This window comes from Nocardia noduli (assembly GCF_019038455.1).
In the GTDB taxonomy this organism is placed as follows: Bacteria; Actinomycetota; Actinomycetes; order Mycobacteriales; family Mycobacteriaceae; genus Nocardia; species Nocardia noduli.
The window spans coordinates 1-57,671 of the sequence record NZ_JAFMPL010000042.1 but is presented as its reverse complement, the minus strand read 5'-3'; the positions used below and the strand labels follow the sequence as shown (position 1 = coordinate 57,671).

Genomic DNA, 57,671 nt, shown 5'->3' with positions numbered 1-57,671 from the left:
GGGTCAGCCCGCGCAGCCCGCCACCGCCGAGGATCCCAAGGCCCCCGGCCCCGAGGCCACCCCGGCCGTGCCCGGTGCGACGCAGCCGGGCACCCCCGGTACCGCGCCCCGTTCGGGCACCGACACCCCGGCCGCGCAGCCGGAGAGCGACACGCTCATCCAGCAGCCGCCGCGCTGGGAGGCCCCGCGTATCGATTCGGCGCCCGCCGCGCCGGTCGTCGAGATGACCGGTCCGCGTACCGAAGTCGGCGCCAACGTCGACGGCGGCACCCTGCTACCGGGTTTCGTGGCCAATACCCACCACTTCAACAATGCGGCCGGTTACGTCGGCACCGTCGGATACCGCACGCCGACCGGTGCGGGCGAAGCCGGTGTCTCGGTGGAGTTCGTCAGCGCCAACACCATTCAGATCACCAGCTACACCGGTGGTGAAGGTCTCGCGGACAACAAGTCCACCACGGTGCTCGACACCACCCAGGTGAACTTGGCCAAGGCGGCCGTCGAGCAGTGGATCGCCGCGCAGCCGGGCGGAACCGCCGCGCTGGAAGCCGCCGCGCAGGTTAAACTTCCCGCGATCATCGCACCGGGTGATGTCATCCCGCAGACGGTCAATGTCGCCGGCGTCACCACCCAGTGGGGTGGCTCGGTCCAGTACTGACATGAGCTGATTCGACGGTGGGGCGGTCGTTCGCGACCGCCCCACTCGTATGTCACGGGGAAAGGATGGGTCGTGGTCTCCGAGGGCGACGCGAAGGACGACGAATCCGGCAGGCGCCGGTCGGAATTCGGTCCTCCGGTGGGCGGTTTCGGCCCTCCGGTGGGTGGTCCGCTGCATGACGGCGGACCGCCGACGGGCGACTTCGGCCCTCCCCTCACCGATTTCGGGCGACCGCCGCAGGGTGGTGGCGCCCCGGGTGGCGGCTTCGGCCCGCCGCTGCGTGACGGTGGTCCTCCGACCGGTGGTTTCGGTCCGCCGGTGCGCGATGGTGGTCCGCCGACGGGCGATTTCGGTCCGCCGCTGCACGACAGTGGTCCTCCGACCGGTGGTTTCGGTCCGCCGCTGCGTGACGGTGGTCCGCCGACGGGCGATTTCGGTCCGCCGCTGCACGACAGTGGTCCTCCGACCGGTGGTTTCGGTCCGCCGCTGCGTGAGGGTGGCCCTCCGACCGTCGAATCCGTTCCCACCTGGTCGGTTCCGCAACCGCCGGGTGATCATCCGGAACTGGGCTGGCGACCGGCCGCCGAACCCGCGGGTCCGCCGCCCGACGCACGCTACCGCGCGCCCGACACGACGGACTTCTCCGCGCCGGTCGCCCCGCAGTCCGATTTCGATCCCGACGCCACCACGCGCCACCGGAATCCCGCCCCCGCGCCGGAACCGGACAACTGGTGGAGCCCGACCGATTCCGGCGAGGTGCCCAGGCCGCCGCAGGAACCGCGTGGCGGCGAGTCCGGCCTGTCCTGGGCCGACGATCCGATCGCCAAGCGGCTCGCGCCGAGTAGGCCCGTGCCCGAGACCACCAAGTCCGCGAGTAAGGGCCGGGGCGTGGTGGTGGGCGTCGCGGTGGCCGCCGTCGTGCTGATCGGTCTGATCGTGGCGATCGTCGCGATGGGCAGGGGCGGCGGTGAGGACGAGGCGTCGACCACGGCGTCGCCGCCGTCGACGGCGGCGGCCTTGAGTTGTCCGGCCAGCCGCGACGGCAAGGTGTCGGTCGGCAACGGCGCAGGCGACACGTCGAGCGGACCGTCGGCGATCCTGGGATTCCAGCACGCGTTCTACGTCGAGCGCAGCGGTGAGGGCGTGCGCAGGTACGTCGCCCCCGACGCCGAGAACATCTCGTCGGCCGACATCATCCAGGGCGCGATCACCGACCAGATCCCGGCGGGCACGACGCACTGCCTGCGCATCACCGAGGTGGCCTCCGACACCTTCGACGTCGATCTGACCGAACATCGGCCCGACGGCACGACCACGGTGTACCGCCAGACGGTCAGCACCGTCGACCGTGACGGCAGGATCCTGATCTTCGCCATCCGGGAGCGCGGCTGACCGGCCGTTCTCTCGCATCGGGCTGTCATCGCGCATTACGTCGCGGTGGCAGCCCGTCTTCGTTTCGTCGCTGGTAGACCCCGTTCCAAGACTAGAAATCCCATATTTCGGGAAGCGAATTTCATATTCTGGTCACGCTGTGCGATGGTGGACCTGACCAGAACCGTGGCGTCCCCCGGAGGTTTCCATGTCGTCGAATCGACCGTCGCTGTCCGCGAAACTGGACGGGTTGCAGAGTTCGGCGATTCGCGACCTGCTGAAACTGACCTCGCGCGCCGAGATCATCAGCCTCGCGGGCGGGCTGCCCGACGCCGCGCTGATGCCGAGCGAGCGGATCGCCGAGGCCGCCGCGAAAGCGCTGACCGACACCGCGGTGTTGCAGTACACCGAATCGCCGGGGTGGGCGCCACTGCGCGCCGTGCTGGCCGAGCGTGAGTCGGCGCGGATCGGCCGCGCGGTCGCGCTCGACGAGGTCTTCGTGACACACGGCTCGCAGCAGGCGCTTTCGCTGCTCGCCGAGGTGCTGCTCGACCCGGGCGCCCTGGTGGTCGTCGAGGATCCGGCCTATGTCGGTGCGCTGCAAGTCTTCCGCGCAGCGGGCGCGCGTCTGGTCGCGGTGCCGCTGGACGGCGAGGGGATGCGCGTCGACGTGCTGCGCGAACTGCTCGCCCGCGGTGAGCGTCCCGCCGTGGTGCACACGGTCAGCAATTTTCACAATCCGGGCGGGGTCACCATGAGCTCGCGGCGTCGCCGGGAGCTCGCCGAACTCGCCGACGCGTACGGGTTCTGGGTGATCGAGGACGACCCCTACGGCGAGCTGTGGTTCGACGCCGCGCCCCCCGAGCCGGTGGCGGCCCACTCCCGCAATGTGATTCGCCTCTCCAGCGCCTCCAAGATCATCGCGCCGACCCTGCGCGTGGGCTGGATGACGGCGCCCGAAAGGGTCTGCCGCGCCGTCGAACTCCTCAAACAGGGGGCGGACCTGTGCGGTTCGGCGCTCACCCAGCAGATCGCGGCCGACCTCCTCGCCGACGACGCGTGGCTCACCGCACACGTCGACACGGTCCGCGCGACCTACCGGACCCGCGCCGAGGCGCTGGTCCGCGCCGTCCGCGCGACGTTCGGCGACAGCCTGTCCTGTACCGACGCCTCCGGCGGCATGTTCGTCTGGGCCTCGTTCACCGACGGCACCGACACCTCGGCGCTGTTGGCGCGCGCGCTCGAGGAAGGTGTCGCCTACGTTCCCGGGGCGGCCTTCACGGTCGACAGCGCCTACACGCATTCGATGCGGATGTGTTTCACCACCTCCGACGCGCCGGTCTTGGAGAAGGCCGTCGATCGGCTGGCGCGGGCGCACGCCCGCGCGCGGGTGGTTTCCGGTCAGTCCACCCAGTTGTAGGTGCGCTCGACGGCCTTGTTCCACGCCGTCAGGTGGGCCTCGCGGACCTCGGCCGACATGGTCGGCCGCCACGTGGTGTCCGCGGTCCAGTTCGCCACGATGTCGTCGGTGCTCGGCCAGTAGCCGACGGCGAGGCCCGCGGCGTACGCGGCGCCGAGCGCGGTCGTCTCGTTGACCACGGGGCGTACCACGGGGACATCGAGGATGTCGGACTGGAACTGCATGAGCAGATCGTTGCCGACCATGCCACCGTCCACCTTGAGTGTCGTCAATTCCAGTCCGAGACGCTGGGATTCGGCGTCGGCGCGCATCGCGTCGACCACTTCCCTGGTCTGGAAGGCCGTGGATTCGAGCACCGCGCGTGCCAGGTGGGCCTTGGTGACGAATCGGGTGAGTCCGGCGACGACACCGCGGGCGTCCGGTCGCCAACGCGGCGCGAACAGGCCGGAGAAGGCGGGGACGATATACGCGCCGCCGTTGTCCTCGACGCTGCGGGCCAGCGGTTCGATCTCCTCGGCGCTCGAGATGAGGCCGAGATTGTCGCGCAACCACTGCACCAGCGAGCCGGTCACCGCGATCGACCCCTCCAGCGCGTAGACGGCGGGCTGATCGCCGAGGCGATAGCAGACGGTGGTGAGCAGTCCGTGTTTGCTGAGGACCGGGGTGGTCCCGGTGTTGAGCAACATGAAATTGCCTGTGCCGTAGGTGTTCTTGGCCTCACCGGGGGACAGGCAGGCCTGGCCGAAGGTGGCGGCCTGCTGGTCGCCGAGGATTCCCGCGATCGGAACGCCCGCGAGCGGACCGGAGGTGATCTCCCCGTAGACCTCCGACGAACTGCGGATCTCCGGCAGGATCGCCTCCGGCACACCGAATTCCGCGCAGATCCGCGGATCCCATCGCAGTGTGCGCAGATCCATGAGCATGGTGCGCGAGGCATTGGTCACATCGGTGACGTGTCGGCCGGTGAGATTCCACAGCAGCCAGCTGTCGATGGTGCCGAAACACAGTTCGCCCGCTTCGGCGCGCTCGCGCGCTCCTTCGACCCGGTCGAGGATCCAGCGCAGTTTCGGCCCGGCGAAATAGGTCGACAGTGGCAGTCCCGTGCGGTCCTGATAGCGGGTGGGGCCGAGGTCACCGCCCAATTCGGTGACGAGGCGATCGGTGCGGGTGTCCTGCCAGACGATGGCGTTGTGGATGGGCTCGCCGGTGGCGCGGTCCCACACCACGGTGGTCTCGCGCTGGTTGGTCACCCCGACCGCGGCGATATCGGCGGCGGTGAGATCGAGTTGTTCGAGTACCGCGCCGAGGACGTACTCGGTATTGCGCCTGATGGTCTCGGGATCGTGCTCGACCCAGCCGGGCCGAGGGAAGATCTGTTCGTGCTCCCGCTTGGCCACCCCGACGACGCGGCCGTGCCGGTCGAAGACGATGCACCTACTGGATGTCGTGCCCTGATCGATGGCGGCCACATAGCGACGCATTCGAGCAGGCTACTAAACCCGGGGCGTGTCATGTCCGAATGCGGCGGTCGTACTCGGTCCACGACAGGGCCCGCCGGGAGCGCGCCCGCCGTGGTTTCCGCACGCCGCGCGCGCACGCGCCACCCGCACTAGGGTGGATTCGGATACCGGTGGGTAGCGCTCGGCGACACGGGTCAGGCCCGCCGCTGGACGTGTGCCCAGTCGCATAGCCTGGAAGTGGAACAGCCCGACCGCGCGTGCCACACCAACATCGACAGCCGGCGATTGCGCCGTCGGCGCGAGGAGGCGAGCATGACCACGAAGCCGGATTCACAGTTTCTCGGGCCCGAGCAGCGCCGTACGGCGTGGGAGCGGTTCGGCAAGGATCATTTCGACGTGGTGGTGGTCGGCGGCGGTGTGGTCGGTGCGGGTATAGCGCTCGACGCCGCGACCCGCGGTCTGAAGGTGGCCCTGGTCGAGGCCCGCGATCTGGCCTCCGGCACGTCGAGTCGCTCGTCGAAGATGTTCCACGGCGGTCTGCGCTATCTGGAACAGCTGGAATTCGGACTGGTGCGCGAGGCGCTGCGCGAGCGCGAACTGGCGTTGTCGACGCTGGCCCCGCACCTGGTGAAACCGCTGCGTTTCCTCTATCCGCTGACCCGCCGGTTCTGGGAGCGGCCCTACGTCGCCTCCGGCCTGGTGCTCTACGACTCCATGGGCGGGTCGAAATCGGTTCCGGGACAGCATCATCTGTCCCGGCACGGCGCGCTGCGGCTGGCTCCCGGGCTCAAGAGCGACTCGCTGATCGGCGGCGTCACCTACTACGACACCGTCGTCGACGACGCGCGGCACACCATGACGGTCGCGCGCACCGCCGCGCACTACGGCGCGGTGATCCGCACCTCCACCCAGGTCGTCGGCTTCCTGCGCGAAGCCGACCGGGTCACGGGTGTACGGGTGCGCGACAGCGAGGACGGCCGCGCCGGTGAGGTGCGCGCGCACGTGGTCGTCAACGCGACGGGCGTCTGGACCGACGAGGTGCAGTCGCTGGCGCGCAGCAGGGGCAGGTTCCACGTCCGCGCGTCCAAGGGCGTGCACATCGTGGTGCCGCGCGACCGCATCGTCAGCGACGCCGCGATGATCCTGCGCACCGCGACCTCGGTGCTGTTCGTCATCCCGTGGGGCGCGCACTGGATCGTCGGCACCACCGACACGGATTGGAATCTGGACCTGGCCCACCCGGCCGCTACCAACGCCGATATCGCCTACCTGCTCAACCGGGTGAACGAGGTGTTGGTCACGCCGCTCACCCACGCCGATATCGACGGTGTGTACGCGGGCCTGCGGCCGTTGCTGGCGGGGGAGAGCGATTCCACCTCGAAACTGTCGCGCGAACACGCGGTGGCGCGGGTCGCGCCCGGTCTGGTCGCCATCGCGGGCGGCAAGTACACGACCTACCGGGTGATGGCCTACGACGCGGTGGACGAAGCGGCACAGGACATTCCGGCCCGCGTCTCGCCGTCCATCACCGAGAAGGTGCCGCTGCTGGGCGCCGACGGCTATTTCGCCCTGGTCAACCAGACCCTGCATCTGGCCGAAACCTACGGCGTCCATCCGTACCGGGTGAAACATCTGCTCGATCGCTACGGTTCCCTCGTCGACGAGGTGATCGCCATGGCCGACGGCAAACCCGAACTGCTGCAACCGATCACCGACGCACCGGCCTACCTCCAGGTGGAGGCGGTCTACGCGGTGGCGGCCGAAGGCGCGTTGCACCTGGACGATATCCTCGCCCGCCGCACCAGGATCGCCATCGAATACGCCCACCGCGGCGCCAACTGCGCCGAGCAGGTCGCCCAACTGGTCGCCCCCCTGCTCGGCTGGGACGAATCCGATGTCGAGCGCGAGGTCAAGACCTATCAGGCCAGGGTGGAAGCGGAGATCCACTCGCAGAACCAGCCCGACGACACCTCCGCCGACGCCCTGCGCGCCGCAGCCCCCGAACCCCGACCGCAACTCCTCGAACCGGTGCCGCTGGACAGCTGAGCGGATTCACGCTCTCGGGAGCGGCGCTCGCGCGGCCTCCGGTGGACAGGGCGCGCAACCGAGCCTGCCCCGGCGCGGTCGCCATGTTTCCGGAGCGGTGTCGACCGTGGTGCTGTTCGGCCCGCGTAGTCCGTGGGCGCAACAGGGTTGGCGGCGTGTGACCGTGGTGCTGTTCGGCCCGCGTAGTCCGTGGGCGCAACCAGGTCGGCGGTGTGCCCCCGTGGTGCTACTCGGCCCGCGTAGTCCCTCGTGCGCAACCAGGTGGACGGCGTCGAGTTGTCGCACGCCGGGAGTGTCTCAGGTCGAGGCGGGCGGAGCTTCCATGGCGGTCGCCCAGTCGACCAGGGAACGCAGGTAGCTCAGCACGAGTTCGTCGGGATAGGTCCGCCGGTCGGCCAGGTGCAGTCGCGCGATCTCCTCGATCGCGGCCAACAGAAGGCGTTGGGTCGGGCCGTCCGCGTCGACGGTGACTCCCGCATAGCGGGACAGGTGGTCCGCGCCGATCACCCTGGCGTAGGCGCGTCCCATGTCGAGGCGCTCGCGCAGGCCGGGCGGTCCGCCGTCGGGTGGGCTGAGCATGATCTGCCAACTGGTCGGGGCGGCGTGTAAGTAGGCGAGGATCGCCCGGCCGACCCGGTCCACATCGTCCGTGCTCGACCGGTCGGTGTTCCCGTCGACAGCCAGCGGGTCGATGGTGCCGATCCCCGCGAGCGCGATCTCGCTCTCGCGTTTCAGCAGCGCTGTCATCAGCCCGGACAGGTCGGCGAACTGCTGGTAGACGAGGGCTCGCGCGACGGGCGCCGACCGCGCCACCCGCTCGATCGTCACCGCGGCGAAACCTTCGGCGGCGACGATGTCGCGGGCGATGTCGAGGAGCTGGGCGCGCCGATCGGTGGCCGACATGCGCCGCCGCGGTGTCGACGCCGAATCGGCGTCGGCGCGAGGCGGATCGGCGGGCGCCGTACTCGTCCGCGGCGGTGCGGCGGGGCGACGCTCGGTGCTCACGACTCAGACGGTAGCGCGAGCAGCAGATCCACCGCCCGCGCGGCACTCTGCACCGCGCTCTCCATGGTCGCGGACCAGTCGGTGGCGGTCCAATCACCGGCCAGTGCGAGGGTCGGTACCGAGGTGCGCTGGGCCGGGCGCAGGCCGTGGGTGCCGAGAACCTGGGAGAAGGTGGCCTTCGGCATCCGGATCACCTGGGCCTGAACCACTTTCAGGGCCGCGGCGGCGGGGTAGTAGCGGCGCAGCATGGCCAGTTGTTCGGCGACGATCTCCTCGTTCGATTTGTGGATCTGCTCGTAGGCGCCGCTGGTGGTCAGGCAGTACAGCCAGGCCCGTTCGGTGCTGCGTCCGGTCATCAGCTGCCGGTCGAAGACCTCGTCGATGACGCCGGTGCCGCCGATCAGCGCCTCGAATTCGCTGTCGGTGCCGAGTGGCCCGTCCAGGTAGAGGTTGGTGCTGACGATCGGCGTGTGACCCAATTTGTCCGCGGCGGCGTAGATCTCGGGGTGTTCGGGCAGTTCGTCGAGCAGGCCGCCGATATTCGCGTTGGGCACCGCGCAGATCACCGCGTCGGCTGGCACGACGGAACCGTCGGCGAGCGCGACCCCGGTCACCTTCCCGTCGGCGATATGGATGCGTCGCGCCACCGCCCGGTGGCGCACCTCGACCCCGTGCCGCGCGAAGACCTCGAGCGCGCCGGTGACGTAGAGGGTGTCGAGATCGGTGGTGGGGTAGCCGATGTTGACACCTTTGCGATCCTTGATTCCCAGCCGGATACCGGTCGCGAGCACATCGGCGAACACCTTGGCCGATTCCTGGTGCACCGGCTCGGCCGCGATGCCGAGTGCCAGCCAATCCCAGACGGCCTCGCGCGCGGTGGCGGGCATACCGACCCGGTCGAACCACTGCGCGGTGGTGAGGTCGACGAGATCGGCGGGCTGACGCAGGCACTGCCGGCCCAGCCGCGCGGTGGCCAGGGCGGTGCGGACCCGGTCCAGCGCCGTGGCGTCGGGATGCGGTCCGGTGAGAGTGCGCCAAGCGCCCAGACCGGTGGTCCGCATCGTCGCCGAGCGGCCGTCCGGCCAGCGCAGGGTGCCGCCACGGGGAAACGCGACGAAACGCCTGGTGCCGACGCTGGTGAGATACCGGAACAGGTGGTGGTAACCGCTGGCGATCACGTGTTGCCCGTTATCGGGAAGATCTTCGGCCGCTTCGGCTTTCATGGCGTGGGTGCGTCCGCCGAGTCGGCCGCGTCGCTCCAGCAGGGTGACCTGTTTACCCGCCTCGGCCAGCCACACCGCCGACGCGAGCCCCGCCAGTCCGCCGCCGATCACCACGTACCGTCGCGGATCGTTCGAATCGCTCACAGCCATACTCCCTCACCCTAACTTCCAATTTGTAAGTTAGAGGGCGGGTGAGGTGCAGTCAATGGCTGAGCTCACGCCGCGACCTATCGCAGCGCGCGAAGCTCCCCGGCGTGGTGGGCCGGGAACATGCGGACCCGCGATCCGTGGTCGCGGGCGAGCAGGAGTCCGTCGTCGTAGGGTCGAATGGTGACCAGACCCGTGCGCCATGTCAGCGTGAATATCGCACAGCCGTTCGTGACGGTCGCCGCCTTCCTCGGCGATCCGGCGAACTATCCGTCCTGGGCCACCGGCCTGGCGGGCGGACTCGCGCCCGCGGGCGCGGACCCGGGAGCCGAGCCGGGCGAATGGCTCGCCGACGCTCCCCAGGGCAGCGCCTACGTCCGTTTCAGCCCGCCCAACGACTTCGGCATCGCCGACCACCGGGTGCGATTCCCCGACGGTTCGACCCTGCACATCCCACTGCGCGCGATCGGCAACGAGGAGGGGACCACCGTCGTGCTGACCCTGTTCCGTCGCGCCGGGGTCACCGACGACGAGTTCGAGACCGACGCCGGATGGGTGCGCCGCGATCTCGACGCGCTGCGGGATCTGCTCGAGCGGTGAGGGTGGCGATCACTCGGGTGGCGGCTGGCACCGGGGGCAGAAGTAGATCCCCCGTTCGTGCTGGGTGATGCGATCGGAGGCCGGGGTGGTGTCGGCCAGCGGTCGGACGGTGATGGGTGTACCGCACCGCTGGCACGGGCGACGCTGACGGCCGTAGACGAGTTCCCGGCGCGGCGGCGAGTGCGCGGCCTCGGACAGGATGCGGTGGGCCTCGTTGACCAGGGCGAGCAGATCGGGGACATCGCGCACGGGCGTCGCGGGGTGGACCCGGCGCAGGAAACAGACTTCGCTGCGGAAGATATTGCCGATGCCCGCCAGATTGCGCTGGTCGAGCAGGGCGACGCCGATAGCCTGATCCGGGTAGCGCTGTAGTCGCTCGACCGCGACGGCCGGATCCCAGTTGGGGCCGAGCAGATCCGGGCCGAGATGGTCGATCACCAGATGCTCCTGCGCGCGCGGCACGGCCTCGACCTTGCCGAGGGAGAAGCCGACGGCCTCGGTGTCGTCGGTGGCGAGAACCAGTCGCGCGGTCACCCGGGGACGGGTCCAGCGTTCGCCGACACAGTAGGTCCGCCAGATACCTTCCATCTTCAGATGGGTGTGGATGCTCACCCGCGGCGTTCGGATGAACAGGTGCTTTCCGTAACTGCCCACCTCGTCGACGCGTTCGCCCACCAGATCGACCGTCGCGTAGCGCGGCACCCGGAAATCGCTGCGGACCAGCGTCTTTCCGACCAGGGCCCGCCGCAGCCCGGCCGCGGTCAGGAATACCGTGTCACCTTCGGGCATGACACGACCGTAACCGGATCACGTATGGCCCCGCAGTCGCAGACCGCGCGGGGTGGCCGAGAAACCCGCACCGGTCAGGAATTCGGCGAAGGTGTTGCCGTGCACCGAATCTCCGTCGACCCGGTCGATCACCAGCGCGTCGACCCGACGGGTCCGCACCAGATCGGCCAAGGCGGACGCGGCGGCCCGGCGCGCGTCCGGGTCCTCGGTGAAGGTGAGCAGTGTCTTACCGCCGCGCTCCAGGTACAACACTGCTTCGCCGTCGAGGAGCACCACGATGGCGCCCGCCTTACGTCCGGGTCGGTGCCCGCCCTCGCCGTCGCCCTTGGGCCACGGCAGCGCCGCACCGTACGGGTTGGCGGGATCGCACGCGGCCAGTGCCGCCACCGTGGCGCTGCGCCGGGAACCAGGCCGGACGCGGTCGGTGTCGAAGGAGCGCAACCGGTCGACCACATCGGTGGTGGAGAATTGCGCGCCGCCCAGCGAGTCGACGAAATAGCCGCGACGGCACCGCCCACGGTCCTCGAATTCGGTGAGAACCCGGTACATCAGCGCGAAACCGCCTGGCACCCCTTCGTTCTGGACCGAGCCGCGGGTCAGCACGCCGTAGCGCTCCAGCAGGGTGTCGGCCGTCGCGTGCGCGCGAACGGTGTTGTCGGACACCCGCTCCGGCAGCAGCGACCAGCGTCCCGCCACCGCGGGTGGCCCGGTCCTGGTCGGCATGCTCGGGCGCGGCAGGTAGGCGCGGCCACGCGGGGCCCGGCGCGGGGTGCGATGCGCGGTGGTGGTGCGGGTGGTGCCGGAGAGCAGCGCCCGCACCGGCGCGAAGGTGTCACCCGAGACGACGCCCGCCCACACCAGCTCCCACAGCGCGGTCGACACCGCGGTGTCGTCGAGCAGTCCGGTGGCGTCGGAGAGTTGCCGGAAGAAATACGCGCCGCCGCCGTGCAGGACCGGTGGTAGGCGCGGTGCCGGATGGTCGCCGTCCGATTCGACCGGCGGCGGTATCGCGATCGTCGCCCCGAGGGTGTTCAGCAGCCGCAGGTGAATTTCGGAGAGTTCGATCTCGTCCGGCGGTGCGAGGGTGAAGGGCGCGTGTTCGGCCGGGTGCAGCGCGATCCAGCCGTCCTTCGCGGTGATGGCCCCGTGCCCGGACCAGATCACCTCGCCGGTGGCCGTGAGTTCGTCGAGCATCGCGGGTGAGTAGTCGCCGACGCGGGCGGGCAGGATCAGCGATTCCCAGGCCGAGGCCGGAATCGGCACGCCCGCGAGCTGTTCCACCACCGTGGCGACGCCGTCGACCCCGCGCAGTTCCCCGGTGCCGACGTGTTGCCAGGACGGGAGGAATCGTCCGAAGGCGGCGGTGGTGACCGGTTCCACCTCGTGCCGCGCCGCGGCGAGCGAGCGACGCCGCAAACGGCGCAGCACCTGGGTGTCGCACCATTCCGAACCGGTCGCCGCGGGCGTGAACTCACCTTCCACGATACGTTTCTCGGCGACCAGCCGGTGCAGCGCGGTGGCGGCGACCGCGGTCCCGATGCCGAATCGCCGGGCGACGGCCTCGGTGCCGAACGGCGCGTGGGTACGGGCATAGCGCCCGACCAGGTCGCCGAGCGGGTCGGCGACCGGTTCGATGAACGCCGCGGGCGTGCCGATGGGAAGCGGGACGCCCAGGGCGTCGCGCAGTCGTGCCGCGTCCTCGACCGCGACCCACCAGGTACGGCCCGCGAAACTGACCTCGAGCGCGCGTTTGCTCGTTCGCAATTCCGAGAACCACGCGTGGTGGTCCGGCGCGGCCGTCGAATCGTCCTCTGGGCCGTTTCGCGTCGGGTTGTCGGATGTCTCGAGGTCGGTGTCGTTCGCCTCGTCCTCGAGACGGTCGGCACGGACGCAGCGCTGCCCCGCCTCGTCCGCCGTGAGCGGCCCGAGCAACCGCAGCAGATCCGCCAGACCTTCGGCGTCTCTGGCCCTGCGCTCGGGGGTGAGCCGTTGCAGTTCCCGCTCGGTCTGCTCCAGAATCTCCGCGTCGAGCAATTCCCGCAGCTCGACCCGGCCGAGCAGTTCGGCGAGCAGACTCGAATCCAGCGACAGCGCGGCGGCGCGCCGCTCGGCCAGCGGACTGTCGCCCTCGTACATGAACTGCCCGATGTAGTCGAACAGCAGCGAACTCGCGAACGGCGACGGCGTCGCGGTCTCGACCTCGATCAACCGCAGCTGACGCCTGGCGACCCGGCCGAGCAGATCACGCAGCGCGGGCAGGTCGTAGACATCGCGCAGGCATTCGCGCACGGTCTCCAGCAGGATGGGGAAGTCGGGGAATTTGCGGGCCACGTCGAGCAGTTGCGCCGACCGCTGCCGCTGCTGCCACAGCGGTGCGCGTTTACCGGGATCGCGCCGGGGCAGCAGTAAGGCCCTGGCGGCGCATTCACGGAATCGGGACGCGAAAAGCGAAGAGCCGCCGACCTGTTCGGTGACGATCTCGTCGATCTCGTCGGGTTCGAAGACGAACAGATCGGCGCCGGGCGGCTCGTCGGTGGTGTCGGGTAGTCGCACCACGATGCCGTCGTCGGAGGCGTTCGGCGCGACATCGACACCGAAACGTTCCCGCAGCCGCGAGCCCACCGCCAACGCCCACGGCGCGTGCACCGGCAGCCCGTACGGGGAGTGCAGCACCAGCCGCCAATCGCCCAGTTCGTCCCGGAAACGCTCCACCACCAGCGTCTTGTCCGTGGGAAGCGTGCCCGTCGCGGTGCGCTGTTCGTCCAGCAGGGCGGCGAGATTGGTCGTGGCGTTGACATCGAGGCCCGCCGACCGCGCGATATCGAGCAGCGTGGCGGATATCGTCCCGCTCGAACGGAGTGCGTCGAAGCCGTCGCCGGATGACGCGGAAGTGTCGGGGGCGGAGGCCGTTCCGCGGCCGGGGACGTTCACCTTCCCCGCCTTGCGCACGAATTCCCCGAGTGCGGCACCGAGTTCGGCGGGTCGGCCGAGGCCGTCGCCGTGCCAGAACGGCAGCCGTCCCGGTTGCCCGAAGGCGGGTGTCACCAGGACGCGGTCGAAGGTGATCTCCTCGATCCGCCAACTGGTCGCGCCGAGCGCGAAAACGTCGCCGACCCTGGATTCGTAGACCATCTCCTCGTCGAGTTCGCCCACCCGCGAATTCTTCTCACCCACCATGTACACCGCGAACATGCCGCGATCCGGGATCGCGCCGCCCGAGGTGACGGCCAGCCGCTGGGCTCCCGGGCGCCCGGTGAGGGTGCCCGCGTCCCGGTCCCAGACCAGCCGCGGCCGCAATTCGGCGAATTCGTCGGACGGATAGCGCCCGGCGAGCAGGTCGAGCACCGATTCGTAGGCCGAGCGCGGCAGGGCGGCGTAACTGCCGGTGCCGCGCACGGTGTCGAACCAGGCGTCGACGTCGATCGGTTCCAGCGCGCAGGCGGCGACGGTCTGCTGGGCCAGGATGTCGAGCGGGTGCGCCGGAATCGCGAGTTCTTCGATCTGTCCGCCGAGCATCCGCTGCGCGGTGACGGCGCAGTGGATGACGTCGGTGCGGTGTTTGGGGAACAGCACGCCCTTGGAGATCTCGCCGACCTGATGTCCGGCCCGCCCGATCCGCTGCAACCCGCTCGCCACCGAGGGCGGCGCTTCCACCTGCACGACCAGGTCGACCGCACCCATATCGATGCCGAGTTCCAGGCTGCTGGTGGCGACGACGCAGCGCAGCCGCCCGCTCTTGAGATCGTCCTCGATGACGGCGCGCTGCTCCTTGCTCACCGATCCGTGGTGCGCGCGGGCGAGCAACTGTTCCGCGCCGTGCACCACCTCGGTGGAGGCGCCCAACTGGGCGGGTGGGCCGTGCGCGGTGTCGACCGGGTCGCCCACGCGGGCGGCGTAGGCCTCGTTGAGCCGGGCGGTGAGTCGTTCGGCGAGGCGACGGGAATTCGCGAAGACGATCGATGACCGGTGTTCGAGTACCAGGTCGACGATGGCCTCGTCGACGTGCGGCCAGATCGAACCGGGCTGATCCGAGTCGCCGATCTCGGTCATATCGGTGACCGGAACCCGCACCGACAGGTCGAAGGTTTTCGGCGCGGGCGGGGACACGATGGTGATCGGCGCGTTGCCGACCAGGAATCGGCCGACCTCCTCGGGCGGGCGCACCGTCGCGGAGAGACCGATGCGCTGGGCCGGCCGCTCGGTCAGCAGGTCGAGCCGGGCCAGCGACAGCGCCAGGTGCGAGCCGCGTTTGGAGCCCGCGATGGCGTGCACCTCATCGATGATGATCGTGCCGACCCCGGTGAGGGTTTCCCTGGCCGCCGAGGTGAGCATCAGGAACAGCGATTCGGGGGTGGTGATGAGGATGTCGGGGGGTTTGCGCTGCATCGACCGGCGATCGGCGGGGCTGGTATCCCCCGACCGCACGCCGACGCTGATATCCGGCGGCTCGGAGCCGAGCCGTTTGGCCGTCTGGGTGACCCCGACCAGCGGCGCCCGCAGATTCCGTTCGACGTCGACGGCCAGCGCCTTGAGCGGTGACACGTAGAGCACCGAGGTACCGCGCGGCTGGTCCGACGGTTCCCGGCTCGCCAGCCGGTCGATCGCCCACAGGAACGCCGACAGGGTCTTACCCGACCCGGTCGGCGCGACGACCAGGGTGTGTTCCCCGGCCGCGATGGACTGCCAGGCGCCGAGCTGGGCGGAGGTCGGCGCGGGGAACGCGCCGTCGAACCACTCGCTCGTCGCCTTGGAGAACATGGCGGTCGAGAACTCCGGTTGCGAGTGCTCGGCCATATCGACAGTGTGCACCCGGGGACCGACAAGCACCGGCGAGTGGCAATCGGCGACCCGGGCGCGCGCCGCCGCCGTACGCTTCCACCCGTGCAGAAAGTGCTCAAACTCGACCTGGTCAGCCACGGTATGACCGAGGCGATGCGCAAGGCACGTTTCCCCGCCGACGAGTCGTTGACCGAGGCGGGCCGCCGCGCCGTCACGGCCTGGGGCAGGCCCGCCGGGGCCAGGGTGCTCACCGCTCCGGAACGCAGGGCCGTCGAGACGGCGACGGCGATGGGCCTGTCCGGTGCGGCCGACGAGCGGCTACGCGATCTGGACGCGGGTGTCTGGCGCGGTGACGACCTGAATTCCGTACCCCAGGCCGAGCTGTACGCGTGGCTCACCGATCCGGGGTTCCGGGGTCACGGCGGCGAATCGGTCACCGATGTCATCGCCCGGATCAGGTACTGGATGGCCGAGATCGCCTCGCACGGCGAATCGACCGTGGCCGTCACCCATCCGGCGGTGGTGCGTGCCGCGCTGCTGGTGACCCTGGACGCGCCGCCGAAATCGTTCTGGCGCATGGATATCCCGCCGGGCAGCGTCACCAGACTGCACTTTCGCGGCGAGTGGAATCTGCATTTCGCGGGCTGAGCCGCGTCCGTGACCCCTCGGATGCCCCGGGATCGGTCCGGGGCATCCGAGGTCACGATCACCGGAAGCGTTTGCTCTCCTCGCGCAACCGCGCCCGGATCTCGGCGAAACCCGTTCTGCGGACGAAGGTTCCGTTACGCCACACCTCGACCAGCGCGCTCGCCGCCTCCTGTTCGGGGGTGGCCTGCTCGTGGACGACGAGTTCGCTGTCCGCGCCGGGCAGCACCGCGAGACGGCCGCGGGCCGAGCGTTTGGTGCCCGAGTCGGTGACCGGCGCCTTGAAGATGTCGCGTCCGATCCCGTCGACCTCGACGTAGGTGGCCTTCATCGCCGAGGAGAAGGTGTCACGGGTGACGTACTGGTAGGTGTAGGAGCCGACCCCGAAAACGACCGTGGTCGAGGCGAATCCCATCTGCGCCAGCCGCGCGGTGATGGCGTCGGCGCGGTCGTAGGTGATCGAATCGCCGTAGATCACCCCGATACGCGGATCGAGGACGCGGTAGCCCGCCGCGTTCACGGTGCCGCCGAAGGTCTCCCACAGCAGTTGGACCACCCCGCGTCCGGCGGGCGTGTCGTCGGCGGCGGTGCCGCACAGGATGGTCTCCGGATCGCCCGAGTCGGGCCGGATCACCAGCGTCCCGTCCCTGGCCAGGATCCGGTCACGCAGCGCGGGCAGGGTTTCGGCGAGCACCCGCCACAGGTCGAAGGTGTCGCTGACGACCGAGACGACCCCGCTCGGGTAGAGATCGAGCAGCCTGCGGTAGGTGTCGTCCTCGGATTCGCGGGTGCCCGCGCACATCACCGAATGTTCGGTGGCGGCGACCGAGCCGAGGATCCGCTCCCCGGAATCGTCGGGGTAGAAGTAGTCGATCCAGTCCGCCGACACCAGCGAATCCGAGCCGCTGAACGACAGCAGATGCGCGGCTCCCGAGGCCGCGGCGGCCTCGATGCCCGGCATACCGCGGAACGAGAAGTCGTGCCCCTGGAAACCGACCGCCTCGGGATCGGCGCCGGTCGCCTCGGCCCGCGCCTCCAGCAGCGCGCGCAGCCGCCACGCACTGGTCGCCGAGGTCGACGGTTGCCAGATGGCCGCCGACAGCGCGGTTTCCAGGTAGTTGGTCAGCCAGAAGAAATCCGGGTGGGTGTTCTCGATGGTCAGCACCGGTACGCGCAGCGGAACGGGGGTGCCCTCCGGTATCGAGCGGATGCTCAATGGCAGGTAACCCAGGGCGTGCAGCGCGCGGATGTGGTCGCTGCCGATCAGGTTCGGTCCGAGGATCGACCGCACGCGGCGCTCGTATTCGGCGCAGACCAGGTCGACGTCGGCGGCGAAGAACCGCGCGAAGGAATCCTCGAGCACATCGCGCAGGAAGGCCTGCAATCCGAAATGCACGACGTGTTCGACGCCGTGGATCCGGGACGCGCGGTGGGTCAGATTCGAATACACGCGGGTGGTGCCGTCGGGGTACTGGCGACGGTGGTCGAGTTTGTAGGCGTCGGTCAGGAACAGGGGATCGGTGGCACGGCGGAACATCACAGGATTCCTTCGGAGAGAACGTGATCGAGCAGGTCGATCAGGTGCAGGCGGTGCGGGGCCAGCTCGGTCGCGCGAGCACCGGGATGTGAGTCGGTGGAGTAGACGCGGGAATAGGGCGCGAGATTGGTCGCGAGGCGTTCGCCGCCGGAGAAGACGCCGTGGGTGACCCACAGGTCCACCCGTTCGGCGGTGTCGAACGAACCGGCCGCGGCGAGTCCGGCGAAGGTGCCGCCGCCGTCGCAGATGTCGTCGACGACGAGTACCCGCAGGCCCGTCACAGGTGTGGACAACTCGAAACCGTCGAGTCGCCCGGTCGCCGGATCGCGACGTTTGCGTCCGTGCGCGACGGGGATCGCCCCGAGTGCCTCCGCTCCGAGTGCCTCCGCGACGATCGCGGCCCGCTCGCCCGCGCCCGCGTCGGGGGCGACGACCAGGTCGTAGTCGCGCGGTAGTGCCGAGGAGGCGAGCCGCCCGAGCGGAATCTCGGTCAGCGTCGGCCCGCGCAGTGTCGATTTCGCCAGTGGCGAATGGATATCGGCGTAGATCACCTCGTCGGCGAACGCGCCGATCACCGCGGCGTAGACGGCGGCGCCGCACGGTATGTCGTGGTCGGTGCGTGCCGCCGGGATGTAGGGCATCAGTACCCGCGCGGGTTTTCCGTGCCGCCGGACCACATCGGCCCACATGCCGAGGGCGAGCAGGTCGTCGGGGAATCCGCCGCGGACGACCGCGAAACGCTCGGCCTCGGGGTCGAACGACGGGCCGGTCCGCAGGAACCACTCACCGCCGGGGAAGCGCAGGAACTCCAGGTCGTCGGGCCGCGCGCCCTCGGGGGTCCTGACCATCGTCTCGATCATGTGACCACCGTAGCATAGTTTTAGTTAGATAGACCAAAACTAATTTCGGATGCGCACTCACAGCTGGTTCGCAGGAACTTCGGAGCCTGCCGAGAGGCGCCGCGCATAGGTTCGACGGGTCGGTGACGCGAAAGGCGGGGGATGACGGGCTCGGTGCGAACGGATAACGGTGGATCGACCATGCGGAAGGGCAGACGATGACGGCGACCGCGAGCGCCCCGGCGGCGGCACGACCACGACCCGCGCGACGGGCGGACACGCGACCGCGCACGTGGACCGCCCGGCTGCTCTTCGGACCGATCACCCAGCCGAGGTGGGCCCGGCCCGGTTTGTTCGCGCTGCTCGGCGCGACCGCGCTGCTGTATCTGTGGAATCTGACCGTCTCCGGCTGGGGCAACGAGTACTACGCCGCGGCCGCGCAGGCGGGCGCGCGGAGTTGGCGCGCGCTGCTGTTCGGCTCGCACGACGCGGGTAACGCGATCACCGTCGACAAACCGCCCGCCGCGCTGTGGCTGATGGGTTTGTCCGGGCGACTCTTCGGCTTCGGCGAGTTCTCGGTGCTGGTCCCGCAGGCACTGCTCGGCGTCGGCTCGGTCGCGCTGCTCTACGCCGCCGTCCGTCGCTGGGCCGGACCCGGCGCCGGGCTCATCGCGGGTGCCGCCCTCGCGGCGACCCCGGTCGCGGCCTTGATGTTTCGCTACGACAATCCCGACGCCCTGCTCACCTTCGCTCTCATCGCCGCCGCCTACTGCACGGTGCGCGCGGTCGACGCGAACGGCGCGCGCTGGTGGTCGGGCAGTACCGGCTGGCTGGTCCTCGCGGGAGTGGGCGTCGGGGTCGGATTCCTGACCAAGATGTTGCAGGCGTTCCTCGTCCTGCCCGCGTTCGGACTGGTGTTCCTCGTCGCGGCGGCGGGCGGATTCTTCTCGCGGGTGGGCAAACTCGTGACCGCGCTGGCCGCGCTGATCGTGACGGGCGGCTGGTACGTCCTGCTCGTCGAGTTGTGGCCCGCACGCGACCGCCCCTATATCGGCGGCTCGACCAACAACAGCCTGTGGGAGCTGACACTCGGCTACAACGGACTCGGCAGACTGCTCGGCGGACACGGCAATCCGGGCGGACAGTCCGCCCCCGCCGCGGGTGCGCGGATGGGCGGCGCGTTCGGCGGCGACACCGGGATCACCCGGCTCCTGCGGGATCTGATGGCCACCGAGGTGTCATGGCTACTGCCCGCGGCCCTGATCGGCCTCGTCGCCGGACTGTGGTCGACCCGCCGCGCCCCGCGCACCGACCGTGCGCGCGCCGCCCTGATCCTGTGGGGCGGTTGGGTACTCGGCACCGGACTGGTCTTCAGCTATATGAGCGGGGTCATCCACCCGTACTACACGGTCGCCCTCGCGCCGGGTGTCGCCGCGCTCGCCGCCGTCTCGGTGACGCGGCTGTGGGAGCTCAGGGCCGCCGCCTCGGCGCGGATGGTCCTCGCCGCGATGGTCGTCGTCACGGGCGGCTGGGCCTTCGTCCTGCTCGACCGCACGCCGGAATGGCTGCCGTGGCTGCGCTGGTCGATCGTGATCGGCGCGATCGTCGCCGCGGTGGGTCTGCTACCGAGAATCCGGCGGGCTCGTGTGCTGCCCGCGATCGTCGCCACGGTCGGCCTGATCGCCGGATTCGCGGGCACCGCCTCCTACGCGGTGGTCACCACCACCCATCCGCACAGCGGCGGTATTCCGGCCTCGGGGCCGAGGGGCGACGCGTTGGCAGGTGGGCCGCCACCCGGTGGCAGCCCCACGGCGGGGCAGGGGCGAGCCGGTGAGCCCGCCGCCGACGCCCCGCCCGCCGGGCAGCGAATGTCACGAGAGGCGAACCCGGGTCCAGGTGCCGCCACCGGTGGCCCTCCCGGCCCGGGTCCCGACGGCCCTCCCGGCATCGGCCCCAACACCGAACTCGAGGCGCTGGTGCGCGCCTGCGACCGGCGCTGGTCCGCGGCCACCGTCGGTTCCTTCGGCGCCTCCGGACTCGAATTGCGCAGTGGCGCGTCGGTGATGGCGATCGGCGGTTTCAGCGGTCGCGACGACGCCCCGACGCTGGAGGAGTTCCGCGCGCACGTCGCGGCGGGCGATATCGGCTACTTCGTGACGGCGCGGCGTACAGGTCCGCGTCCGCCGCGCCCCGGCGGGGAACGGGAGAAATCGACCGGACAGCAGATCGAGGAATGGGTGGGCGCGCACTACGCGCCACGGACGATCGGTGACGCGACGGTCTACGACCTGACCGCTCCCACACCGTGATCCGGCCACACCGCGAGCCGGTCCCGACGTTCACAGCGAACTCCCAGCGCGCTCGCAGGGTCAGCGCCGCCGACCTTGTCAGCCTGGGAGTATGACCAGGGGATCAACCGTGCCCGAGCCGAGCCCGCGCTCGCGGCTGCGCAGGTGCTTGTCGGCGGTGCCACTGCGGGTGGGGCTGGTCGTCGTGCTCGTCTCACTGTCCGCGCTGGCGCTGGTGGCCACCGGATTCGCCGTCACCTCGGCCCTGAGCCGGTCGCTCACCCAGCGCGTCGACGACCAACTCTCCGATTCGGCGCGCACCTGGGCGATGCCGAGGGCGATGCGGCAGGTCGTCTCCGAGGACGGGCGGACGCAGTGGATTCCGGCGGATATGCCCGGACCGTCTCCGCGGTCCGAATCCTCCGGTGACCAGCCACGGCGGTTCTTCGAACTGCGCACGGGCGTCGACGGGCAGATCTACAACCAGCTCGCGGGCGGCACCGGCGAGCTGCCCGATCTGAGTGCGGGGCAGGGGCCGGGCCCGGTCACCGTCGGCTCGATCGGCGATTCGAGCGCGCACTGGCGGGTGCTGACCGTGTCGAACCAGTACGGGTCGACCACCATCGGACTGCCGCTGACCGACAACCAGGAGACGGTGTCGCGTCTCATCTATTTCGAACTCGGCACCGGCGCGCTGGCTCTGCTCGCGCTCGGCGTGGTCGGCTACCTCGCCGTCCGGCGCAGCCTGCGGCCGTTGCTCACGGTCGAGCAGACCGCGGCCGCCATCGCGGGCGGTGACCTGCACCGGCGAGTTCCGGTGCGCGGGGTCGACACCGAGGTGGACCGGCTGGCGCGGTCGCTCAATGTGATGCTCACCCGGATCCAGCACGGCGTCGCGGCCACCGAGGCCTCCGAGGAGGACGCGCGACGTTCGGAGGCGAGGATGCGCCGATTCGTCGCCGACGCCAGCCACGAATTGCGCACACCGCTGACGACCATCCGCGGTTTCGCCGAGCTGTATCGCCAAGGGGCGAGCAAGGATCCGGAACTCGTCCTGCGCCGCATCGAGGGTGAGGCGCGACGGATGGGTCTGCTGGTCGAGGACCTGCTCATGCTGGCCCGGCTCGACGCCGACCGCCCGGTCGAACGCGCGCCGGTCGATCTGCTCGCGGTGGCGGGCGACGCGGTGCACAACGCTGAGGCGATCGACGCCGATCAGCACGCCGTCCCCGGCGCGCGGCGGCGGATCGGGCTGGAGATCGGCGCGGGCGAGGGCACGATGGTGGTCGACGGCGACGAGGGGCGGCTGCGTCAGGTGCTGACGAATCTGGTCGGCAACGCGCTCACCCACACCCCGGCGGGAACGCCGGTGACGGTGCGCCTGCAACCCTCGCGTGACGAAGTGCGCGTCGACGTGATCGATACCGGCCCCGGACTCGAACCGGAGTCCGCAGCACGGGTTTTCGAACGTTTCTACCGGACCGACAGTTCGCGGACCAGGGCCAGCGGCGGCACCGGTCTCGGCCTGTCGATCGTGCAGGCGTTGGTCACCGCGCACGGCGGACGGGTGACCGTCGACAGTGTGCTCGGCGTGGGTGCGACCTTCTCGGTGTCGTTGCCGCGCGTCCCGCGTGCCCATCCACAGGAAACTCCCAGCCGACCCGCAGGATTCGGGGAGGTCGGTCGGCGAAGCTGACGACATGAGCGATACCGCGACCGATCCTCGGACGATCGGCACCGCGACCGCGGCGCCGGTCCTGGATATCGTGATCCCGGTCTACAACGAGGAGAAGGATCTCGCGGGCTGTGTGCGCAGGCTCTCCGCGCATCTGGCCGAGGGTTTCCCCTTTCCGGCGCGAATCACCATCGCCGACAACGCGAGTACCGACGCCACCCTCGCTATCGCGCACGCGCTCGCGGCCGAATACCCCGGCGTCCGCGTCCTGCACCTGACGGCGAAAGGCCGCGGCCGCGCGCTGCGCACCGCGTGGCTCGACTCCGACGCCGAGGTCCTCGCGTATATGGACGTCGACCTCTCGACCGATCTCAACGGCCTGCTTCCGCTGGTCGCGCCGCTCATCTCGGGGCATTCCGATCTCGCCGTCGGCACCCGTCTGAGCCCGAGGGCGCGAGTGGTGCGCGGCCCGAAGCGCGAATTCATCTCGCGCGGATACAACCTGATCCTCAAAGCCGCACTGCGGGCACGGTTCTCGGACGCGCAGTGCGGATTCAAGGCCATTCGCGCCGATATCGCCCGGCAACTGCTGCCCCTGGTGCAGGACGGCGAATGGTTCTTCGACACCGAACTGCTGGTTCTGTCCGAGCACGCCGGGTTGCGGGTGCACGAGGTGCCCGTCGACTGGATCGACGACCCGGACAGCCGGGTCGACATCATCGATACCGCGCGCAAGGATCTGCGGGGCATCTGGCGGCTCGCGCGCGCCATGACGACCGGCGCGCTGCCGCTGAACGAGTTACGTCGCGCGATCGGGCGCGAACCGCTCGTCGACGGCGTGCCGCGCGGCATGGTCGGGCAGGTGGTGCGGTTCGCGATCGTCGGCGCGGTGTCGACGGTGGCCTATACGGCGCTCTATCTGCTGTGGCAGCCGGTTGTGGGTCCGCAACTCGCGAATTTCGCGGCGTTGCTGATCACGGCGATCGGCAACACCGCGGCCAACCGGGCTTTCACCTTCGGCGTGCGCGGGTCGGCCCGCGCGCTCGCCCATCATTTCCAGGGACTGCTGATCTTCGGCTTCGGGCTCCTCGTCACCAGCGGCGCGCTGTTCGCGCTGCATCGCTGGGCGCCCGGTGTGCCGGTGCAGTGGCAGTTGCTCTCGCTGGTCTCGGCCAATCTGGTCGCGACGCTGCTGCGCTTCGTCGGGCTGCGCTGGGTGTTCCGCGAGGGTTCGATCGCCCGCCGCTGAGTGCGGCCGCGGCGTCGCTTTACGGTGTCGCGGAGCCGGGGTAGTGTTCCAGCACACATATTATGTGAACGAGCATTCTTGTATGTCCGAGTACTACCCCGGCCGACGAGAGCGCCGGGCCCCCGAGGGCGGCCCGGTGTCCGACGTGACAGATACAGCCCCTCTGTCCAGTGTTTTCGGCACCTCCGCACCGGCCGGGACGGAGAGGAACCCATGGCTTCGACGGCACTCACGGCCCGGCAACGGGCCGCACTCGAGTTGATCTGCGATACGTTCGCGCCCGGCGACGGACTCGGCCTGCCGGGCGCGGCCGAGTTGAACGTCGCCGACGTGGTGGTTCGGCTGCTCGCCCGCAATCCGAGGGCCGCCGAACTGAAACAGGTCGCGACACTGCTCGGTCTCTGGGACACACCGCTGATGGGCCTGCTCGCCGGTGCGGGACCGCGCCGGTTCTCCGCGCGCTCGCAGGCCGAGCGTGAGCGGTTCCTGCTTCGCCTCGGCGAATCGCGACTGCCCGCCAAACGCGCGGTCTTCCAGGCACTGAAATCGGCCGCGCTGCTGTCGTATTACACGACGCCGGGACCGGCCGGGACCAATCCGCTGTGGAAGGAGATGGGCTACCCCGCGCCGCCGGGTGCGCTGGCGTCCGCGCCGAAGCCCGCGCTCACCCCGCTGCGTCCGTCCGAGGCGACCACCTACGACTGCGATGTCGTCGTCATCGGGTCCGGCGCGGGCGGTGGCGCGGCGGCGGCGGTTCTGGCCGAAGGCGGACTCGACGTCGTCGTCCTGGAACGCGGCGGCTACTACGACGACGCCGATTTCGGCACCGGCGAACTCGACGGCCTGCTGAATCTGTACGCACCGGGACCGACCGCGACGGCCGAGGGCCAGCTGACCCTCGTCGCGGGTGGATGCCTCGGCGGCGGCACCGTCGTCAACTGGAGCACCTCGCTGCGCACCCCCGACGACGTGCGCGCCGAATGGGCGGGACTCGGCGCGACCCAGTTCGCCGACGAGGAATTCGGCGATGCCCTCGACGCGGTGGAACGCCGCCTCGGCGTCACCTACGACAGGTCACCGCTGTCGGCACGCGACGACGTCCTCGCGCGCGGAGTGGCCGCGCTCGGCTGGGATATCGCCGAACTCCCGCGCAATGTCACCGACGCCTGCGACGCCGGAATCGAGTGCGGGCGTTGCGGTTACGGATGTAGGCTCGGCGCTAAACAGTCGGCGACCAAGACCTGGCTCGCGGACGCGGCCGAGCACGGTGCCCGGCTGGTCGTCGGCGTCGACGTCCGCGCGGTCGAGGTCGGCAACGGACGCGCCGAGGGGGTGCGGGCGGTGACCGCCGACGGTGCCGAGATCCGGGTGCGCGCCCGCGCGGTGGTCGTCGCCGCGGGCGCGATCCAGACCCCCGCGTTGCTGCGCCGCTCCGGACTACGGAACAAGAACATCGGCAAATACCTGCGACTGCACCCGGCATCCGCGGTGTTCGGCACCTTCGACGACGAGGTGCGTCCCTGGGAAGGCGGACTCCAGACCAGGATCTCGCGGAAGCACAGCGATCTGAGCGACGGCTACGGCGTCATCTACGAGACCGGGCCGCTGCATCCGGGAATGCTGGTCGGATTCATGAATTGGCGTGGAGCACAGCAGCATCGGTCGGCCATGCTGGATCTGGCCCGTACCGCCGCGGTCGGCGTCATCACCCGCGATCGCGACCACGGCACCGTCACCGTCGACGGCAGCGGGGAGGCGATCGTGAAATACACGCTGTCGAAACGCGACGCCGCCCATATGCACACCGGAATCGTCGGGGCCGCGCGGATTCTGGAGGCCGCGGGCGCGAAGCGGATCTTCTCCGGGCACCAGCTCGGAGCGGAATACGAACCGGGAGTTCGGGGTTCGCACGCGGAATTCGCCGCGTCGGCCGAGGCCGCGGGCTACGGTCCGGCACAGTGCGGGATGGGCGCGCTGCACATCATGGGCTCGGCCCGCATGGGCGGCTCCCGCGAGGACTGCGCGGTCGATCCCGACGGCGTCACCTGGGAGGTGCCCAATATCGTCGTCGCGGACGCGTCCTGTTTCCCGACCGCGAGCGGTGTCAACCCGATGGTGTCGATCGAGGCGATCGCGTACATGAACGCGAAACGTCTTCTCGCCCGCATGAAATGAGCCGACGATCCGGCGCCACCGTGACGGCGGCGCCGGATCGGCTCAGATCGCTTGGATACCCCGGAGCACAGCGCGCAACAGTTCGGGGTTGCGCGATACCGCGTCCGGTTTGGGATCGGGGGAGCGGTACTTGAGCTGCCCGTCGTCGATCAGGTCACCGACCAGGATCTTTGTCGAGGTCAACGGCAGGTTCAGGTGCGCGGCGACCTCCGCGACCGAGAGCGCCGTGCGGCTGAGCCGCAGGATTTCCGCGTATTCGGGATCGGGCCGCCGTGGTCGCACACCCGCGCTCGCGTTCACCACGAGCGTGAGCATGTCCAGTTCGGGCCGTGCGTTGTCGGACCGCCCGTGTGTGACGGCATACAGGCGCACAAGGGGGCCCGCATCCTCGTCGTACCAGGACTCACGCTCGTCATCACTCATGGTTGTCTCGAGCCGGCCTCATCCAGGGTCGGACGCGGATCGACCGAGAGGTGGGCGCCGACGCGTTGCACGGTCTGGTTCATCTCGTAGGCCACCATGCCCATATTGGCCGTCTCCACGGTCAGCAGGGCCAGGCAGGCGTTCTCACCCGCCGCGGTGATGAACAGCACCGCCTCGTCGAGTTCGACCACCGTCTGGCACACGCCACCGACGTCGAAATGCGCGCCCGCGCTGCGTGCCACACCGTGCAGGGTCGAGGCCATCGCACCGAAACGCTCCGCGTCGGGCTGATCCATCGACCCGCACTGGCCGAGCAACAGACCATCGGTGGACAACACGATGGCGAAACGGACATCGGGCAGTCGCTCGATGAGATCGTCGAGCAACCAGTCGAGGCTACGGGGCTTGGAGGTTGTCACCGGCACCTTCTTGTCGATCGGACTGCTTTGCTGAATTGTCGATTTCGACACGATTGATTCGGCCCTGGCGGGTACCGCTCTCGATCGCCGACATCAGATTGCGCGCTTCGTCGGCCGAACGCGGTCGTGGCATCGTCACGGACCTGGTCGTCTTGGCCGCAGACTCGGCTGCGGCCTCCTCGGCGGCGCGCCTGCGCCGAGGAAGTGCTGGTTTCTCCCCGCCGCTGGGCGGCATCGCTATCGTCCGTTCTGTATTGGCCATACCCGCGGTGACCGTCGAGACCGCCGCGGGCGCGAAGGTCGGCTGCGGTGGCGGGGCCGCGATCGCTGGCCTGCGTTCGACGGGTTCGTCATCGGAGCCGGTGGCGATCAGTGCGGTCGGCACCAGGACGATCGCCTTGATGCCACCGTAGTCGGATTCGGCCAGCCGCACCGAGATCCCGTGGCGCTGTGACAGTTTCGCGACCACGAACAGTCCCAGCCTGGCATCGGTCGACAACGCGGCGACGCTGAAGTCCGGCGGCTCGGTCAGCAACGCGTTGCGTTCGGCGAGTTCGGCCGTCGACATACCGAGACCCTGGTCGGCGATCTCCAGCGCGACACCTCTGCCGACCTGATTACCGGAGATCGCGACCCGCGACTGCGGCGGTGAGAAGGCGGTGGCGTTATCGGTGAGCTCGGCGAGCAGGTGGATGAGGTCGGCCACCGCGCCGCCGGTGATCCGCAGATCCGGCAGCTTTCCCGTATTGATCCGGGTGTAGTCCAGACTCTCGGCCACGGCGCTGCGGACGACGTCGATCAGTGGCACCGGATTGCGCCAGCGTCGACCAGGCTTCTCACCACCGAGGATGATCAGGTTCTCGGCGTTGCGTCGCGAGCGGGTCGCCAGGTGGTCGAGCTGGAACAGGACGTCGAGTTTGCTCGCGTTCTCTTCCTCGCGCTCGGCTCGGTCCAGCAGTGCGAGCTGGCGGTGCACCATGACCTGGCTGCGATGGGCGATATTGAGGAAGACCGCGTTCACGCCCTCCCTGGTCTTGGCCTCGGCGACGGCGGCGACGACGGCCGCGGCGTGGGCGCGGTTGAACGCGTCGGCGACCTGGCCGATCTCGTCCTTGCCGAAGTCGAGGGGAGCCAGATCGGCGTCCTCGTCGAGTTCGCGGCCCGAACTGAGTCTCTTGATGGCCTCGGGCAGGCGCTGGTCGGCCAGTTCCAAGGTCTCGCGGCGCAGCCTGCGCATCCGGCGGATGAGTCGATTGGCCAGGAACAGCGCGGCGACGAAGGCCAGCAGCGTGACGAAGCCGACCGCGATACCGCCGTACAGGGAGTTGGACGCGGTCTCCTCACCGGAGGCCATGGCGTTGCGGTGCGCTTCCCGGCTCTGGGCTTCCCAGAGTTTGAGCAGATCCGAACGCACATGCGCGGCAACGGTTCCCCACTCGGCGAAACCGAGCGGCAACGCGTTCGCCTGCGCCGTGTTGGCCGACGAGCCGCCGGTGGAGTTGTTCGTCGAATTGTTCGTCGAATTCCGCCCGGCCGGAGGGTCGCTCTCCGGGGCGACCACGCCGCGGCGGATGACGGCATCCTCCATCGCGGTGAGCTGCTGCCAACTCTGTCCGTCGAGGACGGCCTTGAGTTGCGCCTTGCGTTCACCGGTCAATGTGCCTGCGGCGAAGGCCATCTCACCGCGCGCGTCTCCGACGTAGCGAATGAATTCGGTGAGCTGTTCGGCGGAGAACTGATTGGTGAGCAGGCCCTGCGAACCGATCGAACCCGCGCGCGAGACGGCCTCGGCCGCCCGCAGCGGGTGGATCGCCTTGTACAGGTCGACCGCGATCTTGGCGTCCGGCGCGACCTCGGCCGCGAGCAGCGAACCCTGCACGATCGTGTCGATGACGGTACTGAATGCGAGGAAGACCTGCTGGGAGGGCAACGCGCGCGCGTCGATTCCGGCCCGCAGAATCGGAAGTTGTTCGTACAGCTCGGTGTAACCCTCGAGTTCGGATCTCAGGTCGGGACGAAGTAATGCCGCGTTCTCACCCACGAGTTGCAGCGCGGCGAGCGCGTTGTCGGAATTCTTCCTCGTCGCCGCGATATTCTCGCCGACCGCGGGATCGCCCGCCAGGAACAAGATCGAGGCGCCGCGCTCCAACTGGAAGGCCTCGATCATCAGGACCGACGGCTCGGTGGTCGCGCTGGCCAGTTCCGCCCAGTTCTCGGCGTCCTTGCCGTTGTTCACCAGGTAGACCGAAGCCCCCACACCGATGCCGAGCAGAGCGATACTCGGGATCAGCGCGATCGCGAGCAGCCGGGCGCGGACTCCGATAGGACCGTGTAGCTTTCCGCGCTTGATAGCTGTGGTCAAGGTATCGAGGAACTTGCTGTCAAACACCGGTAATCGAGCCTACCTCTGGGCGTTCCCGCCCTCTTGCGACCGGTCGACGGGGACCGGAAACCGGTGTGGCACCGGTTGTATCCCGAGCCACCCTAACGATTGAAGTCACGGTTGCGCAACAAAATGGAAGAGTCAGGTTTAATTTCCTCGCACATCCAGAGGCCCTCGGGAGAGCGTTCGTCGGGGGGTTTCGGTGCGTTCGGGACTCTCGTCACCGTCGGCGACCAGGGTCGTCGGGATGAGAACGATCGCTCGCACGCCGCCGTAGTCGGATTTGCCCAGCCGCACCGAGATGCCGTGACGGGTCGCCAGCATGGCGATGACGAACAGACCGAGATGCGCGTCGCTCGACAGCGCGGCCAATCCGAAACTCGGCGGGTCGGCCAGCATCGCGTTGCGCTCGTCGAATTCGGCGTCCGACATGCCGAGCCCCTGGTCGGTGATCTCGAGGACGACGCCCTTACCCACCGATTGCCCCGACACCCCCACCCGAGTCTCGGCCGGTGAGAAGGCGGTCGCGTTGTCGGTGAGTTCGGCGATGAGGTGAATGAGGTCGGCGACCGCGCCGCCGACGATGCGGATATCGGGTACCCGCCCGGTATGGATCCGGGGGTAGTCCAGACTCTCCGCGACCGCGCCGCGCACCACGTCGATGAGGGGGACCGGGGTGCGCCAGCGTCGTCCAGGCTGCTCGCCGCCGAGGATGATGAGATTCTCGGCGTTGCGGCGGGCGCGGGTGGCGAGATGGTCGAGCTGGAACAGGGTGTCGAGTTTGCCCGGATCTTCCTCGTCGTTCTCGGCGCGGTCGAGCAGCGTGAGTTGGCGGTGCACCATGACCTGGCTGCGACGAGCGATATTGAGGAAGACGGCCTTGACACCCGCGCGCGTCTTGGATTCGGCGACAACCGCCGCGACGGCCGCGCTGTGCGCGCGATTGAACGCGTCCGCGACATGGCCGATCTCGTCGTCGCCGAAATCCAGCGGCGTGCGGACGGCCTCCCTGTCGATATCGCGACCGTCGTTGAGCCAGCGAATGGTTTCGGGCAACCGCTCCTCGGCGAGTGCGAGGGTTTCCTGACGCAGTCGGCGCATCCGGCCGATCAGGCGGTTGGCCAGGAACAGCGCGGCGAGGAAGACCAGCACGGTGATGGCGAGGATCGCCGCACCGCCGTAGGCCGATCTTTCCGCGCGGTTCTCACCGACGGTCGTCGCGTCGGCCTGGCTGTCGCGGCACAGATCGACCCACAACCGGGCCAGCGCCGCGCTGACGGAAGTGGCGGCAGCCTGCCATCCGGCGGCGGATTCGTCGTCGGGCATCTCCTCGGAATCCACGACGCCCCCTCGGAGCATCGCGTCTTCCATCGCGACGATCCGGCGACGATCCGGTCCCTCGGTGATGGCCTCGAACTGTTCGGCGCGGTGACCGGAGACGGCGGAAGCCACCGTGGCCAACTGGGCCCGTGAATCACCGACGTAGCGCGTCAGATCCGCGAGTTGCGCGCCGGTGAGCCGGTCGGTGACCCGCGCGACCGCGCCGACCGCGGCCGCGCGCGAGATCGATTCGCTCGCGCGCAGCAGGAGCATGGCCTGGTACAGGCCCGTCGCGGCCCCGGCGTCCGGGGCGACCTCGGCGGCGAGCAGAGTCGCGGCGACGATGGTGTCGATGACCGTCGAATAGGCGGTGAACACCTGATCGGCGGGCACGGCGCGCGCGTCGATTCCCGAGCGCAGCGCGGGAAGCTGGCTGTAGAGCTGGTTGTAGCCGTCGATATCGGTCGACAGGTCCGGCCGCAGTGCCGAGGCCGCGTCACCCTGCGCCTGCACCGCCGCCAGCGCGGTATCGGAGTTCTTCCTCGCGACCGTGAGTGTGCCGGTGGCGAGTCGGCTCCCGGCCAGGTACAGCATCGATGCACCGCGTTCGACCTGGAACGCCTCGACCATCTGCCGTGCCGGATCGGTTGTCGCGCTGGCGAGTTCGGCCCATTGCCCCGCTTTGCGTCCGTCCTTGATCAGGTAGACGGTCGCACCGGTGCCGATGCCGAGCAGGGCCAGACTCGGAATGAGGACGATCGCGAGCAGCCGGGTCCGTACACCGACGGTGCCGCGCGAACGCCCGCCCTCGGAACCCGCCGCCGTGTCACCACGAATGGAGTTGATACCTGACACCGATGTTCGATCCCCGCCTCTGAGGAATATCCGTCCACATAGCTGTGCACGTCGAGCTGGTCGCTGGCTGCGCGACCGGCTGTGTGGGAAGTCACTCTATCCAGAGAAGTATCAGTTCACCAATAGAATTCGACACTCGAGACGTCGAGAGGGCGAACCTCTCATGCGGGGCGAGAGAGTGCAACGCTGTTCTCGATCATGGAGAATAGCGATTCAATTGTTTCGGCCGTAACGATGCGGTGGTCGATGTCTTGCCTCGCCCTCGCTCACCGGTTCGTATTCGGAGCAGTCGGTAGACGGTGGGCCGCGAACGCAGGAATCGGCGTCCGCGCTGCCGACCCACATCGAGGAGAGCGCTCGACGGATTCAGACCTTGGTTGCGTGACCCGAGTGGCATGCCCTCGGACCGGGACGTGGCAGCGGGGGCTGGATCTGATGCTGCGCAGGAGGGTTTGTCGCCGACGGTGCCGCGGATCTTCGGACTCGAACTCTTCGAGTAAAGATGCCCATCGCGACAACGATGCCGATCGTTGGTAATGCGTTGTGATACTTCGGTATTCGTTCGCAGCATCAGGCAGAGATTCATGTCAGCTGTCCGCCCGACGAGGCCTGGCGGTGACGTGGCCTGGCGGTGACGGAGGAGAACTCCTTCGCGCACCTCAGTCGAGACAGAACTCGTTACCCTCGATATCCCGCATCACCAGGCACGACTCGTTGTATCCATCCGCCCGCAGAAGCCGCACTCGTTCCGCGCCGAGCGCGATCAGCCGTGCGCACTCACCTTCCAGCGCGGCGAGACGTTCTTCACCCACGAGCCCGGTGCCGACCCGCACATCGAGATGCACCCGATTCTTGACGACCTTGCCTTCGGGTACGCGCTGGAAATACAGTCGCGGCCCTGCCCCGGAGGGGTCGACGCAGGCGAACCCCGCACCCTGACGCTCGGGCGGGAGCGAGCGATGGAACTCGTCCCAGCCGGCGAACCCCTTCGGCGGCGGCGGTAGGACATAGCCCAACACCTCGCACCAGAAACGCGCGAGACGTTCGGGTTCCGCGCAGTCGAACGTGACCTGGACCTGTCTGACCGGTGCCATCGATCCCCCATGAACGTTGTCGAGCCTCGAATATTTTTTAGCGGGGACAGGATTTGGACCCGCGATCTCTGGGAGATGCTGTCTCCGCGCCCTTCCGTTCAGAGAATACCGAACCACGCTGGTCGGGCCGGGGCGCGGAAAAACTCCTGATGGCTGCGGCGGTGGGCTGGCGGTGGACGGTGCGGCGGTCGACGCCGTAGCCGCGCGACTTGCGCGACAACGTCATCGCGTTCGAGTTGACAACTCGGTCACACGCCCCAAAGGGTATGAGGTGGTTGTTTATACGTTCGGGGGGTATATGCGGGTTCGATCGACGCGCGGCGATCACGCCGAGGCGCGGTGATGGCCACTGAGGGTTGGCTCGATCACTACGATGATCCTGACGAGTATTGGGATGACGAACCGACGCCGTTTGTACCCAGCCGACGGCGACAAGTCCGACTGGAACCCCGGTGCTACGACGGTGGTGGCCCCCGGATGACAGCGTTCAGGTGGATTGTGCCGACAGCGCTTGTGCTGCTTCTTTCGGGATGCACGCCCGACGGACCGGGTTCCGATGACCCGGGGACCAGGTCATCGGCTGCGATATCGACGCCACTTTTCGAATCGAGTTCGGTCACCCACGGCCAACTGTGTGATGCGGTTGTCCAGTTCTACGATCTGGAACTCGATATCGCCGATTCGCGAACGTACCCGCTGGACAACCGGGATGCCCTGATGACATCAGGTGGGCATTGTCCGATTCGCCAGGGAATGAGCCTGATCGGATACTGGCAGTCCCGCGCGGACTCGTCGCCGGATCCTACGGAGGGTCTCGCGGAATTCACCCGCACGATCGAAGCCGGGCGAACGGTACGGGTGGCCGATTCCCGGTCGGAGCACGGTACGCAGAGCGTGAAACTCGCGACGCGGGTGGGCGAATGGAACGCGCAGTTCGAGATACATCAGAAGCGGGAGACGGCAACGCAAACCGCACACGGCCCCCTGGTCATCACCGATCGCCAGATCGATTCCGCCGCGCGTTTCCTGGTCGACATCACGACTCGACTGGATGCCGGGCATTGGTGAAGCTCAGCTGTCGCCCCTGTGCTGGGATGCGAAGTCGCCCGGTCGTTCCACGGCATGGTGCGCGTGGCGTTCGTCGGTGTCGAACCTCAGCCTGTCCGCATGCATCTCGAGAGCCCTACGAGCAGGGGCTCGACCACCTGTAGCGATCGAATAGCGCTCGGTAGGTGCGAGTGCGCCCCGGACGCCGGGCCTGCGTAGCAGCCCGTGTCGCCTCTGCGACTCGGTACTGTCGTGTTCCTAAAGCAAAAGGACCAGTAAAGGGCTTCCACTACGAAAATAGTTCAGGCCGGAGAGAAAATCTCTCCGGCCTGAACTTTTGTAGCGGGGACAGGATTTGAACCTGCGACCTCTGGGTTATGAGCCCAGCGAGCTACCGAGCTGCTCCACCCCGCGTTGGGTAAGACCAACCCTACACGGGGGGTCGTGGAGCGCCTAATCGGCAGGTCAGGCGAACTTTATGCCCTGCGCGAGAGGTAGTTCGGCGGAGTAGTTGACGGTGTTCGTGGCGCGGCGCATATAGGCCTTCCACGAGTCCGAACCGGATTCGCGTCCGCCGCCGGTCTGCTTCTCGCCGCCGAACGCGCCGCCGATCTCCGCGCCGGAGGTGCCGATATTGACGTTGGCGATGCCGCAGTCCGAACCGTCTGCGGCCAGGAACCTTTCGGCCTCGCGCTGGTCGGTGGTGAAGATCGAGGACGAAAGTCCTTGCGGCACCGCGTTGTGCAGGGCGATGGCGTGCTCGAGATTCCGATAGGTGAGTACGTAGAGGATCGGGGCGAAGGTCTCCTCGCGCACTACCGCGGTCTGGGCGGGCATGCGCACGAGGGCCGGGCGCACGTAATTCCCGTTGTCGCCGAAGACCTCGACGCGCTCACCGCCGCACACCAATTCGCCTTCGTCGGCGAGCGCGCGTTCCAGTGCGATCCGCATGTTGTCGTGGGCCGCCTGGTCGATCAGCGGTCCGACGAGCACGCCGTCGTCGAGCGGGTTGCCGACGCGCAGTTGCCGATACGCGCGCTCGATCAGCGCCGTCAACGGTCCGGCGACGTCGGCGTGCACGATCAGTCTTCGCAACGTGGTGCATCGCTGGCCCGCGGTGCCCGCCGCCGCGAAAACGATGGCGCGGGCGGCCAATTCGAGGTCGGCGGAGGGGGTGACGATCGCCGCGTTGTTGCCGCCGAGTTCGAGCAGGCATCGGCCGAAGCGTTGCGCGACGCGTGGCGCGACGATCCGGCCCATGCGCACCGAGCCGGTGGCACTGACCAGGGCGACGCGCTCGTCGTCGACCAGCCGTGCGCCGATCCGGGAATCGCCCTGGATCAGCTGGTGCACTTCGGGATCGACGCCGACGTCGACGGCCGCGCGACGCAACAGGGTGTGGCAGGCCAGCGCGGTCAGCGGTGTCGTCTCCGACGGCTTCCACACCACCGTGTCACCGCACACCAGCGCCAGGGCCGTATTCCACGCCCACACCGCGACGGGGAAGTTGAAGGCCGAGATCACGCCAACCACACCCAGCGGGTGCCAGGTCTCCATGAGTCGATGTCCCGGCCGCTCCGACGGCATGGTCCGGCCGTAGAGCTGACGCGACAGACCGATGGCGAATTCGCAGATGTCGATCATCTCCTGGACTTCACCGACCGCCTCCGCGCCGATCTTGCCCGCCTCCAGCGTGACCAGCTCGCCGAGTTCGGTCTTGTGCGCCCTCAGCAGTTCGGCCAGTCGTCGCACCACGGCGGCGCGGCCGGGAGCCGGTACCGTGCGCCAGGCGTCGAACGCCGTCGCGGCGCGGGTGATCGCGGCGTGGGCCTGTTCCTCGGTGTCGGCCCGGATCGTCAGCAGTTGCCCGCCGGTGATGGGCGTGCGAACCGTGAGGTCGCCGGGACCCGGGATCTCGGCGCCGAACCCGCGCAATAGCACGCGCGTCCGTTCGGCGAGTTCGGGGGTGAGCTGATCGCTGAGTGTCTGTGTCATCGCTTGCTCCGCTGCGCCTTTGGTGCTGCCATGTTGCCGGATGTGAACGAGTCGACGTTTCCGCCACGAGTAGCGTTCGCTGGGTTAGCCTTCCGTGATGGCGGATACACCGGCAAGACCCGTACTCGATGACATAGATCGCCTCTTGATTCGTGAACTGATGGCCGATGGTCGCGCCACCCTGTCGAACCTGGCCGAAAAGGCGAGCTTATCGGTGTCGGCCGTGCAATCGAGGGTGCGCAGGCTGGAGGCTCGCGGAGTGATTCGCGGCTATACCGCGCACGTCGATCCAGAGGCTCTCGGGCAACTGCTGTCCGCATTCGTCGCGATCACTCCTCTCGATCCGTCGCAACCCGACGACGCCCCCGCGGTGCTTCAGCACGTCCCCGGAATCGAGGCGTGCCACTCGGTAGCGGGTGACGAAAGTTACGTGTTGCTGGTGCGGGTGGCCTCGCCCCGGCACCTCGAGCAGTTGCTCCAGGAGATCAGGGCGACCGCCAACGTCAGGACTCGAAGTACCATCATTCTGCAGACATTCTACGATAAGTAGCCGTTGACGCTAATTTATCCGCCTTCCTGTAGAGAAAGCGTAAATATTCTCGTACCCTACCGGTGTGACCATCGAAATGGAGCGCACCCGGACGGGCGGTGACACGACCCCGGTCACCCCCGCGACACGCGTACACGAGATCCTGTCGGCCCATATCCTCGCCGACGGATTCGACCTGGTGCTCGACCTACGGAAGTCCAGGGGCTGCCTGCTCGTCGACGAACGAGACGGCAGTACCTACCTGGACATGTTCGGCTTCTTCGCGTCCAACGCGTTGGGCATGAACCATCCGGCACTGGCCGAGGACGGCGAATTCCGCGAAGCCCTCACCACGGCGGCGCTGAACAAGCCGAGCAACTCCGACGTCTACACCGTCGAGATGGCCCGCTTCGTCGACACGTTCGCGCGTGTACTCGGCGATCCGCGGCTACCGCATCTGTTCTTCATCGACGGCGGCTCGCTCGCCGTGGAGAACGCGCTCAAGATCGCGTTCGACTGGAAGAGCAGACATAACGAAGCCAACGGCCGACCGGCCGAACTCGGCACCAAGGTGGCCCACCTGACCGGCGCCTTCCACGGCCGCTCCGGCTACACCATGTCGCTGACCAATACCGATCCCGTCAAAACCGCGCGCTTCCCGAAATTCGACTGGCCCCGCATCGAGACCCCGTATCTGGCCGACGACCGCGATATCTCGGCAGCCGAGGCGACCGCGCTCGCGCAGCTCGGCCGCGCCTTCGCCGAAAACCCGCACGACATAGCGTGTTTCATCGCCGAACCGATCCAGGGCGAAGGCGGGGACCGGCACATGCGCCCGGAATTCCTGCTGGCCGCGCAGCGGTTGTGCCACGACAACGATGCCCTGTTCATCGTCGACGAGGTGCAGACCGGGGTCGGCATGACCGGAACCACCTGGGCCTACCAGCAGTTGGGGCTCGAACCCGACGTGGTCGCCTTCGGTAAGAAGACCCAGGTCTGCGGTGTGATGGCGGGCGGACGCGTCGACGAGGTGCCCGACAACGTGTTCGCGGTCGGCTCCCGGCTCAACTCGACCTGGGGCGGCAACCTCACCGATATGGTCCGCACCCGCCGCATCCTCGAGGTGATGGAACGTGATCACCTCGTCGACGGCGTCGCGCCGCTCGGCGCGCACCTGCTGGAACGGCTGGAGAAGTTGGCCGCGGCCCATCCACGCGTCACCGAGCCCAGGGGCCGCGGACTGATGTGCGCGATCACCCTGCCGTCGGCCCGGCTGCGCGACGAACTGCTGACCGCGCTCCGGGAACGCGAGCACATCATGATCCTCGGAACGGGGGAGCGCGGTATTCGCTTCCGGCCGCCGCTCACCGTCACCGTCGAGGAACTGGACGCCGCCGTCGACGCCATCGAACGGGTGCTCGCGACGGTCGACTGAGACTGTCGCGACCACTCGGACCCGGAGGGTGCGCTGGTGGACGATGCCGTGGATCCCGGCGCTCAGACCGGGCGCAGGCCGAGCGCGCCTTCGACGAAACGCCGCACCGTGGTCAGGCCGTCCTCCAGCGCCGGTTCGTACCCTTCGCGCGCCCACCCGGTGATCCGCGCCGAACCGTCCGCCGCCGGGGTGGCGCCGACCTCGGCGACCATCTCGGCCGTCGTCGGCTCGCACACCGCCCAGGAGTAGTGGGTCTCGTTGTCCCACTGGGCCGTTCGTGTGGCGATGTAATCCGGATCGGTGACGCCGCCCGTCGCGAGGGCCGGGCGGTCGTCGATCCGGTCGTCGGCGCGCATCGCCCGCAGGTACCAGCTGCCCGCGTTGATCTCGATGGGTTCCATCAGCCTCTCCCGGCGCCGATACGCACCCGCGGTTTCTCGTCCACGAGGCAAGGCTAGCGCGGCCCCCGACAGCTCGACCGAGGCGACGTCGGGCAGGTCACACGGTTCGCGCTGTTCGCCGGGCCCGGGCGGGGCTAGGCTCCAAGTGGGGCCGGGGAGTGCGGCGGCAATGCCGTGAACTGGTCTTTCGTTGGCGCGCTCGGACATTCGCGAGCCGGATCGGCTCCAGCGGCGCACGTCAACGGTGACTGGGAGGTTCGCGATGGGCGACGCTCGGTTCGGTCGCTACCGGCTGCAACGGCTGCTCGGCAAGGGCGGAATGGGCCAGATCTGGCTCGCGCGCGATCCGGAAGGGCGACGGGTCGCGCTGAAACTGCTGCCGCCGGAACTCGCCGCCGACGCGAGCTACCGCATCCGCTTCGAGCGGGAAGCCGAACTCGCGACGGCGCTGCGTGATCCGCACCTGGTGTCGATCCATCGGCACGGCGAGGTCGACGGTCGGCTGTTCATCGATATGGAATACATCGAGGGCACCGACCTGGAGGCCAGGCTGGCCGCGGGAGGCCCGATGGCCGCGCCCGAGGCCGTCGACATCCTGGCCCAGGTGGCCGCGGCGCTTGACACCGCGCACCGGGCCGGACTCGTCCACCGGGACGTGAAACCGTCCAACATTCTCGTGCGACCGGACGGATTCACCTATCTGATCGACTTCGGCATCGCCCAGCGGGCGGGGCAGACGGGCGTCACCGCGGCCGGATTCGCCATCGGCACCTGCGCGTACATGGCTCCCGAACGCTTCAACGGCAGGGCCGATGCCCGCACCGACGTCTACTCGCTGGCCTGTGTGCTCTACGAATGCCTGACCGGGCAGCGCCCCTACGGCGACGCCGACCCGGCCCAACAGATGCACGCGCACCTCATGATCGCCCCACCCCGCGCGACGACCGTCGACCCGACGATCACACCGGCACTCGACGCCGTCATCGCCCGCGCGATGTCGAAGGAACCGGCGGACCGCCACCCGAGCGCGGGTGAGTTCGCCCGCGCCGCACGGGCCGCGATCGGCCGGTCCCCCGGACCGGACGGTGAATCCGGCGTGGCGGGTGTCCCTCGCCCGTCCGCGCGCGAGGACAGGAACCCACCGCCGAGCGACGTCCCGTCGCCCGGGTCCACGTCGGCGGGAGCACCGCCGGGAATCCCCGCGGACGATCCCGCCCGGGTCCCGCCGTCGACCGAGCTCATCACCGACGCGCCGACCCCGACGCGGGTGGACCCACGCCCGCTGCCACCGGTGCGCGCCGATCCCACACCGGCGCAGCGGTATCCGGTGAACGAGACACCGGGGCCCGAGCCGACGAAGGTGATGCCCGCGCCGGGACCGACGCCGACCAGGGTGGAGACCCGCCTCGATCCGGCCGCCGGTGCCGCGCTCGCCGCGAGCTATCGGCCCGTTCCTGCGGTGTACCAGCCGAATCCGTATTTCCGCCCGCCGGTCCGGCCCGCCCCGCCGGTGCCGCGGCCCTACACGCGTCGACCGCCCGCGGCCAAGAGTCAGTGGGGTGCGGTGCGGTGGCCGTCACGGGGACCGGTACCGGTGACCCCGCCACGGCGTCCGGCACCGCGTCGCCGGGTGCCGAAGCGGCGGCGCGGTGGGGTGCTGAGGAAGGTGATCGGTGCGCTGGTCGTGATCTTCCTGGCGCCCTTCGCCTTCGCGGCTGGGTGTTTCGCGCTTATCGCGGGTGGCAGTTCGGGTGGCTCGGACAGCGCGCGTCCGCCCGCCGTAGCCGACGAGAATCCGGGATCGGGTTCGGGTGATTCCGGCCCCGCACCGGCGGGCGCGGCGGTCCGGGACGGCAAATTCGAGTTCGCGGTGACCGGCATCGAATCGGGCGTCGACCGCGTCGGACTGCAATCCCCGAAGGGCACCTACCTCATCGTCACCCTCGCGGTGCGCAATATCTCCGACGAGACGAAATGGTTCCTGCCGTTCGGGCAGAAACTCGTCGACAGCCGGTCCCGCGCCCTCGACCACGACACCACCGCTACCGCATGGCAAACCTTCGGACACGGCCAGGGCTACTCGTTCGAACTGGCTCCCGGCGCGTCCGGCACCACCCAATTGGTCTTCGACATCCCCTCGGACGCGACCCCGAACCACCTCGAACTCCACGACTTCATCCTGTCCGACGGAGTCTCGGTCTTCCTCTGGTGACCGTCCGCGCGGCAGGCCCGTAGACCTGTCGACTCAGGCGGCGGCGACGATGGCGCCGAGGGTGGCGTGAGTCGCGCGCCGACCGATTTCGATGGCCGTCGTGAGCAGGTCGGTATCGCGGCAGGCGCTGTCGATATCGGGGGAGCCGACGGGGGGATGGATCTGGAGGGCGGCGGTGGTCAGTGCCGCGGTGAAGCGGTCCTCGGCGCCCTGCTGACCGGTGCGGGCCAACCACGCCCGGTACGCGCCGGGAGCGCGCAGTCGCAGGTAGCCGCCGCCGACGATCTGGTGCAGGCGGGAGGCGGGCGGTCGGTGTTCGTCGAGGCGTCGGGTCCGCAGGATCAGCGAATGGGTCGCGCCGTCGCGGACCGCGAGACGGATCGGCACCGACTCGGCGAGACCGCCGTCGAAATACAGCGACGAGCCGAGTGCGACAGGCGGTCCGGCCAGAATCGGCAGACCGGCCGAGGCGCGCAGGGCGGTTTGCAAGGTGGCCTGGTCCACGATGTGCGGATGCAGGTCCACCGCCAGTCCGGTGCGGATATCGGTGGCGACCGGGTGGAAGGTGGTGGGGTTGGCGAGGATCGCCGGGAAGTCCATCGGCTCGATACCCTCGTAGACCTGGTGTACCAGCCAGCGCAGATCGAAAGCGGGACGTCCGCGCAACATCCTGGCCGGATACACGGTGCCGCGCATGATGTCGGGATCGGTCCACGTCCGCATCCCGGGCACGACCCGGCCGGACAGGAACCACGCGCCGTTCAACGCCCCCGCCGACGTGCCGTACACGGCGTCGAAAACCCCCGAGAGCCCGAGTTCCTCCAGCGCCTGCACCATGCCGCCCGCGTACACCCCGCGGCTGCCGCCACCTTCGATGACGAGCACCAAGCGGTGTCCGTCCGCCCGGCTCGCCGTATCCCGGCGGGCGCGGATCACCTCCGCCACGGTGGGCCCGATCGACGAACTGCTCACCGGCTCACGATACGACAGCGACGCGAGCACCGCGCAGCGCCCGTCTCGTGAACCAGGGAAACGCGAAAGCGGGCGTCGACTCGGAAGTCCACGCCCGCTCTCGCTGTGACCTGCGGCCTACTTGATCTCGGCCAGCACCGTGCCCTGGGTGATGGCGGCGCCCGCCTCCACCGACAGTCCGGTGACCACGCCCGCCTTGTGCGCGTTGACCGGGTTCTCCATCTTCATGGCCTCGAGCACCACGATGAGATCGCCCGCCTCGACGGACTGGCCCTCTTCGACGGCGACCTTGACCACGGTGCCCTGCATCGGCGCGGTGACCGAGTCACCGGAGGCGGCGGCACCGCCCGCGCCACCGCGCTTACGCGGCTTGGGCTTCTTGCGGATGACACCGGTGCCGTTGCTGCCCGCACCGCCACCGACGGAGAAGCTGCCGGGCAGCGAGACCTCGACGCGACGGCCGCTGACCTCGACCACGACCTTCTGCCGCGGCAGATCGTCGTCCTCGTCCTCGGTCACGCCGGCCGGGGTGTAGGGCTCGACCGAGTTGACCCACTCGTTTTCGATCCACTTGGTGTAGACGTCGAACTTCTCGCCGTCACCGATGAACGCCGGATCCTCGACGATCGCCCGGTGGAACGGGATGACCGTGGCCAGACCCTCGACCTCGAACTCGGCGAGCGCGCGCCGGGCCCGCTCGAGCGCCTGGGTGCGGTTCTCGCCGGTGACGATCAGCTTGGCCAGCATCGAGTCGAACTGTCCGCCGATGACGCTGCCCTGCACCACACCGGAATCGACGCGCACGCCGGGGCCGGTGGGCTCGCGGTACACCGAGACCGGGCCGGGGGCGGGCAGGAAGCCGCGGCCCGCGTCCTCGCCGTTGATGCGGAATTCGAACGAGTGTCCGCGCGGGGTCGGGTCCTCGGTGATGGACAGCTCGTGACCCTCGGCGATCCGGAACTGCTGACGCACCAGGTCGATGCCCGCGGTCTCCTCGGTGACCGGGTGCTCGACCTGGAGGCGGGTGTTCACCTCGAGGAACGACACGGTGTCGCCCTGCACGAGGTATTCCACGGTGCCCGCGCCGTAGTAACCGGCCTCCTTGCAGATGGCCTTGGCCGAGGCGTGGATGCGCGCGCGCTGATCGTCGGTGAGGAACGGCGCGGGCGCCTCCTCGACCAGTTTCTGGAAGCGGCGCTGCAACGAGCAGTCACGGGTGCCGGCGACCACGACATTGCCGTGCTGGTCGGCGATGACCTGGGCCTCGACGTGGCGGGCCTTGTCCAGGTACTGCTCGACGAAGCATTCGCCGCGACCGAAGGCGGCGACCGCCTCGCGGGTGGCCGATTCGAAGAGTTCGGGGATCTCCGCGATGGTGTGGGCGACCTTCATGCCGCGCCCGCCACCGCCGAAGGCGGCCTTGATCGCGACCGGAACGCCGTACTCCTCGGCGAACGCGACGACCTCGTCGGCGTTCTTGACCGGGTCCTTGGTGCCCGCCGCCATCGGGGCCTTGGCCCGCTCGGCGATATGACGGGCGGTGACCTTGTCGCCGAGGTCGCGAATCGACTGCGGGGAGGGGCCGATCCAGATCAGCCCGGCGTCGATGACGGCCTGGGCGAAGTCGGCGTTCTCGGAGAGGAATCCGTAGCCGGGGTGGATGGCGTCCGCGCCGGATTTGGCGGCGGCGTCGAGGATCTTGTCGAAGACGAGGTACGACTCGGCCGAGGTCTGACCGCCCAAGGCGAACGCCTCGTCGGCGAGCTTGACGAAGGGGGCTTCGGCGTCCGGTTCCGCGTAGACCGCGACACTGCCGATTCCGGCATCCTTGGCCGCCCGGATCACGCGCACGGCGATCTCGCCTCTGTTAGCTACGAGTACCTTCGTGATCCGCGCGCTGGCATGGCTGGGCACTGAGCCTCCTGGTTTGCAATCTTCTGGTCGCTTCGCGGGGGTGGGTTGCTGCGCAGGCTCCATTTCCCGTGGTCGACAATTAACGTCTCGGGCGAGTGTAGGCAGTCTGTCAACAGACGCGGAACCCGGATGTACCTACTGGGCAGTAGGTCGTGGATCACAGTGCTGTTTCCGATGTGAGATACGCCCTGGTCCGGCCGGTTTCGGTGTTAACGCTGTCGGCTGCGTCGCGCGGGGGTGACCGGCGCCTCACCGGGCTGCTCACCGGTGGCGATCGGTAGTCGTACCGAGTTGCCCCATTCGGCCCAGGAGCCGTCGTAATTGCGGACCGTCCCGTAGCCGAGCAGATAGGTGAGCACGAACCAGCTGTGGCTCGACCGTTCGCCGACGCGGCTGTAGACGACGACGTCGTCGCGGCCGTCGAGCGGCTCGTAGATCTCGTCCAGTTCCGCGCGGGAACGGAACCGGCTGTGCGTGGTCGTCGACCGGGTCCACGGGATGTTGACCGCGGTCGGGATATGCCCGCCGCGCAGCGCCGCCTCCCCGGGCTCGGGGTCGGCCTCGCCCGAGTACTCGCCCGGCGAGCGCACGTCGACGATCGGCTTGCCGAGGTGGAGCAGCACGTCGTCGCGGAAGGCGCGGGCCGAGGTGTCGTCGCGGCGCACCGTCGGGTATTCGGCGCGGGCGGGATAGGCGGGTTCGAAGGTGGTGTCGCGTTCCTCGGAGATCCATTTCTCGCGTCCGCCGTCGAGCAGCCGCACATCCTGGTGACCGAACAGCGTGAACAGCCACAATGTGTGCGCCGCCTGCGCGTTGTTGCGGTCTCCGTAGATGACCACGGTATCCTCGCGCTCGATTCCCTTCGCGCGCATCAGCTCGGTGAATCGGGAGCCGTCGATATAGTCACGGGCGACCGGATCGCTCAGGTCGCCCCGCCAGTCGATCTTGACCGCACCGGGAACGTGGCCGATGTCATACAGAAGGATGTCTTCGTTGGACTCGATGATCTTGAGTCCCGGCGTGCCTATGTTTGCCGACAGCCACTCTGTGGTTACTAGTCGGTGTGGGTGTGCGTAGGAACCGAATGCGGGATGTGGGTCCGGAGCAACGGGCACGATGTTGAGTCCTTCACGCGAGGTAGACGGGCGGTTACAGCGGTTCGGGTAGCAGGGCGATGGTAAGTGTGGGGACGAAAGTGAAACTCGTTTCAGATCACGAATCGGCTGAATGGGCGAATAAATCGCACCCACATCCGATAAAGTCTCTCGGGAGGAGGGGTGAGCTATGTCCGATTCTTGGCCGCGACGTCGACTGCTCGCGATCCTACGTGGCGCCAGCGAACCTCTCGATGCCCAGGAACTGGCTCGCATCACCGGGCAGCACGTCACCACTGTCCGATTTCACCTCGACGTCCTCACCAAGGAATCCCTGGTAAGGCAATTCCAGCAGCCGCCACGCGGTCGCGGCCGTCCGCGTATCGGTTACAGCGCCGTCCAGCGATCTGTCGGCTATCAGGAATTGTCCCAGGTTCTCGCCGACCAGCTCGGCCCCGATCCCCGACGTCGTTCCGAGGCGGCCATCACCGCGGGCCGGGTCTGGGGCGCCAAACTGGACGCGGGCGATCACCCCGTGAAATCACTGGAGGACGCCAAGGACGTCACCGTGACACTGCTGTCCGAACTCGGCTTCGCGCCCGAACGCGATCAGTCGGGTGAGCCCGACGATCAGGTGCTCATCAAGATGACGGCGTGTCCGCTGCGCGATCTGGCGCGCACCCACTCCGAGGTGGTGTGCGGAGTCCATCTCGGACTCATCAACGAAGTACTCGATCGCAACGGTTCGCGCGGCGCGGTGAACGTGCGGTTGCAGCCGTTCGTGGAGCCGGAACTGTGTGTCGTGCGCCTGGAACTCACGGCCGCGCGCCGCACCCTGGAGAATCGCGATACGGCGGCTCCGGGGCGTGCCGAGGGCCCGCCGCTGAACGAGCCGCCGCTGGCCCAGACCTCAGCCGGGCGTGTCGGCGGCCCACAGTTGCGCGATGCCGACACCGACATCGCCAAGCAGGCGGCGAAGCAGTGGTAGTCCGATACCGATGACACTCGACGGGTCGCCGTCGATCCGGTCGACGAACCAGCCGCCGCGCCCGTCGAGGGTGAACGCGCCCGCGACCCGCAACGGTTCCCCGCTGTCGATGTAGGCGTTCAGTTCCTCGGGCTCGGGTTTACCGAAATGCACGGTGGTGGCGCTGCAATCCAGCGCCGAACCCACGATCGCACCGTCCCGTAAGCGCAGTACGCAATGGCCGGTGATCAGATCGGCGCTGCGGCCCGCCATGACGGCCCAGCGCGTCCGCGCGATCTCGGGGGTGTGCGGTTTGCCTTGGAGTTCGCCGTCGACAAGCAGCATCGAATCGCAGCCGACGACGACGCTGTCCGCGCCGAGTTCACCCGTTCCGGCGGCGAGGAATCCGGCCGCGACGGATTCGGCTTTGGCCCTTGCCAATTCGACGACGACCCGGTGCGGCGGTGTCCCCTCCGGCAGTGCGGCGGCGACGGCGTCCTCGTCCACGTCGGAAACGAGGACGACGGGTTCGATACCCGCCGAGCGGAGTACTTCCCGGCGCGCCGGAGACGCGGACGCGAGAACGAATCGCGTCACGGCCGCGCCCCGGGGGCGTGCGGTTCGGTCACGGCGTGCCGGAAGGGCACGACCTCGATCGTTGGCTCGTCGCGCCCGGTCACGTCAGCGCAGATGTGACAGCTGTGGGAAGGCGTACGGGGAGAACGGCGACGTGCCGCGGTGCATCAGGGTCGGTCGACCCCAGGCATCCGACGGACCACGGTCGGCGCCCGACCCGTCACCGCTGGCCGCGGCGGCGGCGAACACACAGACCAGCGCGGCGATCTCGGCGTCGCTGGGGGATCCCTTGACGATGCGGATGAACGGCTGCTCGCCCGCGCCGTCGGCGGCCGCTGTGGCCTCCGATACCGCGTCGACCTCCTCCGCGATCGGGTCGACTGTGAGCTCCAATTCGGCGGTGGTCAACAGTTCTTCTTCTGCCACGGTCGTCACAGTGCCAGATCCTCTCTCTACCTCGATCAGGCGTCCAGCCCTCGGTACACCCATGCTCGATGTCTCCGGATGATGTGATGGTCATCCTCGGATCCACTCATCGCATCATCTACGACAAGTGTGCGCGGCCTACCGAGGGTATCGCGCAATCACAGCGGGATGTTGCCGTGCTTCTTGGGCGGCAGGGTCACCATCTTGCGCTCGAGCAGACGCAGCGCCGACACGATCTGACCGCGCGTGTGCGACGGCGGGATGACCGCGTCCACGTAGCCGCGCTCGGCGGCGACGTAGGGGTTCACCAAGGTGTCCTCGTACTCGTTCTGGAGCTCGAGACGCAGCGCGTCGACGTCGTTTCCGCTCTTCGCGGCCTCTTGCAGCTGCTTGCGGTAGACGAAGCCGACGGCGCCGGAAGCGCCCATGACGGCGATCTGCGCGGTGGGCCAGGCGAGGTTCACGTCGGCGCCCATGTGCTTGGAACCCATGACGTCGTAGGCGCCGCCGTAGGCCTTGCGGGTGATGATCGTGATTTTGCCCACAGTGGCCTCGCCGTAGGCGTAGAGCAGCTTGGCCCCACGCCGGATGATGCCGTTGTATTCCTGGCCGGTACCGGGCAGGAAGCCGGGAACGTCGACCAGGGTGATGATCGGGATGTTGAACGCGTCGCAGGTGCGCACGAAGCGCGCGGCCTTCTCCGAGGCGTCGATATCGAGGCAGCCCGCGAACTGGGTAGGCTGGTTGGCGACGATGCCGACACTGCGGCCGTCGACCCGGCCGAAGCCGACGATGATGTTCATCGCGCGCTCGGCCTGGACCTCGAGGAATTCGTCGTCGTCGAGCAGTCGCCGGATGACCTCGTGCATGTCGTACGGCTGGTTCGGCGAGTCGGGGATGATCGTGTCCAGTTCGAGGTCCTCGTCGGTGAGGGAATCCTCGATGGCCCCGTTGATGGGGTCGGTGGCGGGCAGACGCGGCGCTTCGGCGCGGTTGTTGCTCGGCAGGTAGGACAGCAGATCCTTGACGTAGTCCAAGGCGTCCTGTTCGCCGGAGGCGACGTAGTGCGCGACACCGGATTTGGTCATGTGGGTGTGCGCGCCGCCCAGATCCTCCATGGTGACGTCCTCGCCGGTGACCGTCTTGATGACGTCGGGGCCGGTGACGAACATCTGGCTGGTCCCGTCGACCATCACCACGAAGTCGGTGAGCGCGGGGGAGTAGACGTGACCACCGGCGGCCGGGCCCATGATGAGCGAGATCTGCGGGATCACGCCGGAGGCCTGGATGTTGCGGTGGAAGATCTCGCCGTACAGGCCGAGGGAGACGACGCCCTCCTGGATGCGCGCGCCCGCGCCCTCGTTGATGCCGACGAGCGGGCGGCCGGTCTTGAGCGCCAGGTCCATGACCTTGACGATCTTCTCGCCGTAGACCTCGCCGAGGCTGCCGCCGAAGACGGTGACGTCCTGGCTGAAGATGCAGACGTCGCGGCCGTCGATGGTGCCGTAGCCGGTGACGACACCGTCGCCGAGCGGGCGATTGCTGTCCAGGCCGAAATTGACGGAGCGGTGGCGGGCCAGCGCGTCGAGTTCGACGAAGGAACCCTCGTCGAGCAGGGCGAGGATGCGCTCGCGCGCGGTCATCTTGCCCTTCGCGTGTACCTTGTCGACCGCGGCCTCACCCATCGGGTGCTGCGCTTCTTCCAGCCGATTCCGCAGGTCAGCCAGCTTCCCGGCGGTGGTGTGGATATCGGGGGAGTCCGCCGAACCGGAGGCGGACTGCTGCTGGACACTCGTCATGGTCCGGAGTGTAACCAGAGCCGATACTTCTCCGTAACCCAGTCTCGGCTACCCGTCAGTATAAAAACCCCAGCTAGATCAGTTTCCGCCCAGGTCCGGGGCCCGGAATTCCCTGGTCGGTCCGCACGCGAGACTGTGCGATCCCACAACAGATCCGAGTGTTCGTGGTGTCCCCGGGCGGCGAAAATCACTGGCGCGCGCGGCCCGGTCCCGGATACCGCGGAAAGGGCTCCTGGGCGGGATTTCGATCTCGTCGGGTGAATCCGGGTTATCGGGGGCGCGCCGAGTAGCGTGCCCCTGGTGACCACGCCCTCGTCGGAATCGACGCAGCATCGACCACCGTTGGACGCGGAACTCCTGCGTCGTCGCGTCGCCGAGTCGTCGCGGCTCCCGTTCTACTCCCGCGTCGACGTGGTGGAGTCGACCGGATCGACCAACGCCGATCTGATCGCGCGGGCCGGTCGCGGTGACGCCGACAACAGCGTGCTGATCGCCGAGGCGCAGGAAGCGGGACGCGGGCGACATGCCCGCAACTGGGTCAGTCCGCCGCGGGCGCAGATCGCGATGTCGGTGCTGGTGCGCCCGAGCGGGATCGATCCCTCGGTACTCGGCTGGCTGCCGTTGCTCACCGGGGTCGCGGTGGTCGACGCACTGCGCGGCACCGCGGGAGTCGACGCGAATCTCAAATGGCCCAACGACGTACTGATCGGCGGACGTAAGGTCGCGGGCATCCTCGCCGAGGTCGCCAGCGCGGGCGAGGCCCCGGTCGTCGTCATCGGCGTCGGCCTCAACGTCAGCCTGGACGAGGCGGAACTGCCCGTGCCGCACGCGATCTCGTTGACACTGGCGGGCGCTTCCACCGTCGACCGCACCGAGTTGGCCGCGAGCATCCTGCGCGAATTCGCCCGCCGGTTCACCGCATGGCGCGACGCGGGCTGGGATGTCGGTGAGCTGGCCGCCGCCTACCGCGAACGATGCGCGACCCTTGGTAAAGAGGTGCGGGCGGAATTGCCGGGAGGAGAGGTGCTGACCGGTGTCGCCATCGATGTCGATCACAGCGGGCGGGTGGTGATCGGCGATCGCGCGGTCTCGGCGGGCGACGTCACCCATTTGCGCGCCGAATACTGAACACCCGCAACGCGTCACGTGCCCCCACCCGATACGGGTGATGGGCACGCTGCGCGCAGTCGATCCGTTGTCAGACAGGCTGCCCGACTCCGCGGGCGGCCTGCCTGGCGAACATCCGGTCCCGCTGTTCCTCGAACCGTGACGCGTCCTGCTCCAATTTCTGCACGAACGCGCCCAGCTGGTCGCGCGCTTGTTCGCCGCGCTCGGTGAAATCCGCGCGTTCGAAGATATTCCACTTCTTCAGCACCGGAAGCACCACTTCGTCGAGGTGCTGGCGCAGGTCGTAGATGCCGTGTTTGGCCATGAGCACGCCGTTGCGCCGGAAGTTCGGCATCCCCATACCGGGCATGATGAAGAAGGTGAGCACCAGGTTGAGGGCGACCATCGCCTGGTCGGGCACCAGATCCAGCGCCGCGCCACAAATGTTGCGATAGAAGATCATGTGCAGGTTCTCGTCGGCGGCGATGCGCTGGAGCATCCGGTCGGCGACGGGGTCGTCGCAGACGCGTCCGGTGTTGCGGTGGCTGACCCTGGTGGCCAGCTCCTGAAACGTCACGTACGCGACATTGCTCAGGAAGCCGCCCCAGTTCGGCGGCGCGGACACGCCGTTGGTCATGTGGATCATCCTGGCCTGTTCCAGCGCGACCGGATCCACCCCGCGGGTGACGACCAGGTAGTCGCGCATCACGATGCCGTGCCTGTTCTCCTCGGCGGTCCAGCGGCCGACCCAGGTGCCCCACGCGCCGTCCTGGGAGAAGTTGTGGGCGATCTCGCGGTGATAGGAGGGCAGATTGTCCTCGGTGAGCAGATTGGTGATCATCGCGACGCGGGCGATCTCGCTCAGCGCCGATTGCTCGGGAGCCCAGTCGATACCGCCCATCGCGGCGAAGTTACGGCCCTGGTCCCACGGCACGTAGTCGTGCGGATGCCAGTCCTTGGCGATCGAGAGGTGCCGATTCAGATTCTCTTCGGCCACCGGTTGCAGTTCTCGCAGGATTTCGAGCTGGGTCAGATCCTTGGTCACGCGCGCCTCCACGGTTGGTTCGGCATTCGTCGGTCGGATCGAGCAGTCGAGCAGGAAATATCGAGCAGAAACCACTGTGCCTCGCGCCCCGGTCGCCGGGCAGGCGAATTCAACCCCCGCGGCTGAAGATTGTGCAGCACGCCATGGTTCGGTGTCAGGCGTTCGGGCATCTTCACACGGTAGGGTTCCGGCATGGGTTACCCGGAGGATGTGCTCGCGCCGGACGAGCAATTGATACTCCATCGCCATCCGCATTGGAAAATGCTGTTCTGGCCCGCGGTGATATTGCTGGTCGCCACCGCGGTCGCGGGCTTCGCCGGCGGATTCGTCTACCGGACCACCGATCCGCCGACCAGGTCGATCCTGCTGATCGTGGTGCTGGTGCTGTGGCTCGCCGTTCTCGGATGGCGTTGCGTCGCACCGGTTGTCAGCTGGAAGTCGACACATTTCATCGTGACCGAGCGACGCGTGCTCGTGCGCCAGGGCGTGTTGACGCATTCGGGCATCGATATCCCGATGAACCGCATCTCGAGCGTCCAGTTCCGGCACGGGTTGTTCGACCGTCTGCTCGGCACCGGCACACTGATCATCGCGTCCTCGTCCGACGAACCGTTGGAGTACGACGACATCCCGGACGTGCAGGGTGTGCACGCCATGCTGTACCACCAGGTCTTCGAGGTGGAACAGGGGCGCGGCAGCCGCATACCGGACGGTGACTACTGATGATCCGCCGGACGTCGTGACGCGCGTCGATTCCACGGTGGCCGTGCCGGTTGTGCGCGTCGGTACCGCCGCTGTCCGTAATCTGGGACCATGACCGCCGTACTGCTGGCCGAAGACGACGAGGCCATCGCCGCGCCGCTCTCGCGGGCGCTGGGGCGGGAGGGCTACTCCGTCACGGTCGAGAGTTTCGGCCCCGCCGTGCTGCGCCGCGCCCTCGAGGGCAATCACGATCTGCTGATCCTCGATCTCGGCCTGCCCGGCATGGACGGTCTCGAGGTGTGCCGTCAGGTCAGGGCCCGAGGCGCGGATCTGGCGGTGCTGATGCTGACCGCGCGCACCGACGAGGTGGATTTCGTGGTCGGCCTGGACGCGGGCGCCGACGACTACGTCGGAAAACCGTTCCGGCTCGCCGAACTGCTGGCCCGGGTGCGGGCATTGCTGCGGCGCAGCGGTATCGGTGACGAGGCGGTCGAGGTCGGCGGGATCAGACTGGAACCGGCCGCGCGCCGGGTGCTGGTCAACGGCGCCGAGATCGGTCTCGCGAACAAGGAATACGAACTGCTCAAGGTGCTCATCGACCGGGCGGGCCAGGTGGTGCCGCGCGAGACCATCCTGCGCGAGGTGTGGGGTGACGCCGAACTGCGCGGTTCGAAGACCTTGGATATGCATATGTCGTGGTTGCGCCGCAAGATCGGCGACGAGGGGCCGATGGCGGAACGCCGCATCGTCACCGTGCGCGGTGTCGGATTCCGGCTGAACACCGACTGACGTGCGTCGCAGAATTCTGCGTTCCATGCTCACCGTGCTGACCATCACCACGGTGGTGCTCGGCGTGCCGCTCATCTACACCGCCTGGTTGTGGGTGGAGGACATCACCCGCAACGATCTCCAGGATCGGCTCGACCGCATCGCCACCGAGGTGATCAGCCAGGAACAACAGGACGGCATGGTGCGCGGCGGTCTCGACATCCGTTCGGTGGGCGCGCTCGTGCCCAAGGACGGCAAACTCACCGTCGTCTATCCGACGCCGCAGGACAATGCCTCGCGGCTGGATGTCGGCGTGGCCGAGGTCGATGATCCGCTGGTGGAATCACTGTCGATGGGGACTTCGGGGTCGCTTCGACTCGAGGTTCCCGCCGCCCCGATGCACGCGATGCAACGCCAGGCCGTCGCGGTGGTGGCGCTCGCGGTGCTGGTCTCGCTGGCCGCCGCGGCGGCGGTCGCGGTGGTCACCGCGCGCCGGGTCGCCGACCCGCTGCGGGACGTGGCCGCTCGTGCCGCGCGCCTGGCCATGGGCGATTTCCGTCCCGATCCGCGCAGGCACGGCATCTCCGAACTGGACCGGGTCTCCGATGTGCTCGATTCCGCGACCGTGGAGATCGCGGGCCGTCTGCAACGTGAACACGCGCTGGTGGCCGATGTCTCCCATCAGCTGCGCAGCAGACTGACCGCGGTGCGACTGCGGCTCGACGAATTGTCCGCGCATTCCGATCCCGAGGTGGTGCACGAGGCCGAGGAGGCGATGGCCCAGGTCGACCGGCTGACCGAGGCCATCGATGACCTGGTCCGCGCCTCCCGCGACGAGGACGCCGCCGACCGCGACCCGATTCCGGTGATGGACGAACTGAGCGGTGTCGTCGAGGAGTGGAAACATCCGTTCACCGAGGCGGGCCGGACCCTGGTGCTCACCGGCGACCAGTCGCTGAGCGCGCCGATCACCGCGTCGCGGTTGCGCGAGGCGGCGGCGGTGCTCGTCGATAACGCCCTCATGCACGGCGGCGGCACCTGCACCGTCTCGGTGCGGACGGTGCGGCCGGGGAACGCTCGGGAACCGCTGGTGTGCGTCGAGGTGGCCGACGAGGGCGACGGCATCCGCGACGAACTCGCCCCGCACATCTTCGACCGGGGTTTCTCGGCGGGCGGTTCGACCGGTGTCGGGCTGGCGTTGGCCAGGGCCCTGATCGAAGCCGACGGCGGCCGGTTGGAATTGCAGCGGCGCAGGCCCGCGCTGTTCGCGGTCTTCCTCGGCGCGTCCCCGCCGAACCGGCAGGGCGTCGGCACCGTGACCGAACCGCGTTAGTCCTCAGCTGCGGTCGAGATGTTCTTCCTCGAGCAGTTCCTCGAACTCCTCGACGATCTCGCTCATCTCGTCCGGGAAGACCCAGCGGCGCATGGCCCAGAACCGGAACGCCATCTGGAGCAGGTTGCCGATGACGAAGGCGCTGATGAAATCGGCGACGTTCTCGACGGCGAAACTCACATCGGGCTGGCGCAGGTCGAGCCAATAACTGGAGATCCACAGCGGAATATTGCTCAGGATCACACCGACGGCGCTGACGAAGAAGAACAGCAGCGCCTCGTGATGTTTCTCGCGCCCGCCTCGGTTCTTGAACGACCACTCGCGATTGAGAACATAGGAGGCGATGACGGCGATGACGCCGGAGATGATCTTGGCGGTGACCGGTTTCTCGGCCAGGACGGTCCACTTCAACGTGTAGAAGATGCCGCTGTCGATGATGAAAGTGGTGGCGCCGACGATGGCGAATTTGATCAGCTCGTGATGGCGGAAGGCGATCTCCCGGAGGGGCTGGGGGAGGACGCTGACCACGTCGTCGACGAATGACACAAGCGCCGAGTGTACCGGTACCGATCATTGCCACCTGACATGACAAGATTGATCAGCGTGACACCCCGTTCCTTCGATCCGTCCTCGATGCCCACCGTCGCCATGGTCGGTGGCGGCCAGCTCGCGCGGATGACCCACCAGGCGGCGATCGCCCTCGGCCAATGCCTGCGCGTGCTCGCCGAGAACCCGGGCGACCCGGCCGCCCAGGTGAGTTCCGACGTCGTACTCGGCAGTCACAACGACCTCGCCGCGCTGCGCAAGGTCGCCGTCGGCTCGCACGCGTTGACCTTCGACCACGAACACGTGCCGACCGAACATCTGGAAGCGCTCGTCGCCGAAGGGGTCAATGTCGCGCCGCCGCCGGGGGCCCTGGTCTTCGCGCAGGACAAACTGGCAATGCGCGCGAAACTGGCCGAACTCGGTGTCCCGATTCCGGCCTTCACCGCCGTCACCGAACCCGCCGACGCGGTGCGTTTCGGTGATGAGCACGGCTGGCCCTTCGTACTCAAGGCCGTGCGCGGCGGTTACGACGGACGCGGTGTCTGGATGCCCGAGTCCGCCGCGCAGACCGAGGCGTTGGTGACCGAACAATTGGCCAACGGCGTGCTGTTGCTGGCCGAGGCGAAGGTCGCGTTGCGCCGCGAGCTGTCGGCGATGGTCGCCCGCTCGCCCTACGGGCAGGCCGCGACCTGGCCGGTGGTCGAGACGGTGCAGCGCAACGGGCAGTGCGCGGTCGTGATCGCGCCCGCGCCGGATCTGGCCGAGGACTCGGGGGCGGCGGCCGAGACGCTTGCGTTGAATCTCGCGCGCGAACTCGGCGTCGTCGGGGTGATGGCGGTCGAACTGTTCGAGACCGATGGCGGCGAACTGCTGGTCAACGAGCTCGCGATGCGTCCGCACAATTCCGGTCACTGGGGGATGGACGGTGCGGTGACCGGTCAGTTCGAACAGCATCTGCGCGCCGTGCTGGACTACCCGCTGGGCGATACCGCACCGCTCGCACCGGTGACGGTGATGGCGAATATCCTCGGTGCGCCGGAGGCGCCGCGGATGTCGATGGACGAGCGACTGCACCACCTGTTCGCGCGATTGCCGCGGGCGAAGGTGCACATGTACGGCAAGGGCGAACGCCGCGATCGCAAGATCGGGCACGTCAACGTGCTCGGCGACGACGTCGCGGTGGTGCGGGAGCAGGCAGAGCGGGCGGCGCACTGGATGTCGCACGCGGTATGGACCGACGGATGGGATCCGCATGAGTAATCCACTTGTCGGCCTGATCATGGGCAGCGATTCCGACTGGCCGACGATGGAGGCCGCGGCGGAAGCGTTGGCGGAGTTCGAGATCCGGTTCGAGGTCGGCGTGGTCTCCGCGCACCGCACCCCGCAGCGCATGCTCGACTACGCCCGCGACGCCGCGGGCCGCGGCCTGAAGGTGATCATCGCGGGCGCGGGCGGCGCGGCCCACCTGCCCGGCATGGTCGCCTCCGCCACCCCCCTGCCGGTGATCGGCGTCCCCGTCCCCCTCAAATACCTCGACGGTATGGATTCCCTGCTGTCCATCGTCCAGATGCCCGCCGGTGTCCCGGTCGCCACCGTCTCCATCGGCGGCGCCCGCAACGCGGGCCTGCTCGCCGCCCGCATCCTCGGCACCGCCGACCCCGCCCTGCGCGAACGCATGGAAACCTTCCAGGCGAGCCTGGAAAACATGGTCCTGGAAAAGGACGCCGCCCTGCGCGCCCAACTCCTCGGCTAGCCGAGGAGCCCGTCGGATGCCGAAAAAGTCGAACCGACTCCCGGGCGGGGATGGCGGGTCGGCGGGGCCAGTACTGTGGTCCGGTGGCAACTGGCGAGAGCGTTCGGCCCCGGATGGACGACGACGCGGCGCGGTTCCGGTTGACGGTGGTGGATCAGGCGCTGCGGTTGTTCGCCGAACAGGGGTACGAGGCGACGACCGTCGACGAGATCGCGGAGGCGGCGGGGATCTCGCGGCGGACGTTCTTCCGGCAGTTCCGGTCGAAAGAGGATGTGGTCTTCGCCGATCACGAATCGCAACTGGCGCAGGCGTCCGCGTATCTGGAAGCCGCGCAGTGTGATCCGTGGGACGCCGTGTGCGGGGCCGTGGTCGAGGTCTTCGAGAGATTCACCCAGTGGCGCGAGATCGCGGCGCGGCGATACCGGGTGGTGCGGCGGGTGCCCGCGCTGCGCGAACGCGAGATCGTCACGGTCTTCCGCTACGAGCGATTGTTCACCGACTATCTGCGCGAGCGGATGCCCGAGGCGCCGGATCTGGCCAGGGTGCAGTTCACGGCGGCGGTGACGGCCACGCACAACTATCTGCTGCGCCGGATGGTTCGCGGGGAATCGGCGGCGGGCGCGGCGGATCTGCGGATCGAACTGGCCTCGATTCCGCGGGGTCGCGGGCCGGTGCACAGTGACGAGGATCTGGTGGTGGCGGTGTTTCCGAGGGATATGCAGCTGCGGCAGGTCGCCGATCTGCTCGTCCGCAAACTCGGTACGCTGTGACCTGGCGAACCCGCGTCGCTCGGCTCGTCAACTGACACCCAGTGCCATCGAGTATCCCCATGTGGTGTGGAACTTGCGGCGTATACTCGATCGCAATGTGGCACTGAGTGCCGATTACGGATACTCTGCCCAACGCAGCGATCGAGACCACAGACCAGGAGAGTGCCCCCATGGCGGGAAATCCGAACTTCGACCTCTTCAAGCTCGAGGACTTCCACGACGAACTGAGGTCGGCCATCCGCGGTCTCGCGGAGAAGGAAATCGCCCCGCACGCCAAGGACGTCGACGGCAACGCCCGCTTCCCGGAGGAGGCGCTGACCGCGCTGAACGCCGCCGGGTTCAACGCGGTGCACGTGCCGGAGGCCTACGGCGGCCAGGGCGCGGACTCGGTCGCCACCTGCATCGTGATCGAAGAGGTCGCGCGGGTCTGCGGTTCCTCCTCGCTGATCCCCGCCGTCAACAAACTCGGCACCATGGGCATGATCCTCAACGGTTCCGAGGAACTGAAGCAGAAGGTCCTGCCCGATATCGTCAACGGCGAGATGGCCTCCTACGCGCTGTCCGAGCGTGAGGCGGGCTCGGATGCCGCGGGCATGCGCACCCGCGCGCGCAAGGACGGCGACGACTGGATCCTCAATGGCTCCAAATGTTGGATCACCAACGGCGGCAAGTCTTCCTGGTACACCGTGATGGCCGTGACCGACGCCGACAAGGGCGCCAACGGCATCTCCGCCTTCCTGGTCCACAAGGACGACGAGGGTTTCGTCGTCGGCCCGCTCGAGCACAAACTCGGCATCAAGGGTTCGCCCACCGCCGAGCTCTACTTCGAGAACTGCCGCGTCCCGGGCGACCGCATCGTCGGCGAGCCCGGCACCGGTTTCAAGACCGCGTTGCAGACCCTCGACCACACCCGCCCGACCATCGGCGCGCAGGCCGTCGGCCTGGCCCAGGGCGCACTGGACGCCGCGATCACCTACACCAAGGACCGCAAGCAGTTCGGCACCGCCATCGCCGATTTCCAGAACACCCAGTTCATGCTCGCCGACATGGCGATGAAGATCGAGGCCGCGCGCCTGATGGTCTACACCTCGGCCGCCCGCGCCGAACGCGGCGAGAAGAACCTCGGCTTCATCTCCGCCGCCGCGAAATGCTTCGCCTCCGACGTCGCCATGGAAGTCACCACCAACGCCGTCCAACTGTTCGGCGGCGCCGGTTACACCACCGACTTCCCGGTCGAGCGCATGATGCGCGACGCCAAGATCACCCAGATCTACGAAGGCACCAACCAGATCCAGCGCGTCGTCATGTCCCGCGCCCTGCTCAAGGGCTGATTCCGCCACTCACGAGGCGCTTCGTCCGAACCCGGTGCCCGTGGCCGGGCCGTCGGTTGCGACGAACCGTCGAAGCGCCTCGTCGAGACGGATCAGCGGCACCGGTTGCCCGTTCCTAGCGCTCCTGGCGAAGGCCGCCTCCGGAGTGGACGATCCGTGTCCGCAGGCCGCCCGTCCGGGGGCGGCTCAGGCCACCAGGTCGGCGTACTCGTTGTGTTCGACGATGTACTTCTCCACGTACCAGCAGGTGGGGATGACGGTGAAACCCTCGGAGCGGGATTCGTCGAGTGCGAACCCGACCACCGCTCCCGCGACGCCGCGACCACGGAATTCGGGGAAGGTCATGGTGTGGTGGAAGTCGCGCACTTTCGCGTCCTCCCGTTCGGCGTAATCGGCGTACCCGGCGAGGGTGTCGTCGATGTAGATCTCGAAACGGGTGTCGGCGACATTGTGCTCGAGCCTGGTGGTCATGTTCTGACAGAACTCCTCGGTGGTCGGATATGTTCCGGCCCGACCGAGGCCGGGCCACGCTCGAGCCGAGTGTATAGC

The 57,671-nt window shown here is 68.4% G+C and carries 46 protein-coding genes and 1 tRNA gene; 23 read left to right on the top strand and 24 right to left on the bottom strand.

Annotation, left to right across the window (positions count from 1 at the left end; translation table 11 throughout):
• The 3 genes from JZ792_RS22215 to JZ792_RS22205 all read left to right on the top strand — a co-directional run.
• Window positions 1–658, top strand: a 658-nt coding sequence (locus JZ792_RS22215; RefSeq protein WP_254190156.1) for a hypothetical protein, incomplete at its 5' end; no start/stop codon positions are given.
• A 72-nt stretch (window positions 659–730) separates the two neighbouring features.
• Window positions 731–2,050 (top strand): DUF8176 domain-containing protein, encoded by a 1,320-nt coding sequence (locus JZ792_RS22210; protein ID WP_308165400.1) that lies wholly within the window; start codon window positions 731–733, stop codon window positions 2,048–2,050.
• Between the two features lie 187 nt (window positions 2,051–2,237).
• Entirely contained in the window at window positions 2,238–3,449 is a 1,212-nt protein-coding gene (locus JZ792_RS22205; protein WP_216912928.1) for an aminotransferase-like domain-containing protein, read from the top strand.
• Here the strand turns inward: JZ792_RS22205 and glpK are convergent.
• Window positions 3,431–4,930 carry a glycerol kinase GlpK gene (glpK, locus tag JZ792_RS22200; protein ID WP_216912926.1) on the bottom strand — a complete coding sequence of 500 codons (1,500 nt, stop codon included), beginning with the start codon at window positions 4,928–4,930 and terminating at the stop codon, window positions 3,431–3,433. The two genes, JZ792_RS22205 and glpK, sit on opposite strands and share 19 nt — an antisense overlap.
• A 291-nt stretch (window positions 4,931–5,221) precedes the next feature.
• On the opposite strand from glpK, the gene JZ792_RS22195 reads away from it, so the two are divergent.
• Window positions 5,222–6,955, top strand: a complete 1,734-nt coding sequence (locus JZ792_RS22195; RefSeq protein WP_216912924.1) for a glycerol-3-phosphate dehydrogenase/oxidase — start codon at window positions 5,222–5,224, stop codon at window positions 6,953–6,955.
• A gap of 297 nt (window positions 6,956–7,252) precedes the next feature.
• Here JZ792_RS22195 and JZ792_RS22190 read toward each other — a convergent pair whose 3' ends face one another.
• Together JZ792_RS22190 and JZ792_RS22185 are read right to left on the bottom strand one after the other, a co-directional pair.
• Complete coding sequence (locus JZ792_RS22190) at window positions 7,253–7,960, bottom strand: TetR/AcrR family transcriptional regulator (protein ID WP_308165399.1); 708 nt, start codon at window positions 7,958–7,960, stop codon at window positions 7,253–7,255.
• Entirely contained in the window at window positions 7,957–9,327 is a 1,371-nt protein-coding gene (locus JZ792_RS22185) for a hydroxysqualene dehydroxylase (protein ID WP_308165398.1), read from the bottom strand. The genes JZ792_RS22190 and JZ792_RS22185 overlap by 4 nt, the downstream gene beginning before the upstream one ends.
• 183 nt (window positions 9,328–9,510) lie before the next feature.
• On the opposite strand from JZ792_RS22185, the gene JZ792_RS22180 reads away from it, so the two are divergent.
• On the top strand, window positions 9,511–9,930 hold the full coding sequence (locus JZ792_RS22180) for an SRPBCC family protein (RefSeq protein WP_216912920.1): 420 nt from the start codon (window positions 9,511–9,513) through the stop codon (window positions 9,928–9,930).
• A 9-nt stretch (window positions 9,931–9,939) separates the two neighbouring features.
• Here the strand turns inward: JZ792_RS22180 and JZ792_RS22175 are convergent, their stop codons facing one another.
• Together JZ792_RS22175 and JZ792_RS22170 are read right to left on the bottom strand one after the other, a co-directional pair.
• Window positions 9,940–10,719 carry a DNA-formamidopyrimidine glycosylase family protein gene (locus JZ792_RS22175; RefSeq protein ID WP_216912918.1) on the bottom strand — a complete coding sequence of 260 codons (780 nt, stop codon included), beginning with the start codon at window positions 10,717–10,719 and terminating at the stop codon, window positions 9,940–9,942.
• An 18-nt stretch (window positions 10,720–10,737) separates the two neighbouring features.
• Window positions 10,738–15,513: an Lhr family ATP-dependent helicase gene (locus JZ792_RS22170; protein WP_216912916.1), complete on the bottom strand. Its 4,776-nt coding sequence runs from the start codon at window positions 15,511–15,513 to the stop codon at window positions 10,738–10,740.
• A gap of 87 nt (window positions 15,514–15,600) precedes the next feature.
• On the opposite strand from JZ792_RS22170, the gene JZ792_RS22165 reads away from it, so the two are divergent.
• Entirely contained in the window at window positions 15,601–16,146 is a 546-nt protein-coding gene (locus JZ792_RS22165; protein WP_308165397.1) for a histidine phosphatase family protein, read from the top strand.
• Between the two features lie 58 nt (window positions 16,147–16,204).
• On the opposite strand, the gene JZ792_RS22160 is transcribed toward JZ792_RS22165, so the two are convergent.
• Window positions 16,205–17,680, bottom strand: a complete 1,476-nt coding sequence (locus JZ792_RS22160; protein WP_216912914.1) for a nicotinate phosphoribosyltransferase — start codon at window positions 17,678–17,680, stop codon at window positions 16,205–16,207.
• On the bottom strand, window positions 17,680–18,540 hold the full coding sequence (locus tag JZ792_RS22155) for a phosphoribosyltransferase family protein (protein ID WP_216912912.1): 861 nt from the start codon (window positions 18,538–18,540) through the stop codon (window positions 17,680–17,682). Before JZ792_RS22155 ends, JZ792_RS22160 begins: the two co-directional genes overlap by 1 nt.
• Window positions 18,541–18,737: 197 nt before the next feature.
• Between JZ792_RS22155 and JZ792_RS22150 the strand changes: the two genes are divergently transcribed.
• The 4 genes from JZ792_RS22150 to JZ792_RS22135 all read left to right on the top strand — a co-directional run bounded on the left by JZ792_RS22150 (window position 18,738) and on the right by JZ792_RS22135 (window position 25,906).
• Entirely contained in the window at window positions 18,738–20,828 is a 2,091-nt protein-coding gene (locus JZ792_RS22150) for a glycosyltransferase family 39 protein (RefSeq protein WP_216912910.1), read from the top strand.
• A gap of 91 nt (window positions 20,829–20,919) precedes the next feature.
• Window positions 20,920–22,503: a sensor histidine kinase gene (locus tag JZ792_RS22145; protein ID WP_216912908.1), complete on the top strand. Its 1,584-nt coding sequence runs from the start codon at window positions 20,920–20,922 to the stop codon at window positions 22,501–22,503.
• Between the two features lie 4 nt (window positions 22,504–22,507).
• Window positions 22,508–23,731 (top strand): bifunctional glycosyltransferase family 2/GtrA family protein, encoded by a 1,224-nt coding sequence (locus JZ792_RS22140; RefSeq protein ID WP_216912906.1) that lies wholly within the window; start codon window positions 22,508–22,510, stop codon window positions 23,729–23,731.
• A 213-nt stretch (window positions 23,732–23,944) separates the two neighbouring features.
• On the top strand, window positions 23,945–25,906 hold the full coding sequence (locus JZ792_RS22135; RefSeq protein ID WP_216912904.1) for a GMC family oxidoreductase N-terminal domain-containing protein: 1,962 nt from the start codon (window positions 23,945–23,947) through the stop codon (window positions 25,904–25,906).
• Window positions 25,907–25,948: 42 nt separating this feature from the next.
• Here the strand turns inward: JZ792_RS22135 and JZ792_RS22130 are convergent, their stop codons facing one another.
• The 5 genes from JZ792_RS22130 to JZ792_RS22110 all read right to left on the bottom strand — a co-directional run bounded on the left by JZ792_RS22130 (window position 25,949) and on the right by JZ792_RS22110 (window position 32,400).
• Complete coding sequence (locus JZ792_RS22130; protein ID WP_216912902.1) at window positions 25,949–26,329, bottom strand: DUF742 domain-containing protein; 381 nt, start codon at window positions 26,327–26,329, stop codon at window positions 25,949–25,951.
• On the bottom strand, window positions 26,326–26,748 hold the full coding sequence (locus tag JZ792_RS22125) for a roadblock/LC7 domain-containing protein (RefSeq protein WP_216912900.1): 423 nt from the start codon (window positions 26,746–26,748) through the stop codon (window positions 26,326–26,328). Before JZ792_RS22125 ends, JZ792_RS22130 begins: the two co-directional genes overlap by 4 nt.
• A complete protein-coding gene (locus JZ792_RS22120) occupies window positions 26,726–29,137 on the bottom strand; it encodes a sensor histidine kinase (protein ID WP_308165396.1) in 2,412 nt (803 codons plus the stop codon). The genes JZ792_RS22125 and JZ792_RS22120 overlap by 23 nt, the downstream gene beginning before the upstream one ends.
• A 141-nt stretch (window positions 29,138–29,278) precedes the next feature.
• Window positions 29,279–31,306, bottom strand: a complete 2,028-nt coding sequence (locus tag JZ792_RS22115) for a sensor histidine kinase (protein ID WP_216912898.1) — start codon at window positions 31,304–31,306, stop codon at window positions 29,279–29,281.
• 659 nt (window positions 31,307–31,965) lie between these two features.
• Window positions 31,966–32,400 (bottom strand): VOC family protein, encoded by a 435-nt coding sequence (locus JZ792_RS22110; RefSeq protein ID WP_216912897.1) that lies wholly within the window; start codon window positions 32,398–32,400, stop codon window positions 31,966–31,968.
• Between the two features lie 753 nt (window positions 32,401–33,153).
• On the opposite strand from JZ792_RS22110, the gene JZ792_RS22105 reads away from it, so the two are divergent.
• Complete coding sequence (locus tag JZ792_RS22105) at window positions 33,154–33,468, top strand: hypothetical protein (protein WP_216912896.1); 315 nt, start codon at window positions 33,154–33,156, stop codon at window positions 33,466–33,468.
• A gap of 319 nt (window positions 33,469–33,787) precedes the next feature.
• Here JZ792_RS22105 and JZ792_RS22100 read toward each other — a convergent pair.
• Both JZ792_RS22100 and amaB read right to left on the bottom strand, forming a co-directional pair.
• Window positions 33,788–33,861 (bottom strand) — tRNA-Met (locus JZ792_RS22100).
• A gap of 51 nt (window positions 33,862–33,912) precedes the next feature.
• Complete coding sequence (gene amaB, locus JZ792_RS22095; RefSeq protein WP_216912895.1) at window positions 33,913–35,442, bottom strand: L-piperidine-6-carboxylate dehydrogenase; 1,530 nt, start codon at window positions 35,440–35,442, stop codon at window positions 33,913–33,915.
• A gap of 97 nt (window positions 35,443–35,539) precedes the next feature.
• On the opposite strand from amaB, the gene JZ792_RS22090 reads away from it, so the two are divergent.
• Together JZ792_RS22090 and lat are read left to right on the top strand one after the other, a co-directional pair.
• Entirely contained in the window at window positions 35,540–35,992 is a 453-nt protein-coding gene (locus JZ792_RS22090; protein ID WP_109529255.1) for an Lrp/AsnC family transcriptional regulator, read from the top strand.
• A gap of 76 nt (window positions 35,993–36,068) precedes the next feature.
• Window positions 36,069–37,406, top strand: a complete 1,338-nt coding sequence (lat, locus tag JZ792_RS22085) for an L-lysine 6-transaminase (RefSeq protein WP_216912936.1) — start codon at window positions 36,069–36,071, stop codon at window positions 37,404–37,406.
• 62 nt (window positions 37,407–37,468) lie between these two features.
• On the opposite strand, the gene JZ792_RS22080 is transcribed toward lat, so the two are convergent.
• Window positions 37,469–37,807, bottom strand: a complete 339-nt coding sequence (locus JZ792_RS22080) for a hypothetical protein (protein WP_216912893.1) — start codon at window positions 37,805–37,807, stop codon at window positions 37,469–37,471.
• 262 nt (window positions 37,808–38,069) lie between these two features.
• On the opposite strand from JZ792_RS22080, the gene JZ792_RS22075 reads away from it, so the two are divergent.
• Entirely contained in the window at window positions 38,070–40,019 is a 1,950-nt protein-coding gene (locus JZ792_RS22075; protein ID WP_216912891.1) for a serine/threonine-protein kinase, read from the top strand.
• Window positions 40,020–40,052: 33 nt separating this feature from the next.
• On the opposite strand, the gene JZ792_RS22070 is transcribed toward JZ792_RS22075, so the two are convergent.
• The 3 genes from JZ792_RS22070 to JZ792_RS22060 all read right to left on the bottom strand — a co-directional run bounded on the left by JZ792_RS22070 (window position 40,053) and on the right by JZ792_RS22060 (window position 44,020).
• Window positions 40,053–40,991, bottom strand: coding sequence for a patatin-like phospholipase family protein (locus tag JZ792_RS22070; protein ID WP_216912889.1), 939 nt, complete (start codon window positions 40,989–40,991; stop codon window positions 40,053–40,055).
• Window positions 40,992–41,108: 117 nt separating this feature from the next.
• On the bottom strand, window positions 41,109–42,905 hold the full coding sequence (locus tag JZ792_RS22065; RefSeq protein ID WP_216912887.1) for an acetyl/propionyl/methylcrotonyl-CoA carboxylase subunit alpha: 1,797 nt from the start codon (window positions 42,903–42,905) through the stop codon (window positions 41,109–41,111).
• Window positions 42,906–43,114: 209 nt separating this feature from the next.
• Window positions 43,115–44,020 carry a sulfurtransferase gene (locus tag JZ792_RS22060; protein ID WP_216912885.1) on the bottom strand — a complete coding sequence of 302 codons (906 nt, stop codon included), beginning with the start codon at window positions 44,018–44,020 and terminating at the stop codon, window positions 43,115–43,117.
• Between the two features lie 169 nt (window positions 44,021–44,189).
• Here JZ792_RS22060 and JZ792_RS22055 point away from each other — a divergent pair, with 169 nt between their 5' ends.
• A complete protein-coding gene (locus JZ792_RS22055) occupies window positions 44,190–44,987 on the top strand; it encodes a helix-turn-helix transcriptional regulator (RefSeq protein ID WP_216912883.1) in 798 nt (265 codons plus the stop codon).
• Here JZ792_RS22055 and JZ792_RS22050 read toward each other — a convergent pair.
• From JZ792_RS22050 to JZ792_RS22040, 3 genes are all read right to left on the bottom strand, one after another.
• Window positions 44,910–45,563, bottom strand: a complete 654-nt coding sequence (locus tag JZ792_RS22050) for a Maf family protein (RefSeq protein WP_216912881.1) — start codon at window positions 45,561–45,563, stop codon at window positions 44,910–44,912. The two genes, JZ792_RS22055 and JZ792_RS22050, sit on opposite strands and share 78 nt — an antisense overlap.
• A gap of 84 nt (window positions 45,564–45,647) precedes the next feature.
• Window positions 45,648–45,977 (bottom strand): acyl-CoA carboxylase subunit epsilon, encoded by a 330-nt coding sequence (locus JZ792_RS22045; RefSeq protein WP_216912879.1) that lies wholly within the window; start codon window positions 45,975–45,977, stop codon window positions 45,648–45,650.
• 149 nt (window positions 45,978–46,126) lie between these two features.
• A complete protein-coding gene (locus tag JZ792_RS22040) occupies window positions 46,127–47,767 on the bottom strand; it encodes an acyl-CoA carboxylase subunit beta (protein WP_216912877.1) in 1,641 nt (546 codons plus the stop codon).
• Window positions 47,768–48,067: 300 nt separating this feature from the next.
• On the opposite strand from JZ792_RS22040, the gene JZ792_RS22035 reads away from it, so the two are divergent.
• Window positions 48,068–48,895 carry a biotin--[acetyl-CoA-carboxylase] ligase gene (locus JZ792_RS22035; protein WP_308165395.1) on the top strand — a complete coding sequence of 276 codons (828 nt, stop codon included), beginning with the start codon at window positions 48,068–48,070 and terminating at the stop codon, window positions 48,893–48,895.
• 70 nt (window positions 48,896–48,965) lie between these two features.
• Here JZ792_RS22035 and JZ792_RS22030 read toward each other — a convergent pair whose 3' ends face one another.
• On the bottom strand, window positions 48,966–49,919 hold the full coding sequence (locus tag JZ792_RS22030) for an acyl-ACP desaturase (protein WP_216912864.1): 954 nt from the start codon (window positions 49,917–49,919) through the stop codon (window positions 48,966–48,968).
• A gap of 192 nt (window positions 49,920–50,111) precedes the next feature.
• On the opposite strand from JZ792_RS22030, the gene JZ792_RS22025 reads away from it, so the two are divergent.
• The 3 genes from JZ792_RS22025 (at window position 50,112) to JZ792_RS22015 (ending at window position 52,722) form a co-directional block, all read left to right on the top strand.
• Window positions 50,112–50,642, top strand: a complete 531-nt coding sequence (locus JZ792_RS22025; RefSeq protein ID WP_216912862.1) for a PH domain-containing protein — start codon at window positions 50,112–50,114, stop codon at window positions 50,640–50,642.
• A gap of 90 nt (window positions 50,643–50,732) precedes the next feature.
• Complete coding sequence (locus JZ792_RS22020) at window positions 50,733–51,410, top strand: response regulator transcription factor (RefSeq protein ID WP_109529243.1); 678 nt, start codon at window positions 50,733–50,735, stop codon at window positions 51,408–51,410.
• A 1-nt stretch (window position 51,411) separates the two neighbouring features.
• Window positions 51,412–52,722, top strand: a complete 1,311-nt coding sequence (locus JZ792_RS22015; RefSeq protein ID WP_109529242.1) for a sensor histidine kinase — start codon at window positions 51,412–51,414, stop codon at window positions 52,720–52,722.
• A 3-nt stretch (window positions 52,723–52,725) separates the two neighbouring features.
• Here JZ792_RS22015 and JZ792_RS22010 read toward each other — a convergent pair whose 3' ends face one another.
• A complete protein-coding gene (locus tag JZ792_RS22010; RefSeq protein ID WP_216912859.1) occupies window positions 52,726–53,268 on the bottom strand; it encodes a GtrA family protein in 543 nt (180 codons plus the stop codon).
• Between the two features lie 39 nt (window positions 53,269–53,307).
• On the opposite strand from JZ792_RS22010, the gene JZ792_RS22005 reads away from it, so the two are divergent.
• The 4 genes from JZ792_RS22005 (at window position 53,308) to JZ792_RS21990 (ending at window position 57,122) form a co-directional block, all read left to right on the top strand.
• Complete coding sequence (locus tag JZ792_RS22005; RefSeq protein ID WP_254190154.1) at window positions 53,308–54,528, top strand: 5-(carboxyamino)imidazole ribonucleotide synthase; 1,221 nt, start codon at window positions 53,308–53,310, stop codon at window positions 54,526–54,528.
• Window positions 54,521–55,021 (top strand): 5-(carboxyamino)imidazole ribonucleotide mutase, encoded by a 501-nt coding sequence (purE, locus tag JZ792_RS22000; protein ID WP_216912857.1) that lies wholly within the window; start codon window positions 54,521–54,523, stop codon window positions 55,019–55,021. The genes JZ792_RS22005 and purE overlap by 8 nt, the downstream gene beginning before the upstream one ends.
• Window positions 55,022–55,134: 113 nt before the next feature.
• Window positions 55,135–55,791 carry a TetR/AcrR family transcriptional regulator gene (locus tag JZ792_RS21995; protein WP_216912930.1) on the top strand — a complete coding sequence of 219 codons (657 nt, stop codon included), beginning with the start codon at window positions 55,135–55,137 and terminating at the stop codon, window positions 55,789–55,791.
• 170 nt (window positions 55,792–55,961) lie between these two features.
• Window positions 55,962–57,122 carry an acyl-CoA dehydrogenase gene (locus JZ792_RS21990; RefSeq protein WP_216912855.1) on the top strand — a complete coding sequence of 387 codons (1,161 nt, stop codon included), beginning with the start codon at window positions 55,962–55,964 and terminating at the stop codon, window positions 57,120–57,122.
• A 186-nt stretch (window positions 57,123–57,308) separates the two neighbouring features.
• Here JZ792_RS21990 and JZ792_RS21985 read toward each other — a convergent pair whose 3' ends face one another.
• Entirely contained in the window at window positions 57,309–57,593 is a 285-nt protein-coding gene (locus JZ792_RS21985) for a GNAT family N-acetyltransferase (RefSeq protein WP_216912853.1), read from the bottom strand.
• Between the last annotated feature and the right edge of the window lie 78 nt (window positions 57,594–57,671).

Bases quoted from the DNA above. Each gene is read 5' to 3' on its own strand.
- JZ792_RS22105 (WP_216912896.1), top strand. From the start codon at position 33,154: ATGAGCCTGATCGGATACTGGCAGTCCCGCGCGGACTCGTCGCCGGAT.
- JZ792_RS22110 (WP_216912897.1), bottom strand. From the start codon at position 32,400: ATGGCACCGGTCAGACAGGTCCAGGTCACGTTCGACTGCGCGGAACCC.
- JZ792_RS22160 (WP_216912914.1), bottom strand. From the start codon at position 17,680: ATGTTCCGCCGTGCCACCGATCCCCTGTTCCTGACCGACGCCTACAAA.
- JZ792_RS22005 (WP_254190154.1), top strand. From the start codon at position 53,308: ATGACAAGATTGATCAGCGTGACACCCCGTTCCTTCGATCCGTCCTCG.
- JZ792_RS22155 (WP_216912912.1), bottom strand. From the start codon at position 18,540: ATGATCGAGACGATGGTCAGGACCCCCGAGGGCGCGCGGCCCGACGAC.
- JZ792_RS22205 (WP_216912928.1), top strand. From the start codon at position 2,238: ATGTCGTCGAATCGACCGTCGCTGTCCGCGAAACTGGACGGGTTGCAG.
- JZ792_RS22080 (WP_216912893.1), bottom strand. From the start codon at position 37,807: ATGGAACCCATCGAGATCAACGCGGGCAGCTGGTACCTGCGGGCGATG.
- JZ792_RS22170 (WP_216912916.1), bottom strand. From the start codon at position 15,513: ATGGCCGAGCACTCGCAACCGGAGTTCTCGACCGCCATGTTCTCCAAG.
- JZ792_RS22075 (WP_216912891.1), top strand. From the start codon at position 38,070: ATGGGCGACGCTCGGTTCGGTCGCTACCGGCTGCAACGGCTGCTCGGC.
- JZ792_RS22175 (WP_216912918.1), bottom strand. From the start codon at position 10,719: ATGCCCGAAGGTGACACGGTATTCCTGACCGCGGCCGGGCTGCGGCGG.
- JZ792_RS22025 (WP_216912862.1), top strand. From the start codon at position 50,112: ATGGGTTACCCGGAGGATGTGCTCGCGCCGGACGAGCAATTGATACTC.
- JZ792_RS21990 (WP_216912855.1), top strand. From the start codon at position 55,962: ATGGCGGGAAATCCGAACTTCGACCTCTTCAAGCTCGAGGACTTCCAC.
- JZ792_RS22140 (WP_216912906.1), top strand. From the start codon at position 22,508: ATGAGCGATACCGCGACCGATCCTCGGACGATCGGCACCGCGACCGCG.
- JZ792_RS22055 (WP_216912883.1), top strand. From the start codon at position 44,190: ATGTCCGATTCTTGGCCGCGACGTCGACTGCTCGCGATCCTACGTGGC.
- JZ792_RS22195 (WP_216912924.1), top strand. From the start codon at position 5,222: ATGACCACGAAGCCGGATTCACAGTTTCTCGGGCCCGAGCAGCGCCGT.
- JZ792_RS21985 (WP_216912853.1), bottom strand. From the start codon at position 57,593: ATGACCACCAGGCTCGAGCACAATGTCGCCGACACCCGTTTCGAGATC.
- glpK (WP_216912926.1), bottom strand. From the start codon at position 4,930: ATGCGTCGCTATGTGGCCGCCATCGATCAGGGCACGACATCCAGTAGG.
- JZ792_RS22040 (WP_216912877.1), bottom strand. From the start codon at position 47,767: ATGACGAGTGTCCAGCAGCAGTCCGCCTCCGGTTCGGCGGACTCCCCC.
- JZ792_RS22020 (WP_109529243.1), top strand. From the start codon at position 50,733: ATGACCGCCGTACTGCTGGCCGAAGACGACGAGGCCATCGCCGCGCCG.
- purE (WP_216912857.1), top strand. From the start codon at position 54,521: ATGAGTAATCCACTTGTCGGCCTGATCATGGGCAGCGATTCCGACTGG.
- JZ792_RS22180 (WP_216912920.1), top strand. From the start codon at position 9,511: ATGGTGACCAGACCCGTGCGCCATGTCAGCGTGAATATCGCACAGCCG.
- JZ792_RS22135 (WP_216912904.1), top strand. From the start codon at position 23,945: ATGGCTTCGACGGCACTCACGGCCCGGCAACGGGCCGCACTCGAGTTG.
- JZ792_RS22150 (WP_216912910.1), top strand. From the start codon at position 18,738: ATGACGGCGACCGCGAGCGCCCCGGCGGCGGCACGACCACGACCCGCG.
- lat (WP_216912936.1), top strand. From the start codon at position 36,069: ATGGAGCGCACCCGGACGGGCGGTGACACGACCCCGGTCACCCCCGCG.
- JZ792_RS22145 (WP_216912908.1), top strand. From the start codon at position 20,920: ATGACCAGGGGATCAACCGTGCCCGAGCCGAGCCCGCGCTCGCGGCTG.
- JZ792_RS22130 (WP_216912902.1), bottom strand. From the start codon at position 26,329: ATGAGTGATGACGAGCGTGAGTCCTGGTACGACGAGGATGCGGGCCCC.
- JZ792_RS21995 (WP_216912930.1), top strand. From the start codon at position 55,135: ATGGACGACGACGCGGCGCGGTTCCGGTTGACGGTGGTGGATCAGGCG.
- JZ792_RS22090 (WP_109529255.1), top strand. From the start codon at position 35,540: ATGGCGGATACACCGGCAAGACCCGTACTCGATGACATAGATCGCCTC.
- amaB (WP_216912895.1), bottom strand. From the start codon at position 35,442: ATGACACAGACACTCAGCGATCAGCTCACCCCCGAACTCGCCGAACGG.